Origin of the sequence: Falsiroseomonas sp. E2-1-a20, from assembly GCF_051433195.1 — a bacterium.
GTDB lineage: Bacteria > Pseudomonadota > Alphaproteobacteria > Acetobacterales > Acetobacteraceae > Falsiroseomonas.
The window spans coordinates 1-41384 of record NZ_JBHMFT010000032.1; the positions used below are offsets into that span (position 1 = coordinate 1).

The 41384-nt window shown below is 68.8% G+C and carries 40 protein-coding genes; 16 read left to right on the forward strand and 24 right to left on the reverse strand.

Going from position 1 to position 41384, the window contains the following annotated elements; genetic code table 11:
* The first annotated feature begins 805 nt into the window (after window positions 1–805).
* Genes ACFHPP_RS24840 through ACFHPP_RS24850 form a run of 3 tightly spaced genes read left to right on the forward strand, consistent with a single transcriptional unit; the run spans window position 806 to window position 2620 of the window.
* Complete coding sequence (locus ACFHPP_RS24840; protein WP_437165927.1) at window positions 806–934, forward strand: hypothetical protein; 129 nt, start codon at window positions 806–808, stop codon at window positions 932–934.
* A 19-nt stretch (window positions 935–953) separates the two neighbouring features.
* Window positions 954–1727, forward strand: a complete 774-nt coding sequence (locus ACFHPP_RS24845) for an SDR family NAD(P)-dependent oxidoreductase (RefSeq protein WP_437165928.1) — start codon at window positions 954–956, stop codon at window positions 1725–1727.
* A gap of 41 nt (window positions 1728–1768) precedes the next feature.
* Window positions 1769–2620: a polysaccharide lyase gene (locus tag ACFHPP_RS24850; protein ID WP_437165929.1), complete on the forward strand. Its 852-nt coding sequence runs from the start codon at window positions 1769–1771 to the stop codon at window positions 2618–2620.
* Here ACFHPP_RS24850 and ACFHPP_RS24855 read toward each other — a convergent pair.
* Together ACFHPP_RS24855 and ACFHPP_RS24860 are read right to left on the reverse strand one after the other, a co-directional pair.
* Entirely contained in the window at window positions 2580–4211 is a 1632-nt protein-coding gene (locus tag ACFHPP_RS24855) for a glycosyltransferase (protein WP_437165966.1), read from the reverse strand. The two genes, ACFHPP_RS24850 and ACFHPP_RS24855, sit on opposite strands and share 41 nt — an antisense overlap.
* A 19-nt stretch (window positions 4212–4230) precedes the next feature.
* The gene (locus tag ACFHPP_RS24860; RefSeq protein ID WP_437165930.1) at window positions 4231–5877 is read right to left on the reverse strand and encodes an HlyD family efflux transporter periplasmic adaptor subunit; all 1647 of its coding nucleotides are present in this window, start codon (window positions 5875–5877) and stop codon (window positions 4231–4233) included.
* A gap of 764 nt (window positions 5878–6641) precedes the next feature.
* Between ACFHPP_RS24860 and ACFHPP_RS24865 the strand changes: the two genes are divergently transcribed.
* The gene (locus ACFHPP_RS24865) at window positions 6642–6791 is read left to right on the forward strand and encodes a hypothetical protein (RefSeq protein ID WP_437165931.1); all 150 of its coding nucleotides are present in this window, start codon (window positions 6642–6644) and stop codon (window positions 6789–6791) included.
* A gap of 593 nt (window positions 6792–7384) precedes the next feature.
* Window positions 7385–7912, forward strand: a complete 528-nt coding sequence (locus tag ACFHPP_RS24870; protein WP_437165932.1) for an Arm DNA-binding domain-containing protein — start codon at window positions 7385–7387, stop codon at window positions 7910–7912.
* 336 nt (window positions 7913–8248) lie between these two features.
* Here the strand turns inward: ACFHPP_RS24870 and ACFHPP_RS24875 are convergent, their stop codons facing one another.
* The 3 genes from ACFHPP_RS24875 to ACFHPP_RS24885 form a co-directional block, all read right to left on the reverse strand.
* The gene (locus ACFHPP_RS24875; protein WP_437165933.1) at window positions 8249–8506 is read right to left on the reverse strand and encodes a hypothetical protein; all 258 of its coding nucleotides are present in this window, start codon (window positions 8504–8506) and stop codon (window positions 8249–8251) included.
* Window positions 8507–8938: 432 nt separating this feature from the next.
* The gene (locus ACFHPP_RS24880) at window positions 8939–9502 is read right to left on the reverse strand and encodes a superoxide dismutase family protein (protein WP_437165934.1); all 564 of its coding nucleotides are present in this window, start codon (window positions 9500–9502) and stop codon (window positions 8939–8941) included.
* Between the two features lie 128 nt (window positions 9503–9630).
* Window positions 9631–10887 carry a DUF389 domain-containing protein gene (locus ACFHPP_RS24885; RefSeq protein WP_437165935.1) on the reverse strand — a complete coding sequence of 419 codons (1257 nt, stop codon included), beginning with the start codon at window positions 10885–10887 and terminating at the stop codon, window positions 9631–9633.
* Window positions 10888–11086: 199 nt separating this feature from the next.
* On the opposite strand from ACFHPP_RS24885, the gene ACFHPP_RS24890 reads away from it, so the two are divergent.
* Together ACFHPP_RS24890 and ACFHPP_RS24895 are read left to right on the forward strand one after the other, a co-directional pair.
* Complete coding sequence (locus ACFHPP_RS24890; protein WP_437165936.1) at window positions 11087–11512, forward strand: YhjD/YihY/BrkB family envelope integrity protein; 426 nt, start codon at window positions 11087–11089, stop codon at window positions 11510–11512.
* A 16-nt stretch (window positions 11513–11528) separates the two neighbouring features.
* The gene (locus ACFHPP_RS24895; RefSeq protein WP_437165937.1) at window positions 11529–11936 is read left to right on the forward strand and encodes a YihY/virulence factor BrkB family protein; all 408 of its coding nucleotides are present in this window, start codon (window positions 11529–11531) and stop codon (window positions 11934–11936) included.
* A gap of 22 nt (window positions 11937–11958) precedes the next feature.
* Here the strand turns inward: ACFHPP_RS24895 and ACFHPP_RS24900 are convergent, their stop codons facing one another.
* A complete protein-coding gene (locus tag ACFHPP_RS24900; RefSeq protein ID WP_437165938.1) occupies window positions 11959–12297 on the reverse strand; it encodes a PRC-barrel domain-containing protein in 339 nt (112 codons plus the stop codon).
* Between the two features lie 185 nt (window positions 12298–12482).
* Between ACFHPP_RS24900 and ACFHPP_RS24905 the strand changes: the two genes are divergently transcribed.
* The gene (locus ACFHPP_RS24905; RefSeq protein WP_437165939.1) at window positions 12483–12689 is read left to right on the forward strand and encodes a DUF3309 family protein; all 207 of its coding nucleotides are present in this window, start codon (window positions 12483–12485) and stop codon (window positions 12687–12689) included.
* A 17-nt stretch (window positions 12690–12706) separates the two neighbouring features.
* Here ACFHPP_RS24905 and ACFHPP_RS24910 read toward each other — a convergent pair whose 3' ends face one another.
* The 7 genes from ACFHPP_RS24910 to ACFHPP_RS24940 all read right to left on the reverse strand — a co-directional run bounded on the left by ACFHPP_RS24910 (window position 12707) and on the right by ACFHPP_RS24940 (window position 19945).
* Window positions 12707–13552 (reverse strand): hypothetical protein, encoded by an 846-nt coding sequence (locus ACFHPP_RS24910; RefSeq protein WP_437165940.1) that lies wholly within the window; start codon window positions 13550–13552, stop codon window positions 12707–12709.
* A 112-nt stretch (window positions 13553–13664) separates the two neighbouring features.
* The gene (locus tag ACFHPP_RS24915; RefSeq protein ID WP_437165941.1) at window positions 13665–14390 is read right to left on the reverse strand and encodes a hypothetical protein; all 726 of its coding nucleotides are present in this window, start codon (window positions 14388–14390) and stop codon (window positions 13665–13667) included.
* Between the two features lie 77 nt (window positions 14391–14467).
* Window positions 14468–15220, reverse strand: a complete 753-nt coding sequence (locus tag ACFHPP_RS24920; protein ID WP_437165942.1) for a hypothetical protein — start codon at window positions 15218–15220, stop codon at window positions 14468–14470.
* An 80-nt stretch (window positions 15221–15300) separates the two neighbouring features.
* A complete protein-coding gene (locus ACFHPP_RS24925; RefSeq protein ID WP_437165943.1) occupies window positions 15301–15768 on the reverse strand; it encodes a hypothetical protein in 468 nt (155 codons plus the stop codon).
* Between the two features lie 143 nt (window positions 15769–15911).
* Window positions 15912–16946: a mechanosensitive ion channel family protein gene (locus ACFHPP_RS24930; protein WP_437165944.1), complete on the reverse strand. Its 1035-nt coding sequence runs from the start codon at window positions 16944–16946 to the stop codon at window positions 15912–15914.
* 112 nt (window positions 16947–17058) lie between these two features.
* Window positions 17059–17748: a response regulator transcription factor gene (locus ACFHPP_RS24935; RefSeq protein WP_437165945.1), complete on the reverse strand. Its 690-nt coding sequence runs from the start codon at window positions 17746–17748 to the stop codon at window positions 17059–17061.
* Window positions 17738–19945 (reverse strand): sensor histidine kinase, encoded by a 2208-nt coding sequence (locus ACFHPP_RS24940; protein WP_437165946.1) that lies wholly within the window; start codon window positions 19943–19945, stop codon window positions 17738–17740. The genes ACFHPP_RS24935 and ACFHPP_RS24940 overlap by 11 nt, the downstream gene beginning before the upstream one ends.
* A gap of 241 nt (window positions 19946–20186) precedes the next feature.
* Between ACFHPP_RS24940 and ACFHPP_RS24945 the strand changes: the two genes are divergently transcribed.
* From ACFHPP_RS24945 to ACFHPP_RS24955, 3 genes are all read left to right on the forward strand, one after another.
* Window positions 20187–21323, forward strand: coding sequence for a PRC-barrel domain-containing protein (locus tag ACFHPP_RS24945; RefSeq protein ID WP_437165947.1), 1137 nt, complete (start codon window positions 20187–20189; stop codon window positions 21321–21323).
* A gap of 117 nt (window positions 21324–21440) precedes the next feature.
* Window positions 21441–21920, forward strand: coding sequence for a hypothetical protein (locus ACFHPP_RS24950; RefSeq protein ID WP_437165948.1), 480 nt, complete (start codon window positions 21441–21443; stop codon window positions 21918–21920).
* 146 nt (window positions 21921–22066) lie between these two features.
* A complete protein-coding gene (locus tag ACFHPP_RS24955) occupies window positions 22067–22372 on the forward strand; it encodes a hypothetical protein (RefSeq protein WP_437165949.1) in 306 nt (101 codons plus the stop codon).
* A gap of 75 nt (window positions 22373–22447) precedes the next feature.
* Here the strand turns inward: ACFHPP_RS24955 and ACFHPP_RS24960 are convergent, their stop codons facing one another.
* The 7 genes from ACFHPP_RS24960 to ACFHPP_RS24990 form a co-directional block, all read right to left on the reverse strand.
* Complete coding sequence (locus ACFHPP_RS24960; protein WP_437165950.1) at window positions 22448–23842, reverse strand: endonuclease/exonuclease/phosphatase family protein; 1395 nt, start codon at window positions 23840–23842, stop codon at window positions 22448–22450.
* 52 nt (window positions 23843–23894) lie between these two features.
* The gene (locus tag ACFHPP_RS24965) at window positions 23895–25328 is read right to left on the reverse strand and encodes a Do family serine endopeptidase (protein WP_437165951.1); all 1434 of its coding nucleotides are present in this window, start codon (window positions 25326–25328) and stop codon (window positions 23895–23897) included.
* A 130-nt stretch (window positions 25329–25458) separates the two neighbouring features.
* Complete coding sequence (locus ACFHPP_RS24970) at window positions 25459–26028, reverse strand: hypothetical protein (protein ID WP_437165952.1); 570 nt, start codon at window positions 26026–26028, stop codon at window positions 25459–25461.
* Window positions 26029–26065: 37 nt separating this feature from the next.
* Window positions 26066–26866 (reverse strand): PRC-barrel domain-containing protein, encoded by an 801-nt coding sequence (locus tag ACFHPP_RS24975; RefSeq protein WP_437165953.1) that lies wholly within the window; start codon window positions 26864–26866, stop codon window positions 26066–26068.
* A gap of 171 nt (window positions 26867–27037) precedes the next feature.
* Window positions 27038–27394, reverse strand: a complete 357-nt coding sequence (locus ACFHPP_RS24980; RefSeq protein WP_437165954.1) for a hypothetical protein — start codon at window positions 27392–27394, stop codon at window positions 27038–27040.
* 74 nt (window positions 27395–27468) lie between these two features.
* On the reverse strand, window positions 27469–28128 hold the full coding sequence (locus tag ACFHPP_RS24985) for a PRC-barrel domain-containing protein (RefSeq protein ID WP_437165955.1): 660 nt from the start codon (window positions 28126–28128) through the stop codon (window positions 27469–27471).
* Window positions 28129–28398: 270 nt separating this feature from the next.
* Window positions 28399–28749: a hypothetical protein gene (locus tag ACFHPP_RS24990; RefSeq protein ID WP_437165956.1), complete on the reverse strand. Its 351-nt coding sequence runs from the start codon at window positions 28747–28749 to the stop codon at window positions 28399–28401.
* A 127-nt stretch (window positions 28750–28876) separates the two neighbouring features.
* Between ACFHPP_RS24990 and ACFHPP_RS24995 the strand changes: the two genes are divergently transcribed.
* Entirely contained in the window at window positions 28877–29269 is a 393-nt protein-coding gene (locus ACFHPP_RS24995) for a hypothetical protein (protein ID WP_437165957.1), read from the forward strand.
* A gap of 32 nt (window positions 29270–29301) precedes the next feature.
* Complete coding sequence (locus ACFHPP_RS25000) at window positions 29302–29826, forward strand: hypothetical protein (RefSeq protein ID WP_437165958.1); 525 nt, start codon at window positions 29302–29304, stop codon at window positions 29824–29826.
* Window positions 29827–29839: 13 nt separating this feature from the next.
* Here the strand turns inward: ACFHPP_RS25000 and ACFHPP_RS25005 are convergent, their stop codons facing one another.
* From ACFHPP_RS25005 to ACFHPP_RS25015, 3 genes are all read right to left on the reverse strand, one after another.
* Complete coding sequence (locus ACFHPP_RS25005; protein WP_437165959.1) at window positions 29840–33643, reverse strand: translocation/assembly module TamB domain-containing protein; 3804 nt, start codon at window positions 33641–33643, stop codon at window positions 29840–29842.
* A 3-nt stretch (window positions 33644–33646) separates the two neighbouring features.
* A complete protein-coding gene (locus tag ACFHPP_RS25010; RefSeq protein ID WP_437165960.1) occupies window positions 33647–35413 on the reverse strand; it encodes an autotransporter assembly complex protein TamA in 1767 nt (588 codons plus the stop codon).
* Between the two features lie 340 nt (window positions 35414–35753).
* On the reverse strand, window positions 35754–36515 hold the full coding sequence (locus ACFHPP_RS25015) for an AI-2E family transporter (RefSeq protein WP_437165961.1): 762 nt from the start codon (window positions 36513–36515) through the stop codon (window positions 35754–35756).
* Between the two features lie 417 nt (window positions 36516–36932).
* Between ACFHPP_RS25015 and ACFHPP_RS25020 the strand changes: the two genes are divergently transcribed.
* Window positions 36933–37754: a CPBP family intramembrane glutamic endopeptidase gene (locus ACFHPP_RS25020; RefSeq protein ID WP_437165962.1), complete on the forward strand. Its 822-nt coding sequence runs from the start codon at window positions 36933–36935 to the stop codon at window positions 37752–37754.
* A gap of 130 nt (window positions 37755–37884) precedes the next feature.
* Window positions 37885–38673 (forward strand): DUF1206 domain-containing protein, encoded by a 789-nt coding sequence (locus ACFHPP_RS25025; protein WP_437165963.1) that lies wholly within the window; start codon window positions 37885–37887, stop codon window positions 38671–38673.
* A 16-nt stretch (window positions 38674–38689) separates the two neighbouring features.
* Here the strand turns inward: ACFHPP_RS25025 and ACFHPP_RS25030 are convergent, their stop codons facing one another.
* Complete coding sequence (locus tag ACFHPP_RS25030) at window positions 38690–39424, reverse strand: DUF3616 domain-containing protein (protein ID WP_437165964.1); 735 nt, start codon at window positions 39422–39424, stop codon at window positions 38690–38692.
* A gap of 630 nt (window positions 39425–40054) precedes the next feature.
* Between ACFHPP_RS25030 and ACFHPP_RS25035 the strand changes: the two genes are divergently transcribed.
* Window positions 40055–41317 (forward strand): PRC-barrel domain-containing protein, encoded by a 1263-nt coding sequence (locus ACFHPP_RS25035; protein WP_437165965.1) that lies wholly within the window; start codon window positions 40055–40057, stop codon window positions 41315–41317.
* Window positions 41318–41384: the final 67 nt, after the last annotated feature.

A 41384-nucleotide genomic window follows, 5' to 3' on the forward strand; every position in this document is an offset into this window, starting at 1 on the left:
CAGCGGCAGCGCGCTCGGCGCCTTGCAGGTGAAGGACAGGCTGGGCGCGGCCTGCGCCCGGCGGTTGGACAGCGCGGCCTCAATGGTGATGCGGCCGGGATCGTCCGGCGCGCGCAGCACCTCGCCGAATTCGGCGAAGGCTTCGCTGGTCAGGGGTCTTGCGATCAGGCGCATGCATCAGCCTCGGCTATCTGGATATCGGGGATCGGCGCATGGCGCTGGGGGATCGAACCGCCGACCGGGGCCGGCCCACCTTGTCGAAAGGCACATCCATGTGCCTGGTGCGAAGGCCGGTGATCAGGGAGGCGCGCAGCGACATGTCGTGTCCGTGCAGGTGCGGCGCCTCGATGACCAGGCTGCGCCCACGTTGGCAGGTCTCCTTCGAGAGACCGGCTGGCGCGCCTGGCAGGAAGCCGAGAAGGCGCCCTGCCCTTCTCCGCATCAACCTGGCGCCTCGCCTTCATCGCCACTTCCTTCTGCCTCTCATCGAACAGTGCCCAATCTACACGCATTCGCATCCCGTTATGTCCCAGGAACGGGCCGATCGGCGCCCACCCAAACATCATGCCAGGATATGCCGGCTTCCGGCAGAAAACGACGACGTCTAGGGTCATCTGCTATTCCGGCGGCGTACGCGAGGCGCCCGCCCAACCGTGAGGGGGCCAACAGGATGCGCCCTGCCAAAGGCGACCGTCGAACCGCCCATGCGTTGGCCGGAGTCGAAAGACCTCCCCTCGGCGCCACGCCTCGGTCCGGCGCGGCCAGAGGCACTGCCCGAGGCGTGGCCCGGCTGTGTGACCGGATCATGCTGATGCATCCCGGCCGCATCATGAAGACGGGGCCGGTGGCGCCGCAGCCCCCCTGCACCCGGCTTCCGGCCTCCACCTTGCCGCTGCCGGACCGCCGGGCGGTCGCCTGCCATCTGCATGACTGAACCAGGGAGAGAAACTACCATGCGCCTCAAGGACAAGGTCGTGGTCGTCACCGGCGGTGCCTCCGGCATCGGGCGCGCCATTTCCATCCTGTTCGCCAGGGAAGGCGCCACGGTCGCCATCGGCGACCTGACGGAGGATGTGAAGGAAGGCGGGGAGCCGACCCGGAGGCTGATCGAGGCGGCCGGTGGCACCGCGCGGTTCCACATCTGCGATGTCTCGAAGTGGGACGACATCGACGCGCTGGTGACGAAGACGGTCGCGGAGTTCGGCAAGCTCGACGTCATCGTCAACAACGCAGCCACGCTCGGCAGCGGCACCAAGCTGCTGGAAACCAGCGAGGCGGATTGGGACCATGTGATGGCGGTGAATGCGAAGGGCGTGTTCTTCGGCTGCAAGCGCGCGATCCAGCAGTTCCTGACCCAGCCGGTGGTGGGCGATGCGCGCGGCCGCATCGTCAACATCTCCTCCCAGCACGGCATGGTCTGTGCGCCCGGCAAGATCGCCTATGGCACCGGCAAGGCGGCTGCCGTGTACATAACCCGTCAAGTCGCGGTGGATTATGCCGAGCAAAGCATCATCTGCAACGCGGTGGCGCCCGGCCGCATCCTGACGGGCAAGCCGCTCGGCGGCGCGGGATCGGACCCGCTGGAGTATTCGCGGTCCCGCACGCCGATGCCCCGCCTCGGCCGACCTGGCGACATCGCCAGCGCCGCGCTGTTCCTGGCCAGCGACGAGGCCACCTACATCACCGGCCACAACCTGATGGTCGATGGTGGCTGGATGGCCTACTGACCGTGCGGGTTCGTCCGGATACGGCGGCCGGCGACCCCGCCATGGGAATGACCCAGATGCGCAAACCTCTCCTGATCCGATGCATGCCGCGATTGGTGTGGGTTTGTGTTTTCCTCGTGGCGCTGCAAGGCGCTGCGTTGGCACAGAACAGCCCCTGCGGCCCGGCCTATACGCGGGTCAGCCACCTTGATCCCGTAGCCGCCCTGCAAGGCCGAAGCCCATCATGGGTTCGAAACGTGTGGGGCACCGCCAACATACGCGTCCTGCCCGCCGAGGCTGGCGCAGGCCTTATCCTGCGCATCGGCTATCCGCGCGGGTCCATCAATCCTGGCAATCGAAGTGCGCCTGTTGGCGGCGCCGGCTTCCTGCTTCCATCCGGGGCCGGCGCCCAGGCCCGATGCCTGTACTACCGCCTGCGTTTCGAAGGGTCTTTCGATTTTGTCCGCGGCGGGAAGCTTCCCGGGCTTTACGGCGGAGAGGCGCCTCGTGGTTGCGGTCCGGCCGAACGAGACCGTGGCTTCTCTGCCCGCTTGATGTGGCGCGAGGCTGGCATGGGCGAGCTCTACCTCTATGCGCCGGATCGCGCGCTGCGTTGCGGCGACAGCATCGGTCGAGGCTCCTGGGGTTTCGCACGTGGTCGTTGGGTAGCCCTGGCGCAGGAGGTCATTCTGAACACGCCTGGTCGTGAGGATGGTGTGGTACGGGTCTGGGCCGATGGCCGACTGGTCCTGGAACACCAGGGACTGGTGCTGCGACGGGATGCGACGACCCTTGTGGAAGGCGTCGTGTTTTCGACCTTCTTTGGCGGTAGCGACCCGAGTTGGGCACCAGGACGCGATCAGCAGGCCGATTTCACTGGCTTCCAAATCTGGGATCGACCCGCAGAGCGCTGAGACAGCCGGGAGGATGGCAGGCAGGCCGAACCGGCAGGGGTCCGGCGTCGAAAAGAGCCCCGAGCCCCGTGCGCCCGCCCTGATGCGGTTCGGTCCAAGGTGCCCTGCTGAATGCGACAACCAGCAAGATGAATGTGGCTGTCGACAAGGCCAGGAAACCCTTGGACAGGCCTGCAGAGCTCTCCCCGCGGGAGGCGACCTTCTGGCGGTTCCAGCGCTGACGATCGGGATGATGAAAAGCGAAGATCTTGATGAGAGAGCCGAATACCTGGCTGCAGTAAAACAGTATCGGAAAGAAGGCATGGAACCTGCCGGTTGCCAGCCAGACCAGCAGGGTCAGGAGCGTGCGCGTCGCCAACACCCACATCGCATAGAGGGTCAGGAACGACGGCGATATGAAAACGGCCGCGTACAGCACCACCAGCGGCCCGGACAAGGTGGTCCAGGGCGATATGCGCTGGTCAATCAGGCAGAGCCACGCAAAGGTACCAAGCTGGGCACGGCCAAGCTCCAGCGCGCGCCCATTGCTGCGCGCCATGTTGCCGAACCAACGGAGCATCAGCCCGGTTGTCCCGGCCAGGAAACCGGAGCCAGGAAGCTCCTCCAGGCAGAAGACTGTCGCATCAGGTACATAGGCGATGCGCCAGCCTTGGTTCAGCGTGGCATACCAGGTGCTTTTGTCGTCGCCTGTCACGAGCGGAATCGCACCGATGCGCCAATGGCTGACGGTGTCGCGCTCGATGCGCCGCAGGAAGTCGACCTCGCGCATCACCTCGGCACGGAAAACCGAGAAGCGCCCGGTGAGCACCAGCAGCCGCCCTGAGAGACTCATCGAGCACATCAGGATGTCGCGCTGAAGCATTCGCAACCGGTACCATTCCCGCGTCCAGGCGTGCCCCTTCACCAGCGGGACGTTGTTGGTGGTGACCGCGCCAAGTTCCGGGCGGGAGGCCAGCAGCCGGCAGGTCGACGCCAATGTGCCGGGCGCCAACAGGCTGTCACCATCCATTAAGACCAACTGGGCGCCCGGTAGCGGATTGCGGGCCAGGATCAAGGCCAACGCCTCACCCATGGCGGCGCGCTTTCCCGTGCCGTCCTGTGCCAGCATGTGCAGCACCGTGCCCTCGGGTAGCCAGGGGCGACGGTCCACCAGGTCGGCCAACAGGTGCGCATCGGCCGGGTCGGTGACGCATGCGACGATGCAGGCCGGAACACCCATGGCCGCCAGTTCGTCCAGCAGCCGACCATAGACGGCCGCGTTCATCTCTGCGGGCATCCTGTAGCTGGTCACCACGATGTAGAGCGCCGGCGGCAGCGCGCAGCAGTCTGCCGCCTCACGCAGGCGCGGGAAGGCCAGGTGCCGGTAGACAAGCATCCGGCCGAAATGCACGGCCGCCCAGGACCAGCGCCAGATGCCGATGAGGCCGATCAACGCGGCACTTTGCAACAACTCCAATTCGTTGGGCAGATCGGGCAGCAGTGCCCAAAGCAGCAGCCAGAGCCAGAACCAGACCAACACACCGGCCGCCTGCGATGCTGCGCCTGAACGGGCGCGGTGGTCCGGCATCAGCCGGTGGCCTGCGGCCTCCATCCTCACGGACGCCATTCCCCTACGCCATCCGCAGGGAAGGATCGGGATGATCCGTGACCAGCCAGGAAAGGCCCGGCACCTGCTGCAACAGCAGCCGCAGATCCACGGGCGCGATGAGCAAGGCTGGCTGTCCTGCCGGAAGACCACGCGCCGATTCGTCCAGGGTTACGGTGACCAGGCCGTAGGGCTTCAGGCTGCGAAGGTTGTCGGGCAGACCAACCCGGCCGGTGTTTTCCGGATTCAGGTTCATGGCCGTTATCGTTCCGGTTGTGTAATCTTCGTGACCTGCCAGTTGAACGCGAACCGCCTGGCCTTGTCGGATGAACGCCATCCGGTTGCTCGGCACCAATGCGTCGACTTCGACCTCCAGGCTGCTCCCCGGCTGGGCCAGGCCAAGCAGGATCTCGCCCGCCGCGACAAAGGCTCCACCAGCGGCAGTGGCATGCACCACCAGGCAATCGCATGGCGCCGCAAGCACGATGGGCGCCGTCAGCCTGGCGCTGGTCGCTCGCAGTTCGTCGCGCCGCGCCGCAAGGCTGCGGATCTCGCGCTCGATATCGGCGGGAGATCTCTGGTTCGGCCGACCATCGCTCAGGAAGCGGCCCCGGTCCGCGTCGGCAAGGGACTGGCGTGCCTCCGTCTCGGCCAGTTGTGCCTCCGCCAGACTGCGGCGCTGGGCGAGCAGAACCACCTCCTCCTGGTCCACTCGATGGGCGGAAACGATGTTCTGGCGTGAAAGCGTCTGCAGGCGCTGAAATACCCGGGCTTGGGCCGAGACCTGTTGCGAGATCAGTTGCCGATTCGATGAGGCGGCGCGCAGTGCTGCCTCCATCCGCGCACGGAACCCCTCCAGGCCCGCCTGAGCCTGATCGTGCTCGTCCCGTAGTGCCAGCAGCCGGGCCTCGGCCTCCTGTATGAGGGGCGCGAGCTCAGCCTCGATCTGGGGCGGCATGACGGGCGTCAGGGTTGCAATCGGCCGGCCGGCCAGAAGCCTGTCGCCCTGCACGGTCGTGAGCGGGGAAAGGATCCCCGCCTGTGGCGCCCGCAACACGCGCAACGACTGCGAGACGGCTGCGAAATCCGAGTAGACGGCCAGACGTTGAGAAAGCAGCAGCCATGCCACGATCGCAAGAAGCATGAAGCCAGAGGCAAGTGCTACAACAGCCACCAGACTACGCGCGCCCGGCAGCCCCACAGGGAGAAGGCTCATGCCTGAAGTGCGGGAGGCCGAGATCTGCTGGGTGCTGGAAGTGGCGAGGTCCGTTCCGTGGCCGCTATCCTCCAGCCAAGTCTTGATTGTCTGATCCAACCATCGCGCATCTGCCAGCTGGATTTCTATGAACTGGATGGTCGTCGCACGACCAGCCTCGGTGGACAGGATTCGTATCCCGACCTCGACCGGACGGGGCGTGACCGGATGGGACAGGACCAGGTAGGCGCGATGAAGATCGCCGATTTGGCTTGGCGGTCCGGCACCTTCCATGGCCGCTCCACCGAGACTCCAGTCCTTCAGTGGATAAGGCACCTGTCCTACTTCAAGATGGGCGGGCAGGCGCACACGCGGATGCATGCGTCTGCCGCTCTGGCTCCAGGCGATGGCAGGAGGTCCGACGCTGGCCGCGGGCTCACGCACGGCCGGTGCACCCAGCTGGATCAAGGTCCTCATGCCCCCGGTGGAGAGTCATCTCATTGGCCCATCGGACACTGACGACAGGACATAGAATGCAGATGTATTTTTCTTTCTAGTCAAATCCGGGCTCATTTCAACCAGGAATGCGCTATGGCTCGGGAGCCGCGGTGGTGGATCCGCATGGCTGTTCGCGATGAGGGTCTCATGATCCGCCGGTCGTCCAAGAGGAGTCTCGGGCTCGCCTCACGGGGGGTCGGGCTGCTTGCGATGCTTTGGCCAGACTTCACCATGGCCGAGGCATTCGGTGGGGCCTGGCATGGAAGCCTCCATTGCTCCGGCACTGCCAGCGGTTCGCACGCTCCCTATCGCACGCGGATCACGGTCACGGTCTCGGGCAGGCACGCAACCGCCGATGCGGCGGGAGGGAGGACAACCTGGCAGGTGGCGGGTGTCGTCCGCGATGATGGCCAGGCGGCCTTCCACGGTACCGTCACTGGCGGGCCGACAGGGCGTTCCAGTTGGCCTTTTCAGTTCAGTGGCAGATTTACGACAGGACGCTTCACGGGTCAGGGCGTCATGAACCCGGTATCCGCCTGGCGCCGCGACTGCACGGTAGAACTGCGGCCGGCCGAAGCCATGCCAGCAGAGGCCGGGGGCGGCCGCGATCAGTCGCGCCTCCGTTGAGTTTGGGCCTTCGCTGCCCAAGGCGAACGCCAAGTCACGCCCGATTGCCGAGCAGGCCATCTGGAGGACTCCGGACCCACCCTCTGATCAGCCCGACCTCCAGATCGGGAAAGCCGGTGCGGCAGCTCTCGGCGGCCTACCTCGCCCGCGCCGGTCAAGTACGTCGGGAATGGCAACTGGCCACGCGGCGGTGTTCCGCGCTGCTGCTCATGGTCGATATCGAGATCCTCGGTAAACCCGCACGCGCCGTCGTGGAAAACGCCTGACCGATGCGCCGGATCTGGCAGCGGCTATCGCCGCCGCCCAGGACCTCGCCGCGTGCTGCGCTGCGACGTCGGTGCGGACCAGGCCGCAATCGAGCGCCCCTGAACATCCACCCCGGTCCAGAACCAGATCAACCGCCTCAAGCTAATCAAGCGCACCATTTACGGCCGAGCCGACCCTGCCCACCTCCGCGCCCGCGCACCACACGCTTGACGCGGGATTGGCAGCACGGGAGGTGCTGAGGGATGTTGCAGGCATCCCACCGGCGGAGGGGAATGGCGGGTCGTAGGGCAGCGGCGCAGGAGTCGCGGCCTGTCAGGCCCCCTCTTGAAGCCCCGCCCTGTTCGGCACCAGTGCCGTAGCCGCATAACGCCTGCCAAGTCATGGAGAGATCGTGGTGCCGACACCCGGGATTGAACCGGGGACCCACTGATTACGAATGAGCGATTAGGGTCCGCCCCGAGGCGACATGAGGCGCCATAAGTCCATGTCCTACCTTGTTTCTTGGTCTAGACCATCTGGTTATTCCCGCCACGGACGGCAATTGGACCCGCCTGTCGGGTCCGCAACGGGTCCGCAGACCGGGAAGCGGACCATGCCCAGACTGACGGAAAAGATGATTGCCGCGTTCGACCTGCCAGCGGGGAAGCGGGAGGCCTGGCTCTCCGACGCTGAGGTGGTCGGGCTGCGCGTTCGGGCGACAGTCGGCTCCAAGACCTTCTATGCCGCATGGACCGACCGCGCGACCGGCGAGAGGCAGCGCGAACGCCTGGGCATGTGGGGCGGCATCACACTCGACCAAGCACGCACCCCCGCCCGTGCAATCCTGGGCGAAGTGGCCAAGGGCGATGATCCCAAGGCCAAGCGCGCCGCCCGCAAGGTTGCTGCGGACCTCGACCGGGCCGAGCGCGCCCTGACCCTGGAAACGCTGGTGGACGATTGGGCGAAGCTGCATCTGGCCGGCAAGCGCGCGCTACGCGACCGAGGCGGTGCGGGCAATCAAGCACGCCTTCCAGGGTCACCTGACGAAGCCTGCCATCCGCCTGACACGCGCCGAGGCGGTCAACACCCTCGACGCGCTGGTGAAGGCCGGAACGGTCGCCATAGCCGGCCGCGCCCTTGACTAGGGCCACGCCTGCTACGCCTGGGGAGTGAAGCGCGGGAAGCTGACGGACAACCCTTTCGCCAACCTGCCCATTCCGGCGGGTGTAGTGGCTAGAGAGCGGGCACTGACCGATGCAGGGCTAGGACGTGTGTGGACCGCCGCCGCCGCCCTGGGTGAGCCTTGGGGACCGCTGTTCCGGGTACTCACCCACAACTTTATGCTCCTCGCCGAGGCCGCATGAGCCTTTCAACAGAGCATCACCAGCTCAAAGCGTGCGTCGAGGCGATTGAAACCGAGGATGGCATCGCGCGCGGAGGCGTTGCCAAGGACATTGCCGCGCAACTCCTCCCGCACTTAACGGCCATCGAGGATCGATTCGCGCATCGCGCGCAACCCGCTCGAGACCAGCGCCGCAGCCCCTGGACCGGGATAGATCAGCATCTCGACCGACCAAGCGCCGACGAGAGGCTCGAGCCAACGGTGCTGCTCGCCGGGCATGGCGAGGCGCGTCGGGGCGGGCAGGCCGGATGCCGGTGCGGGTTGGGCCGTGACGTTTCCATGGGAAAGAATGAGCGCAACAGTACAGACGCAGATACTTCGGAGCATCGGCATCTCATGCAATCAAGCGCTACGCCGAGTTTAGCGCCTGCGTTTAGAATTGCGATGGTTGCAGCGGGTGGCGTCAGGTGGCAAGGACAATTCGTCTTGCAACTGTGCCAGCACAGCGTGCGGCAGCATCATTCATCCCTCCGTCACAATTGTAGGCGCTGCAGTCAGGGGGGCGCTCAGCGGCAGCACGAGAGATGGGGAAGTCTCTGCCGACGCGCCGCTCGAACGCAGACTTCTCTTTTGTGCTGCGCCGCATCCGGAAGATCCGCATTCCGCCCACTGTGCCTCCGAGTGACGGGCAACGGCCGCGGCCCACAGATCGACAGTTGGGTCGTGAAGGGCGACGCCGTGCGAAGTCAAAGACCGCCGAACCTCGTCTTCCGTGCGTCAATGCTTCGGCGCTGGTCCTTCGCCCGGAACGGCATCCCAATATCGTCAGCGTGCGGCAATCACGCCGCACGCGATGCGGCCGCCCGTGCTTTCCGGCGTCGAGGCCTGGTAGTCATCGCCATGTTCATGGATGACGATCGCAGAGCCGTCCGTGTCGAACAGCGCGTAGCGGCCCTCCGCCGGCTGGGTCGGCCCCGAAAGCAGAAGCCGGGCGGAGTGGAACTCGGCCAAGACCGTGCCATCGCGCGCGACATGGATGTTCGGCATGTCGCCGACATGCGCGCCACGCGGGCTGTCGAAGCCATGCTCGGCCCCGGTCGGGTTGTAGTGCCCGCCTGCGCTCAGGAAATCCGGCGCGTCGCAGCGGCCATGCTCATGGATGTGGAACCCATGCGGCCCGGGTGGCAGGCCGTTCAGCTCTGCGATGAAGACCATGCCGCGGGTAAGCTGCCGAATCTGCACCAAGCCCACCGACCTGCCCGCCGCATCCTGCATCCGGACGGTGACGCCGACATCGGGATTGGCATTGCGGGCCGGCATCTGCTGCTGCGCAAGGGCAGGCGCACAGACTGAGAGCACCGCCGCGGCCGCGATCAGGTTGATGTTCATGGGCCATGCCCTCCCCTTCGAATGGTTTGTCGCGGGCCGGAGCGGGGCCGCGCGGAGAGCTGCGGACATGACCATGCGCGATCGCGCCGGACAGTCAGGAAGACTACATAGCCGGCGCCACCATGCCCTCACTCCAGCACGGTGAGGTCCACCAGGGGCGTTGCGTTGAAGCCTTGCCCCAGCCGGTCCCGGATCACCCGCGAAAGATCGCGGCGGATCGTGTCCTGCGAGACGGCGGCAGCGGCATCCGCCTGCACATGGACCACCGCCAGAAGCGTATCCTTGCCCTGGATGTCCGCCCTGGTGAAGCGGAGATCGGCCTCTACCAGCCGCGCCACGCCGCTGGCCTCGACCATCTGCCGCACCTCGGCGGCGGCGCGCTGCGCGCGTGTCGAGCGCTGCAGCTCGGGCGGGTCAGCAAATTGCCAGGTCAACAGCCCGGCGAGCACGGCGGCCGAGCCGAGCCAGGCAGCGATGCCGACGCTGCCGCGCCCGCGGGCGAGGCGCACCCCCTGCGGGCGCAGGCCGAACAGGTGGAAGACGACGGCACCCGACAGGTTGATCCCGACAAGCTGGAGCAGCAGCACGAAGCCGGCGGCACGCACCATGTCCCAATCGCCGAACGTGGCCGCCATGCCGAGGACGCCTGCCGGCGGCGCGAGGGAGGCGGCCACCAGCATGCCGGTGGCCGCGCCGCTGACCAGGCTGCTGCGCTCCGACTGGCACAGGTTCAGCGCGCCGGCCGCGCCAGCGACAAGTGGCAGCAGCGCCGCGACGGATGACAGCGTGCTGGTGGAGACCATCATGTTCGACGCCACCTGCTGGCCCATCAGCAGGCTCAGCGTGGCGGCGACCGCGATGGTGACCGACAGCGCCCCGAGGTAGCGGCCCAGCGACCGGCCGAACAGCGCCGCATCGCCGCGCGCCGTAGCCAGCGCCGCATTCATGGCAGGCCCGGCGAAGGGCGCGATCAGCATTGCCGCGGTCAGCAGGTACACCGTGTTGGTGAACAGCCCGATCCAGACCACGATGCCGGCGGCCGCCGCGTAGCTCAGGAAACCCGTCCAGGACCCGACGCTCTGCAGGCCGCCGAGAAAGACCTCGATCGGGCTGCGCGGCCCGACATCGGTCGCCTGGTCCGGCGCCTCCGCGGCCGGGGGGCGGAGGGTGATGACGCCCTGCGGCGCCAGCGTCACATGCAGGTCGGGCAGCCGTTCGAGCGCATCGAGCAGCGGGCCGACCGCGGAATTGGGCAGGCTGGCCAGGACCAGGTCGGCCTCCCCGCCCTCATCCTCGGCCGGCAGGCTGGCCAGGTTCTGGCCGCCATGCGCCGCGGCCGTGGCCAACACCTGCCTGCCATAGCCGCGCGGGACTCTGACCGTCATCTGGCGCATTTCGCCTCCCGCCCCTTCCGTTCCCGACCGCCAGCAAGGATCCAGCGGGACGGCCCGGTACACGGGTCCAGCGTGCGGCGCGGGGCGCGGTTCCAGATTCCGCCCGGCCGCGGCGCATGGCATTTCGGGGCCAGGCTGCCAGACTGCGCGGGCGCGATCGGGGAGCGCCCGCGGGCGGCATGGTCGGGTGATGGATTTTCTGCGGCATGGACCCGGCTGCTGGCGGGTGCTGCGCGGCAGCGTCCTGCGCTTCTCCCGGCACCATGTGCTGGACGAGGCCGGCGGCGTCGCCTTCTTCATGCTGCTCGGGCTCGGCCCGGTGATGACGGCGCTGGTGCTGCTGTACAGCCTGTTCATCGACCCGGCCACGGCGACACAGGACCTGCCACGTCTGGCGCCGGTGATGCCGGAGGATGCGGCGCGGCTGGTCGGCGACCAGCTTGCGCGACTGGGGGAACAGGACCGGGATGCGCTGGGCTTCGGCGCGGCCGCCGGGTTCGCGGTGGCGCTGTGGAGCGCCAACCGTGCGATGCGAGCGCTGCTGCGCGCCCTCAACCACGTGCGCGACGCGGAGGCTGGCTGGCTCGCCGCGCGGTGGCGCTGGCCTTCACGTTAGGCGGCTGCCGCTGACGGTGCTGTCCATCGCGGCGGCGGTGGCGCTGCCGCTGGCGCGGCGCGTCCTCGGCTTGGAGAGCGAAGACGATCTGGCCCTGTGGCTGTTGCGCTGGCCGCTGCTGGTCGCCGTGGTCGCGCTTTTCCTGGCCCTGCTGTATCGCTTTGGACCCTCCGAGGCGGAGCCGCGCCGGCGCTGGGTCAGCTGGGGCAGCGCCATCGCGACGCTGATCTGGCTGGCGGAATCGGCCGCCTATTCCTGGTATGTCGGATGCTTTGGCGGTCGCGCCGGCGGCTATGGGCCGCTCGGCGCCGTTGTAGGCTGCATGACCTGGTTCCGGCTGTCCGTCGCCGCCGCGCTGCTGGGCGCGGTGGTGAATGCGGAACTCGAGCAGGCGCAAACCGCACCCGCCGAGCGCGCAGGCTGAACGAACTCAATGGGCGCTGGTATCAGTCGTCCCATTCCGGCTGGGCTTCCAACTGCGCGCGGGACAACAGGGTGACGATCCGGTCGCCCTGCCGGCGCAACTGACCCATATGCAGCAGCACGTCGCGGTCACCGATGCCGAGAAAGCCGCCCACCTCGACGCCGATCCCGGCGAGGCGCCCCTGGGTGGTCACCAGCACCGCTTCGATTTCGCCGACCGCCTCGCCCCGATCGTTGTAGAGCGTGGCGCCCGCGATCTGCGAAGCGGTCAGGCCGAGTTCCGTCACCAGAAGATCACCCGGTGCTTTCTCGTAGTCATACTCGACGGCGATGGCGGGGCCGACCACTTCGCTGCAAAGCATCGTTGCAAGGAGGCTGGCTGCGAGGCGTGGTCCTTTTCGTGATCCAGATGTCATGTTTTCCTCCGATTGATCATGGGCCCGGCGCAACGCGGGCGCTTCAGGCCGGTTGCAGCAGGGGAGCCGGCGACCCGCGGTGTCGTGGCGGGCCGGAACACCACTCGCTGCAACAACGATGGGAGGCCGCCTTGGCATTCTGGACCCTGCTGCTGCTGTTCCTCGCCCTGTTCGCGGCCGGCCCGTGGTGGCCCTACAGCCGCGGCTGGGGGGTCACGCCGGCCGCAATACTGCTGGTGGTCCTGCTGGCCTGGCTTGCCGCGATCTGGGTAGGGGGCGTGGCCTTCGCATGGCCCTGGACCCCCACCCTGACGCCGCCGCCGGATCTGCCGACCTGAGATGCGTCCTCGCGGTCCTACTGCGGGGACGGCGAGCCGGATCCGCCGGATGCGCCACTACCGGAGGCACCACTGCCGCGGTTCGCGGCCGGTGTGTCCGATCCGCCGCCCGAGGCCCCGGTGTTGCTGCCACCGCTGCCGGTCGACCCGCCCCCGGTGCTGCCGGTTTCGCGTCCCGAACCGGCGGAGGATCCGGACTGGCTGCCCTGGCCACCCGTCGAGCCGACGGTCGAGCCAGCCGTGCCGCGCGCCGAGGCCGGAGTGCTGCCCTGGTCGCCGCCGTGGTCCCCGCCCTGGTCCCCGCCCTGATCACCCCGGAGGGCCTGACGGGCCTGTCGCAGCGCCTGCCGCGCGGCGCGGCGGTCACCCTGCCGCAGCGCCTGCTCGGCCTGCTCGATCGACATCTCGACCTGCTGCCGGCTGCGCATCGCGTTGTCCTGGCGCATTGCCTGGTCGGCCCGGTCCAGCGCCTGCTGGGCACGGGCGGTGTCGCCCTGCTGCAAGGCTCGCCGCGCTTCCTGCAACGGCTCGCGCACGTCGCGCAGCGCCTGCTGCGTCCGCTCCCGCTCCAGCAACAGGATCAACAGCCCGGTCTGGTCGCCGCTGCCGGAATCCTGCTCGCGCATTCCCATCTGACTGGACGACATGCCGCGCCGCCGCTCCTCCTCCCGGCCCATGCGGTAGCCGGCGGAGTAGGGGTCGTAGCGGTCGAGCATCGGGCCCGAAGACCTCTGCTGCCCCTGCATGCTCTGGTAGCCGCCCTGGTAGTTGCCTTGTGCGGCCGCCGGTCCGGCGAGGCCGGTTGCACCGATCGCGACGGCCAGCCCGAAGGCCGGCATCAACATCGTCTGCTTGATTCGCATGTCTCTCTCCCGTGTTCAGCCATCCTGCTGCGGCCCCGGGCCTGGTGCCGCCAGCTGTTCCGGGCGCCACCGAAGGTCCTGGGCGGGCGGCGCCCGGTTGCGCCGGCTGGTCTCAGTCGCTGCCGGTGTTCCAGTCGCCCGAGCGCATCGGCTGGCCCGGGCCACGTTCGCCCGCCCCGTCCATGCGCCAGCCCGGCACGTTGCTGCCGACCACGCTGCCGCGCGACGCCAGGTTCATGGCACGATCCGTCCGTGCGCGGGCGCGGTCGGTCTCACGCTCCCTCAGCGCCTGGCGCGCCTCGCGGATGGCGCCGATCGCGGCCCCCTGGGCGGCCTCGCCGGAACTGCCTTCCGGCAGGGCGCGGGTCAGCAGCCGGGTCTCCGCCTGGCCGAGCGCGACCCAGGCCTCGCGCAGGTTGCCGCGGTTGATCTGCATACGGGCGTGGTCGAGGAACTCCATGGCGGCGCGCTGGTCGCGGCTCGCGGACATGCCGCCCGAGCGGCTGCCCGAGGAGCGTTCATCCTGGCGACCGGCCTGGTAGCCGTAGTCGTAGGGGTCGCGCGTGCTTTGGGCGCTGCGGCCCTGGTCCTGCCAGCGATTGCCCAGCCGTGTCTCGTTGCCGGTCATCGGGTCGCGGCCGGGGCCGCCCCAGGGTGCGGAAAGCCGCTCATCCTCGCCGCGGCGGTAGTAGGGGCTCTCGTTGGGAGGATTCACCCAGCGGCTGCGCTCGTCCCATTCGCGGCCCTGCGCCGCCGCGGGGGCGGGTGCCAGGACGGTTCCGCCGAGCAGGGCGGCGGCGAGGCTCAGGGTCACGGCGGTCGTCTTGATGTGTCGCATCAATCTTCTCCCAGGTTTCGTTGGTCAGGATCGGCATGCGCCGTGCGGCGCATGCCGGGGTGCGGCGTGGTGCAGCGTCAGCGCATGTCCGGCGGGATCCGCATCATCGCCTGCTGCGTCTCCAGCAGGGCGTCCTGCATTTCGGAGATCGCCTGGTTGCGGCGCTCCCCGGCCGGCTGCTGGGCCAGGTCCTGGATCGCTTCCCTCAGGCTCTGCGCGGCGACCAGCAGGTGGTCCATGGAGCGCGAGTAGTTCGGGACCACGGCGAACTGCTGGAACGGCACGCTGTCCGGGTACACGTTCGGGATGATGAACATGCCGCGGCTGTCCTGGTCCGAGGCCTGCGAGGACTGCTGCCGGCCGTCGCTGCCCTGGCTGCTGCCGCCCTGGTTCCCGCCCCGGCTGCCAGATTGGCTGCCATACTGGTTGCCGGACTGGCTCCCGCCGCCTTGGCTTGAACTCATCTCGCGCCGACGGCGCTCCTCTTCCCGCCCAGCCATGTAGCCGCGCATGAACTGCTCACGGTCCGACTGCTGGCCACCGGACTGCCGGCCACCGGACTGCTGGCCGCCATACTGCCGGCCCTGGCTTCCCGACCCGCTCCAGCTATCGCCGCCCTGGCGGCCGGCGTTGTCGCGCATCAACTCCTGGTGCAACTGACGGAGATAGCGCTGATAGGCGCCGTCCGAGGCCTGGCTGGCGCCGGACCGGTTCTGGGACTGGTTCTGGGACTGGTTCCCGTCCTGCGATTGCGCGAATGCCGGGACCGGCAGCGTGCCTCCGGCAAAGCCCATGGCGAGTAGGGCCGGGACGATCAGCTTCTTCTGCATATCGGCTATCCTCCGTGATGTGGTCATTGGCCCGGCCCGATGATCGGGCCGGGCTGGTCTTCCTGCCGGCGGCCGGGCGTTCAGCCCTCGGGGCCGCCGGAGGCCCGCTCGCCCCACCCATGTGCGAGCGGTGGCGCGCGCCGTGCGCGGCGGTCACCGTCGCGCGGCAGCCAGGTCATGGCGTTCTGGGTGCGGACCAGCGCCTGCCGCGCCTGCTCCAGGGCCCGGTCGCGCTGATCGCCCGGCGGCGCCTGCCGGAGCGTCACCAGCACCTGCCGCAACAGGATGCGGGCCAGATCCAGACGCTCCATCGCCTCGCCCTGGAACGCGTCGTTCCAGTGCGGGCCAAGGGATGCCGGATCGCCGCGCCGCCGCTCATCCGCGAGGCCGGCGCGGAAGCCGGCCTCGAATGGCGACTGCGCCTGCCGGTCGCCGCCATCCTGGCTACGGTCCTGCGCCGCGACGCCGCCTGCCGTGCCAAGGCCCAGCATCGCACCGGCAACCAGCATGAGGGCCGTGGATGGCCCTCGTCGGAACTCGCGCATCATGGCCTGTGCTCCCATTGTTGCGCCTCAAGCCTGCGGCCCTCGCGGCAGCAGACGGATGGCAACTGGGGAGGACCTGCGTCGGATGGGACTCAGGGGGGCTACCTAGAAACCCTGAATGATCCGCAACGATGGCTCGCCGCGGGTCAGCCTGGGCCGGGTGTTCCAGGGCCGGGTGTTCCAGGGATCGGCGGGCGGCCGGCGCCGTTGCCGGATCCTCCGGCACCGCCTGGCTGATGACCCTGCTCCGCTGCCTCCCGGCGGGCACGCCAGCGCGGGCGGGGGTTGCGTCCGCGGGCTGGCCAACCTTCGCGCTGGGCGGCACGGTCGCCGTCGGTTTCCTCGGTCTGGTCGTGCAGCAGCACCTGCTGCGTCGGGAAGGGCAGGTCGATCCCAGCCGCGGTCAATGCGCCCTTAGCGGCTTCATAGACCCTGTCCGTCACGTCCAGCGCCTCGGTACGCACGGGCGGGTTGATCCAGACAAACAGATCAACCTGCACCGCAAAATCCGCCAGCGCCACCACGCGGGCGACGGGCGGCGGGTCCGGCAGCACGCCCTCGGATCGCAGCGCCGCACCGACGATCACGCGCTTCGCCGTCGCGATGTCATCGGCGTTGCCGATGCCGAAGCGCAGCGTCAGGCGGCGTCGGTCATAGGCGGTGGCGACCAGCACCTTGTCGGCGAACAGGTCCGTGTTCGGAATTACGGCGCGCCGGTTGTCGAAGGTGCGGATGGTGGTGGCGCGGATCTGGATGTCCTCGACGGTTCCCTCGAAGGTGCCGGCCGTGATCTGGTCGCCAAGGCGGAAGGGGCGCGTCAGCAACAGCAGGATTCCGGCCAGCAGGTTCTGCAGGATGTCGCGGAAGGCGAAGCCGATGGCGACGCCGCCGATCCCGAGCAGCCCGAACAGATCCGCCGCACCGATCGAGGGAAACGCCACAGCGAGCCCGACCAGCAGGCCCAGCATGACGACAAGGCCACCGGCCACGCGCCCGATCACCACGGCCAATCCAGGTGAGCGCTCCCGCAGGCTCGCGGCGCGTGACAGGGCACCCCGAATGGCCCGGGCGAGCAGCACGAACAGGCCGAAGATCACGACCCCCAGCACAAGACCAGGCAGTAGCACCAGCGTCGCCTCGATAAGGCTCTCGATCCGCTGGAGCGCGACTTCGAGTTCCATCGGAATCCTGTCCTTTTCGAGGCCCATCGGACGCGGCGCGGGCCCGGGCGTTGCGCTGCCGGTTGCGCGGGTGGTTCAGGGAGCTCGTGCCTGAATCATCTCCGGCAGGCGACTACGCGCGGCTGGAGCTTCCGTGCCCGTTGCCAAGACCCTGACCATTCGCGCCGCGCTCCGTGCCGGCCTCCATTCCGCCGTTTGGGCGAATGCCGGCGGCGAGCGCCATGCACACCGCTTCGGACAGGCTGCGGACCTGCAGCTTCGCCATCAGGTTTGCGCGGTGGATCTCCACCGTGCGGTGACTGATCCCAAGATCGAGAGCGATGATCTTGTTCTGTCGGCCGGCGACCAGCCCGCGCAGCACCTCGGACTCGCGCGCCGAAAGCGCGGTGATGCGCTGTTCCGCGGCCCTCGCCTCCTCAGCCTCGTCGCGCCGCGCTAACGCGGCGGCGGCGGCGCGCAGCAGCGAGTCGCCGCTGAACGGCTTCTGCAGCATGTCGTAGGCGCCCGCCTTCATCATCCGAACCGCCAGCGGCACGTCACCATGCGCCGTAATGACCACGACAGGATGCCGCAGCCTCCGCGCCACCATCTCCCGCTGCACCGCGATGCCATCGGTATTGGGCATGCGCACATCCAGCAGCACGCAGCCGAACGCAAGGTCGCGGTCGGCGCGGCGCAGGAAGGAGTCGCCGCAACTGAACGTTTCCACCACATAGTCCGCCGACCTGAGCAGCAGCGCGAGCGATCGCCGCACCGCCGGCTCATCGTCGATGACATAGGCGATCGCTTCATCAGTCGGCATCGGAAGCCTCCTCCTCGCCCTGACCATCAGGCGATACGCGGTCGGGCGCCGCATCATCGATGGCGGCCAGCGTAAAGCTGAACACGGAGCCGCCTCCGGGGTTCGGTGCGCAGGCAAGACGTCCGCCATGTTCCTCCACGATGGCGCGGCAGATCGAGAGGCCGACACCCATGCCCTCGCGCTTGGTCGTCACGAAAGCCTCGAACAGCCGCTTTCGAATCTCCTCCGGCAGGCCCCCGCCGCTGTCGATGACGGCGACGGACAGCAGCCCCTCGCCGGATCTTCCGACTCTGACCAGCAGGTCCCTGCGCGGCCGGTCCTCCATGGCCTCGATAGCGTTGCGGACCAGGTTGACCACGACCTGGCGGATCTGCACGGCATCCACCAGCGCCGGCAGTGGCTCCGGCGCCAGGTCCAGGCGCAGGGCGATGCCGCGCTGCCGCACACCGCCGAGGGCCAGGCTGGCCGCGTCCCGCACCAGCACGTTGAGGTCGGTGACGATCCGCTCCCCATCGGTTCCGCCGATGAAGTCCCGCAGCCGCCGCACGATCTCGCCGGCATGCACCGCCTGGTCCGCCGCCTCCCGCATCGCCTCCCGCGCCGCACGCAGGCGCCGGGGAAGCGGCGTGTCGGACTCGAGCAGGCGCAGCGCCGCCTCGGTGAAGCTGGCGCTTGCAGTCAGGGGCTGGCTGATCTCGTGCGCCAGCGCGGAGGCCAGAGTTCCCATGTCGTTCAGCCGGGCGATGTGGCGCAACTCGGCCTGCGTATCGCGCAGCTGCGCCTCCGCCTGGCGCAGGGCTGTCACATCCGTGCTGGCCTGCACCACGGCCAGGGCTTGTCCATCGGGGCCCAGCCGAAGCGACCACTGGCTGGCAACCAGCATGGGCGTACCGTCGCGCCGGCACTGCCGGATCTCGCCCTGCCAGTGCCCGGTCTCCCGCAGTCTCGCCGTGATGACCCGCAGCGGCTCCGGATATTCGCTGCGCAGCAGGTCGAGGGCATCGCGCCCGACCGCCTCGGCAGCGGTCCAGCCGAACAGCCGCTGCATGCCCGTGGTCCAGACCAGGATGCGTCCCTGCGGGTCGACCACCTTCACCTGCGCCAGGTCCAGCGCGTCCAGGACTTCCTCGATCTCGCCCAGCCGCGTCGCGGCCTCCCGCCGTGCCTCGGCCAGGGCTGCGGCGACGGCGTTCACCTCGCGGACGCCGGAATGGACCTGGAGAACTACGGAAGCGCGGTCGGACAGGGGGCGCCGGGCGGAGGCGGCGAGCGCCTGGATCGGCTCGGCGATGCGACGCGAGAACGCGAGCGCCAGGGCGACGGCCAAGCCGGCCAGGACCAGGGCGATGCCGGCTGCAAGCAGCAGCCGTTGTTGCAGCGGCGCGGCGAAGGCGGTTTCGGGAATGAAGACCCAGGCGGTCCAGCCCGCGACCCCCGCCTCCGCATGCGCCACCAGAACGGGCACGCCATTCGCATCCACGCCGCGCTGCCAGCCCTCCCCGGGTGGTGGCCCGTCGCCGGCGCCGCGGCGCCGAAGGCCGAGGAAGCGCTCCGCTTCCTCGCTGCGGGCCAGCACCAAGCCCTTGCTGTCAGTCACCGTGGCGACCATGCCGGACGGAAGACGCTCCCGCTCCAGGATCTCATGCAGTTCGCCGACCGGCACGCGCAGGCTGAGCAGCCGACCCGGGCCGGCATCCGGGCCCGGCACGGGTGCCGTCACGGCGAAGCTGGGCAGGCCCGTTTCGAGGCCGAGCAGGCCGCTGACCTGGGCGCGCTGGCTGTCGGCCGCGGCGACCACCGCCGCCGCGTCGTCGTGTCCGACGACCCCTGATCCCTTGGTCAGCATCAAGCTGCTGTCGCCATCATGCAGCACGAGCGCCGCATCGCGCGCCCGCGGCATCTGCCGCACGCGCTGGCGAAACGCTTCGAGATCGCCGGACAACAGGTGGTCCGAGGTCGCCAGCACCTCGACCACCGCCTGCAGCGTCGTCAGGCCACGATCGAGCGAGACTGCGATGTGATGCGCCGCGTCGCGGGCCGCCTCTTCGTGCCGATCCCGCTCCGACGCGGCGATCCGGAGCAGCAGGAAAGCCTCGAGCACCACCATCGGCAGCAGGAGCGCCGCGCATAGCAGGCCAAGATGCCACGCAAGCGGCCTGCCAAGCGTGACACCTGCCGTTTCCTTGGGCTGAAGCATCCTGCGCGGCTCCGTCTTCGTGTCCGATAGACTGCGATGCCCTGAACGGCGCGCGGTAGTCTGCAGCAAGCCCTAACCGTTGTCCTGCACATCGGTTTCCTCAGGCGGCCTAGGTAACTGCCCGGGGGTGCCAAATGCAGCGCAACCAACCCAACTCGTCGCCACCGAAGACGCGCGCCATCAGGTTGGACCATGCCGAGGGACCGCGCTCTTTGTTGCAGCAGGCAGAAGGCACAGCACCATGCGACATGACCAGAAGCATGCAACCCGCAACGCCGTGCGTCGTGCATCGTGGCTCGCGACAGCTGCGATTGTCGCGCTGGGCGTATCCGGTGCGGCCTGGGCGCAGCAGAACCAGCCATCTTCGTCCAACCAGGGCGCCAGCCAGCCCCAGGCTACGCAGACCCAGGCCGGCAATCCCTTGGCTCCGCAGCTGCAGGCCGTCGAACGTTCGCTGCGCCAGTCGCACGAGCAACTCGCCCAGCAGGGCTCCAGTGCAGGCCAGCCGAACTGGGGCCAGGCTCGCCGTGCCGTGAGCGCGGGACTGCAGACGCTTGGCCGGGCGCCGTCCGACGTGCAGGGGCAGGACGCCTTTCGCATTGCCCAGACACAGCTTTCAGAGGCGCAGAGCGCGCTTGAGGGCGACAGCCCGGACCGCCAGCGCGCCGCGGCACAGGTTCGCGAGGCCGCGGAGGCCGTGGCATCACTGTATGGCCAGGTGACCTCCGCCAGCGCATCGGGTAGCGGCCAGTCGAGCGGCACGTCCGTGTCGGGCGGTGGCGCGCAGGTGACCGTGCAGCAGCAGTCGCCGCAGGTGAATGTGCAGCAGGCGCAGCCACGGGTCACGGTTCAGCGCCAGGGTGAGCCACAGGTGAACGTGGAGCGCGAGGGTCAGCCGCAGGTCAATGTCCAGCGCGAGGCGCAGGCGAATGTCCAGCGCCAGGGCCAGACTGCGACGGAGACGCAGCAGCAGGATCAGCGAACCGGTGCGACCACGACCACGCCCGCTCCGGCACAGTCCGGCGGTGCGCAGCGCACCGCCGTCTCCCCGGCCGCCGGCCTGCCGCTCCGGGAGGTCTCGAACCTCATCGGCACCAACATTGTCGGTGTTGATGGCCGCGAGGCTGGTGAGGTCGAGAACCTGCTGCTCGATGGACAGGGCAGCGTCCGCGGTGCGCTGGTGGAGTGGGGCGGTTTCCTCGGCATCGGCACGCGGCGTGCGGTGGTGCCGATGGAGCGCATCGACCTCGGCAGCCGCCCAGCCCGGCTGAACATGACGCGGGAGGAGCTGGAGGCACTGCCGCGCTACGACGAAGCCAACATTGCCGCGTACGGCCAGGAGCGCGGCTGGGGCGAAGGAGTTCGCATGGCTCGGTAGGGCCCTGCGCATGCGGCGGCCGGATGGCCGTCGCCCGCCTGCGCCGCGAAGCTTGGCGCAAACCAGGAAGCCGGAGCATTCGCGCCGGCGGCACGACGTAATACCAGGAGATACAGGATGAACAGCAAGCTCATAGCCACCGCGCTGGTCGGCATCGCGCTGACCGCACCCGCTTTCGCCCAGGGCCAGAACCAGGGCCAGAACCAGGGCCAGAACCAGAGCCAGCAGAATCGCCCCAGCAGCGGCAGCAGCTCGTCACAGGGTTCCGGTTCCCAGGGCTCCTCCTCCCGGAGCTCCTCTGAGGGCAGCTCCAGCGCGTCGCAGAGCCAGCAGCAGGCGATGAGCCAGCAGCGCCTCCGCCAGCAGCTCAGCCGGGCCGGCTTCCAGGATGTGCGCATCGTCGATGCCGCCTACTTGGTTCAGGCCAAAACCGAGGACGGCAACACGGTCTACCTGATGATCAACCCGCCAGCCTCCATGCCGACCGCCAGCGGCGCGATTCAGGGCGGCAGCTCCGCCAGCGGGTCCACCGGCGGCAGCAGTCCGTCCACCGGTGGCGGCAGCGGCTCATCCTCCAGCGGCGGGTCCCGGAACTGAACCAGCCAGGTATGGGCGGGGGCGGCCTGCGCCGTCCCCGCCTGGGCTCCGCTGACTCCGACGCGTCGCCCGCAACTATGAAGCCCTGCCGGCCTATGAAGCCCTGCCGGCGTCGTGTCCGAATTCCATGCCAAGGAACGAGCGAGATGCGCAAGGCCGCGATGTCCGCCGCCTGCCTGGCAGCCCTGGCGGTGCCGTGTGCTGCGCAGGCACAGACCAGGGAGGTGCCCGTGTGCCCCTCGCGCGAGGATGCCGAGGCGGTACTGCAGGGCGGCCGCTCCGCAACCCTGCCGGAAGGCTGCCGCATGGCGACGGTGCGCCGGCTCGACACACCGGCCGGGACGCTCTGCGCCATCGCGTTCGGTACCGGTGGCGGCGTCGTCGGTGCATTACGAGATGCGGTGGCCGAGACGGAATGGTGGACCGCCTGCGCCAATCTGCGCGCACCCTGAGTGATGCGGCGTGCCTGTAGGGGGCCAAAGGAACTGGTCACGCGCCGGCTGCGCTCATGCGTCATGCCCTAGCTATCACCGCACGGCGGTGGAGTGGACGGCGGAACGTGCGGCTGCGTCATGTGTCGCTGTCTGGCCCGCCTCCCTCGACCCTGAGGACCTGGTGTTGCTGGGCGTGTGGCTTGGCCTGCTGCGGGCCACCGCCCGGCACGATTTGGCCGCACTTGTCGTCGGGCGGGTGATTGCCGCTGCGACATCGATGTGGAACATGACCCGGTCCGGCTGGACTTTATCTGTGGCTTCAGCGAGCAGGCGCCTTCCGTGCGGGAGTTCCCCAAGCGCGTCAGGATGACGCCCGGCATCTGGCACCTGCTGCGGCGGCGGCTCGAAGGCGGCGGCTTTCCTTCGACCCCCGGCAATGAGGCTCGCCGTCGCGGCAGGCTCCACGGGTCCCGGCTTCGGCTGCGGTCCATCGGGCTCCAGGCATAGCTCCGCATACAGCGGCAGGTGGTCCGGGCCGATCTCGGGCAGCTTGGCCAGGTGCAGCAGCCGGAACTCGCCGCTGAAGAAGACATGGTCCGCCGGCCAGCGCAGGAACCACGGCCAGGTGGCCGGAAAGGTGGCGAACAGCCCACGCCCGATCCGCGGATCCATCAGGCCGCCGATGCGCATGAACAACCCGGTCTCGCGCGACCACGCCACGGCGTTCAGGTCCCCCGCCATCACCGCGGGGCGCGGCCCGCAACCGGCGGATCGTGCCGCCAGCAGCAGTTCCGCATCGCGCTGCACGGTGCCGTGGCCGAACAGCGTCGGTGGCTTCGGATGCACGCCATGGAAGGCCACCACCGCGCCGGATCGCAGGCGCAGACCGGCGCAGATCGAGGGCACGTAGGAGTCCAGCAGGAACTGCACCTGCGCATCCACCAGCGGCAGCCTGGCGTACAACGCCATGCCCCCGAAATCGGGCCTCGGATGCACGAGATGATGCGGGTAGTCCTGCTTCAGCGGCTCCAGCGCATCGGACCAGCTCGAATCCAGCTCGACCACGAAGACCACGTCCGGCCGCATGCGGCGGATCTGCGCCAGCAGCCGCTCCGCGCCGCTATTGCGGAGCTTCAGGTTGGCGGTGAGCAGTGACAGGCTGAGATCCGCCGCACAGCCCGCCGCGGTCTGCGCCTGCGTCGCGTGCAGGCGCGTGAACGGCCAGATGCGGCGCAGTTGGACCACCAGCGCAAGCCCACCAGCAGCCAGGATGCCAAGCATCGCCGGGCTGCCAGGATCGCCCAGCACCACCAGGCCCGCCAGCACGGGCACCAGGACGCCCGCGACCTGTGGGCGCGGGAAATCCCAGACGTGGACCCACCAGGACTGGCTGTGCAGCCGCGGCAGCACGCTCAGAAGCACGAGCAGGACCGCCAGCACGAACAGGACAAGAAGGGCAGCGGAGGCGATCGTGCCTCCACCATTCATGCCCGCGGCCCCCGATGGATGCCTTCGGCTCTTGGAGCCGGGCGCATGCCGATCAACCCTGATCCCGCCTCAGCGGCAGCGCCACGAAGGTGCTGGCATTGCCGCGCTGGATCTGGATGGCGATGGAGGAGCGGTCGGCCTTACGCGCTTCCTCCAATGCCGTGGAGACGTCGCCCGGGCCGGTCACGTCGCGCCCCCCCGCGCGGAGGATGACGTCGCCGGCACGAATGCCGCGCTCCTCCGCGATGCTGCCCGGGGCGACGCGGACCACGGCGGCGCCGGGCGCACCCTGGCGCGCGGCAAGGGCCAGGCCGACGGCGCCGGTGCTACGCTCGCCCTGCTCGTCACCGCCGCGCCCGGCCATGTCGCGCTGGTCAGGGCGCGGAGACAGCGTCACCTGCTGCTGGCGCTGCTCGCCGTCGCGGCGCAGGGTCAGGGTGATGGTGGCGCCAGGGCTCGCCTCGCCCACGGCGACGGCGAGATCGCGTGAATCCTGCACCTGGCGGTCGCCGGCCCGGGTCACGACATCGCCGGCACGCAATCCTCCGCGCGCGGCGGGCGAACCCGGCTCGACACCCGCGATCAGTGCACCTTCCGCATCCGGCACGCCGAGTGCTTCCGCCAGTTCGCGGTCCACGTTCTGCAGCGAGACGCCAAGCCAGCCGCGTTCCACGCGGCCGTCCTCGCGCAGATCCGTGACGACGCGCTGGGCGATCTGCGAGGGCACGGCGAAGCCGATGCCAATATTGCCGCCCGAGGGCGAGAAGATCGCGGTGTTCACGCCGACCACCTGGCCACGCATGTTGAACAGCGGTCCGCCGGAATTGCCGGGGTTAATCGAGGCGTCGGTCTGGATGAAGTCGTCATAGGGACCGGCGCCGATCTGCCGCCCACGGGCCGAGACGATCCCGGAGGTCGCCGTGCCGCCAAGGCCGAAAGGGTTGCCCATGGCCAGAACCGACTCCCCGACGCGGAGATCGGCGCTCGGACCCCAGGACACCGAGGGCAGCGAGCCGCCAGCCTCCACCTTCAGCAGGGCGATGTCCGTCTGTGGATCGGCGCCAACGACGCGGGCCGGAAGTTCGCGGCCGTCGGCCAGTTCGACGGTGACGCGACGGGCATTGCCGACGACGTGGTTGTTGGTCACGACGAAGCCACTGGTCTCGATGATGAAGCCGGAGCCCTGGCCCATCGCCCGGCGCGGCTGCTGCGGGCCCTGCCCCTGGCCGCCGAAGCGGCGGAAGAATTCCTCGAGCGGCGTGCCGCGCAGCTCAGGGGGAATGTCGGTCATCTGCGTCTCGCGCTGCCCGACGACACTGACGCGCACCACCGCCGGCGCAACCTGTGCAACCAGGTCAGCGAAGTTCGGCGCGCCGGGCTGGGAGGCGGAGGATGACGAGGCGGTGGATTGCGCGACGGCCTGTGGCACGGCCGGCCCCAGGGCCAGCAGGCCGGCGACAAGCAGGCCGGTGGGGGAGATGGACATGCGAGAGCCAGTTCGGGCTGCGGACACCGTGAGACCTCCTGAAGCTGCGGGCCACGGGTGAAGACGACCTACGGCCGGAGGTTGCAGGACTACGGGATGGCACGGATGCCGGGCGGCCCAAAGCCCCGCTTCAGCCGCCAGCTTCCAGCCGCCACCCCGGCGGTGTTTCCACGCTGCCCCGCAGGGCCCATTCCGCCTGCTCCAGGGACCGCCGCACTGCCCGCCTATCGCCGCGGTCGAGCGCGCCGTGCGCTTCCCTGAGCCAGCTGTCCACCACCCCCCGCTCCAGCGGTTCCAGCCTGGCCATGGACAGGGCATGTTCGGCGCGGTCGATCGCATAGCCGATGCGGGCGCGGTCGCCGCCCGCGGCGATGTCCTGCGCCTGCGACATCGCCTGGAACGCGGCCCGCGCGGCGGAGCGGGACTGGCTCCGAACCGGGTCGCCCAGTCCCAGGGCGCCGATCGCGCGCGCGCGGGCTTCCTGGGTGCGGATCAGCGCCTGCCGGGCCTCGTCCATCGCCATGTCGCGCTGCGGCCCCGACGGGGCCTGCCGGATCGCATCCAGCGCTGCCAGCAGGTGCCGCTCGGCCCGGTCCATGTGCCGGAGCGGCGCGTTGCGGCCCGCGATGTCCTGGCCCAGGGCGTGCCCGGCGGGCGCCAGCAGGCCCACGACGAGGGCGATGGGGATCAGGCGTTTCATGGCTCGTCCTCCTTGGCTCCAGTGGAATGGCGGCGGCTTAGATCCAGTAGGGAATCTGGCCGTAATGCCCGTGCAGGCGTTCCTCGAAGGCGCGGTCGGTGGTCGCAGATGGATCGTATTCCGGACTGGTTTCGACCTGCCCGCGGGTGACCCGCACATGCACCTGCTGTGCGCCCCAGTCGACGTGGTCGATCCACTTCGGCGCGACAAGGACCTGCTTGCCGGGCCACCAGTTGCGCGTGTCGACCACGATGTAGCGAATCATCCAGTGGGTATCGTCCAGCAGGAACTCCTCGACATGGCCGATGTCGTCGTCGGTCGCCCGGATATGGTAGCCAGTGACCTCCCTCACGCTGCGCAGGTGCGGATCACCCCGCTGTTCCGGTTCGCTGGCAGTGCCTGGCCTTGAGCCAGGCCGCGCCGTGCCTGCGGCCGGAGCCGCCGCCGGCTGTCCCGCCAAGGGCGGCACGTAGCCGGGGAAGGCGGCGGTCCCGGGATACCAGTATGGCGACCAGCCATAGTAGCCGTAGATGTCGGTTTCCATCTGTCGCGACACCGGCTCGTCCTGGCCCAGGCCGGGGCTGTCCTCGACCTGCTTCCGGGTCGCATCCACCGGGAACATGCGGGTAGCCGGATCCGGATTCCCGAGCACGGATGTGGGCAGCAGCACCTTGCGCCCCGGCAGCCAGGTGCCGGTGTCGACCACCACCCACCGCACCGTCCAATCGGCATCGTCGAACAGGACGTCCGAGACGCTGCCGATCGCATCATCTGTCGCCTGCACGCCGTAGCCCAGGATGGCCGAAGATCGCCATAGTCCTGATTCCTGTGCTGCCATCGTCGCCTCCTCTGCCTGAACCGAGGTTCGCGTCGAAGCCGCCGACCCTGGTTCGGCTTTCCTGATCCTGCCTTGATCCGGGCGGGCCTCATTCAGCCCGCCGCTTAACCCTGGCAGGCGCGGAGCCCGGTTGCCGACCTTCTGCGTGGCTGCCGGAGGCAGCCGCAGCATTCAGTCGAACAATCCACCGAACCAGTCTTCGTCGCGGTCCCTCCTGCGTTCGCCATATTCGCGATAGCCTTCGCGCTCGCCATAGTCGCGACGGTCGTCCCAATCGCCGTACTCGCGATACTCGTCGTCGCGGTAGCCACGACGCATGCGGTCGCGGCGCTCGTCCATGCGGCCCTGCTCGTAGCCACGGTCGAAGCGCTCGCGCCGCTCGCGCTCTCCGAACCAGCCGCGCTCATCATTGTCGAACCACCCGGCGCCGTCGCGCTCGAATGGCTGCGCCTGGGCCTGCGGCGCCACGCCGGCAGCGCCGAGTGTGAGGGCGAGGGTCGCGGGGAGCAGGAGGCTGGTGATCTTCATGTTGTGCGTTCCTTCCAGTTTGTGCTTTGCCGAGCCCTGGTGGCTGGGTTGGTGGACCGGAGGTGTTCCGACCGCTACAGGATCCCGTCGTCGAACAGGCCGTAGTCGATGCGGGGCGCCATGGCCGCGGCCTCCGTGGTGGCGTGGGGCAGCCCGTAGTAGTCGTTGCCTGGCTCGAACCCGTAGCCGTAGCCGTAGTACGGGAAGCCATAGGCACCTCCGCCCCAGCCGATGCCACGCGTCACCAGCACGCCGGAGATGCGGCGGTCGCGGCCGATCACGACATCGGAGACACGGCCATAGCCGGCACCGTTGCTCAGCCGCGCGTAGTCACCGATGAGTTCCGAGATCCGGTATTCGCGCGGTCCGGTGATCAGCGTCTCCGGCCCATCGAACAGGTCGTAGTCCTCGGCCGTTTCCTCGGTCATCCGGATGCGGATGCCGGCGGCGCCAGGGGTCAGGTTGACCTCGTTCCATGGCACGCGGAAGGCCGCGTCGCCGATATCGAGGAAGCCACCGCCTTCGACCACGATGGCGCTGACACGCCCATCGCGCCCGACGAAGATATCCTTGACGTCGCCAAGATCTTCGCCATCACCGCCATAGACCTCCTGGCCCATGATGCGGGAGGCGCGGACGCCACGGTATAGTTCTTCCGCCGTCACCTGACGTGCGCGCTGACCTTCGGGCAGGTTGCGCTCCTCCGAACGGCTGAAGATGACGAGGGTGTTCATTCCGTCCCGGCTAGAGGTCTCACCGCCGGCCCCCCGGGCCTCTCCAGGCTGCTGCTGCGCCTGCCGTTGCTGGTTCGGCTGCTGGCTCGACTGTTGGCTTGGTTGAGCCAGCGCTGGAGCGGCAGCGAGGACTAGCGCGGCAAACCCCGCCGTGCCCATCAGGTTCCAGCGCCGTGCGGAATCCCTGTTGCGATCCTTCAGTGCACCAGTCGTCATCGACTGACTCCTTCTTTGGGTTTGGTTCAGGCCGCCCGCGCCCCTGCATAGGGATCAGGTCCTGCAGTGGCCGTGCAGGTCGAGGAACTCCACCAGGCTGTTCCCTGGATTGTCGTCGAGATGGATGGGGTTGGCGTGCGCCCACGCCGCGTAGCCGGCAAAAACCCGCCGCCACTCCCGCGGCAAGGTGCAGCCCCTGGGTGCGCGTGCCAGGACCCCCAGGACGAAGCCATGGCAGAACCGCATCGCATTGGCATGCGCCGGATCATCCGGCTTCGTCCTGCAAACTTCCAGCAATTGCCCCGTCGTCCGGGCCTGGAAATCCTGCTCTGGCGCTGCCATCGCCGCGCTCGTGGCACCCAACATGGCGGCAGCGAGGATCAGTTCCTTCGCATGCACCATCATGCTCCTCCTCACCCGCTAGCGCACGCTGCCGGATCCCGCAGCGCCACAACGGCGCCACGATCCAACTGATCGGAGTTGGGGCGGCGTCGCGACCAGCGACATCCGTGCCATCACGTAGGGCACGCGCATGAGCCCCACCCTCGTCGACCTGCTGCGTTGTCGCCCGTGCCACATCATGGAAGGAGATGGCCCGATGCCGAGAACGTCAGCGCGAACCGCGCTGCATCGCCTGGTCCTTGTCCTGGGCCTCGTCAGCCCCCTGACCACCCCAAGCCTGGCGCAGTCCGACAACGGGGAGGCCACGGAAGCCTGGCAGCGTCAGCAGCCCACCGTCGAGCGTACGCGGCGCCTGACGCGCGAACAGGGTGTCGCCGCGAGCCCGCAGGAGCGCCGCGAGGAGCTGCGCGACCTGAACGCGATCGCGCGCGAATTGCTGCCGCCTGATCCGGTTCTGCCCGCACCGGGTCTACGCGGTCCCGGCTCCAGCGGCCGCCCCGCCATCGATACGCCGGTGCCGTGAAACCGTTGTATCCCCGCAGAAGGAACTCGATCATGACGTCTGAACAATGCATCCGTCCGGCGGTGGCTTCCGGCCGATTTCGCCTGCACTTCGTCTCACTGCCACTCGCGCTGGTCTGTTTCGTCGCGGCTGGTTCGGCTCAGGCGCAATGGCGAACGGGCCAGACCGCCGAGCCCGCGCCAGTGCTGGAATCGCGCAGTGGGAAGCTGGTAGGCTACGCCACCATGGTCGACGCCGCAGCGGAGCGCCTGCACGCCGCCGTGGTGGCGCTGGCGGACCATGGCACGCGGGACCCGCAGCCCGGCGCCGTGCCGCCGCAGCAGCAGGCCCTGGTGGACCAGGCGCAGAGAGCCTGGATGGTCGTGAAGGAAACGCCGCCGGACTTTGTTGGCCACGACGTCTACATCGCGGCCGAGCGTCAGTTCGCGGAATCCGTCGGCCGGATGCAGCGCGCTGCAACGTCAGCGGCCGAAGCGGTTACGGAGGCACGCGCCATACTGGCCGCGATGGAACGGCTGGAAGATGCCGCGGCAGCCGAAGCAATGCGGGGCGGCTGAACGCCCTGCTCGCTCAGTATTCGAATTCGTAGGTCAGCCCCAGCCGGTCCCCGGCGGGGCCGGTTGCGGTTTCGCCCTCCAGCTTCAGCCGGGGCGTGATCTCCACTTCCACGCCAACTCCGGTCTGCCCACTCTCGACGCCCTGGCGCAACCCCAGATAGACACCAGGCGCGACGTAGCGCCCTGCCTCTGCGATAGGGCCGGCCCCTGTGCCCGCCGCGCCCCCACCACCGGCGACGCCCAGCCGGTCCAGCCCCAAAGCACCCCGCACACGGTCCAGCGCCTGGCTGTCGCCACCAATGCCCGTGAGCTGCGCGATCGCCTCCGCGATCTGGAGGATCTCGAAGGGCGAGAGACGGTCGGTGGAACGATCGAACAGCAGCCGCGCCAGGATTTCGTCCTGCGGCAATTCGGGCGAGGAGCTGAAGGTGATCTCGGGCGAAGCGGGCGTGCCTTGAACCGCAATGGTTATGCTCGTACCACCGGCCTGGCTGCGCGCCGCCAGGTCCAGCCGTGGCGTCAGCGTGCCACCGGCGAAGTCGATGCGACCGCGGTCGAAGGTCAGCCGGCGGGCCAGCACCTGAAGCGTGCCCCGCTGCAGTTCGAAGCCGCCCTGCGGCACTGGGTCAGGCAGCGTGCCGCCGATCCGCAGATCGCCCCCCAGCTCAGCATCAACGCCACGGCCACGAACGAAGATCTGGCCCGGCGCCGAAATCGCGATATCGAGGCGGATAGGCGGCAGGCCCTGCGGCGTCGGCAGGCTGGCCTCGGCCGGCTGCGCGGCGGGCGGCAGGATCGCGCCAGGGGGCGGGGTGCCACGCACCTGTACGTCCTCCAGCACCGGCACGCTGGCAGGAATGGTGCTGGGGATCCGGATCTCGGCCCGCTGCACCCGGACCTGCCCGGCCAGCAGGGCGTCCGCCAGCAGCGGCCCGTCGAGGCGCAGATCAGCATCGAAGGTCGCGGTGACGAGATCGGACACCGCCGGCCGCGCGTTTCGCGCCGTCAGACGCAGGTCGGCCGGCAGCCCGGCCGCACCAAGATCCACGCCGCCCAGCAGCGCGATGCTGCCGCCCCCGGCGGTGCGCCCCTGCAGGCGCTGCACCACGAGGCGGCTCCCTTCCCCGGTGATCGTTCCCGCGATGTCGCTGATCCGGACGCCATAGACCGGGTTGCGGTACTCGCCCCGGGTCAGGGTTGCCTGGCCGCCCAGACGAGGCTCGGCGAACGTGCCATCCGCCCGCAGCGCCAGTCGCAATTGCCCCGTCACCCGGTCCGCCCCGGCGGCCAGGAAGGGGCCAGCCAATGGCTGCAGCAACAGGTTGCCGTCCAGGCTGGCCTGCAAGGGTGCCGCGGGCCCAAAGCCTTGCGGCAACCCCGCCGCCACGGTCAGGCGCCCTGCGCGCCCTGCCTCGATCTCGGCCCGCAGCCGGGCGGTCCCGGCGGTCCAGCTTGCCTCGGCGCGGAGGCCCAGTGCGGGCAGGCCCTGGGACCAGGCTGCGCCCGGGCGCAACCCGCTGCCGCGCAGCCTTGCCTCGACCTCGGGCTGTGCCACCGGGCCGGTGATCCGTACCGTGCCGGAAAGGCTGCCCTCCGGTGAAAGCTCCGGCAGAAACAGGCCGGCCAGCGCGGCGGAGAGCGAGGACAAGGTGGCCGTCAGGTCTGCCTGCTCCGGGCCCCAGCGACCGGCAATGCGGATCTGTCCGCCGCGGGGGGCGGTCAGGTTCAGGGGCGAGGCCAGACGGATGCCGCCATCGGCGCCCAGGAGGATCTGCGCCGGTGATGTGAGGCGAAGGGCCAGTTCCAGCGCCTCGGCCTGCAGGGCGGCAAGGTTCAGTTGCCAACCCTGATCCATCGCCAGCAGCCGTCCACTGGCCGACAGCGTGCTCGCATCCGCGGCGGCCTGAACCGACCAGGCCAGGGCCTGCGGCGTGCCCTCGACGGTCGCCTCGATCAGCCCGGTGGTGCCGGCATAGGCCAGGCGGGGGGCCTCCAGCCGCAGGTCGAAGCCCTGCACGCCGTCGCGCGGCTCGAAGCGCCCCTGCGCCTGCAACCGTCCCTCCAGGCCGGGCAGCCCGGCCAGCGGCGCCAGTGGCGCCAGGGCGTCGGCTTCCAGCCGCGCCGTGCCGTCAAACAGCAGCGCGTCCGGATTGACGAGACCCACCGCGGTCAGCACGGCCGGGCCTAGACTGAGGCGGGCCTGTTCCAGTTGCAGCAGCGTCCCTTGCGGCTGGCCACGCAGCGCCAGCTCCAGCGGCAGGCCCTCCAGTGTCGCCCGCATCTGGGCCTCCGCGCGGGGCGCGCTGACCGGGGTCTCGATCCGGGCCTCCAGGCCCAGCCCCTCAAGCACGCGGCCGGCAAGGGCCACGCGGCCGGAGTTGGCGGTCAGAGCGATGGTCGGGTCGGTCAGGGTGCCGGTGAGCTGCGCGACCGCCTCCAGCGCCCCCTCTGATCCAGGCCCCAGCACTTCGAGCCGCGGCAGACTGAGGCGCGCTGTGGCATCCAGCGGCTCCGCCAGCGAGCCGGTGACCGCGAGCCGCCCGGCTTCACCCCGCACCGCCAGATCCACCTGCCGGGATGCTGGTGCTGCCGTGCCGGACAGGGTCGGGCTGTTGCCCAGCACGGCATCGGCCTGAACGATTCCGGTGGCGAGGCCCTGCGGCGTGGCCTGCAGCTGCAGTTGCGGGGCGGAGAAACTGCCGGTGACGCGGAGCTCGCCCCGCAGCGACTCCCAGGCCATGCCCTCCGGCAGCACGGCATCGATCGGCGCGGAGGCGCCGAGCGCAAGCCGCAGCGTCAGATCCGGCACTTCCCGCGCCAGGTCCACCGTGCCGGTGACGCTGGCCTGCCCGACCGGGGTCCTGACTTCGAGCTGCGTGATCGTCAGCACGCCATCCGCCGGCCGATCGGCATCCAGCGTGAAGGTCGCCGGAAAGAAGGCACCAGGCTGCGGCACCGGTAGCAGTGGCGCCGCCTGCACTTGGCCGCGCAGCCGCGCGCCGAAGGCGCCATCGGCGAGCGCCCGGATGGTGCCCTCCGCTTCCAGCGCAATCTCGGGACCGAGCCGCGCCTCCACCGTCAGAGCCGCGCCGGCGGCGGGGCCATCCAGGCTCAATGTCAGCGAAAGCGGATGCTGCGGCAACCCGAGCAGGCTGGGCACCAGACCGCCTTCCGGCTCCCTCACCGCAAGCTGGGCATTCAGCCGGTCCGCGGCGGGCGCCAAAGCGAGATCGAGGGTGATGCTGCCCTCCCGGTCCAGCCGCCGCAGCGCCAGTTCCGCGGCAAGCCGTCCGGACTCCAGCGCGGCGTTGCCGGTCAGGGAGAAGGCGGCGCCTTGGCCGAGTACCGAGGGATCGAGTTCCAGCCGCTGCACCACCAGGCGGTCCAGCGCCAGATCCACCGGCAGGTCCGGCAGGCCTGGCAGCACGCCGCCTTCGCCCGGTACCAGCTGTTCCGCGGGAGTGGTCGTGGGCGCCGCGACCGGCAGGCGGTCCACGCGCAGCAGCGTCGCCTCCAGCGCCTCCAGCCGCACCACGCCGCGCAGCAGCGCCGTCGGGGCGAGGTTGAGTCGAACGTCCTGCATCGTGAGCCAGACGCCCTGGGCATCGGAGATGGTGATGCGGTTGGCGGAGGGGACGCCGCGCAGCGCGCCTTCCAGCCCCTCAACCCGCAGCCCCGGGATCAGCCGCTCCAGACGCCGCTCCAAGAAGGACGGATCGCGCGCCGCGTCGTCCTGCGCCGTCACCGGCGCGCCGGGCAGCAGCAGCGCCGAGACCAGCAGAACCATCAGGATCCGGAGCAGCCGCCAGTCATTCATGCCTTAGAACGCCTGCCCTATGCCGACATAAAGCCTGTAGCCCGAGGAGCCCTCCTGCCGCACCAGCGGTAGCGCGATGTCGGCGCGGATCGGCCCGATGGCGGTGTGGTAGCGGACCCCAATCCCAGCCCCGATGCGCCAGTCGGAGACGCTGGGGATGGAGTCTGAGCCCACGGTCCCGGCATCGATGAAGGCAACCCCGCCCCAGTTTTCGCCAAAGCGCTGCCGCCATTCGACACTTGCCTCCAGCAGGCTGGCGCCGCCGACCAGCCGTCCATTCGCGCCGCGCGGCCCGATCGATTGGTAGTCATAGCCGCGGACGGAGCCGCCGCCGCCGGCGAAGAAGCGCTGATGGATCGGGGCATCCAGCCGGTCCTGCGCCAGCAGGGAGCCTATGGTGCCGCGCAGCGCGATGATGCTGCGCTCGCTGCCGAAGACGCGCCGGTAGGTGCTGGCGGTGACGCGCAGCGGCGCGAAAAGCGCGGATTCGTCCAGGCTGAAGCTGGGCGTGACGCTGCCGGTCAGGCGCCAGCCGCGCGTCGGGTTCAATAGGCTGTCCGTCTCGTCCCACCGCCCGTTCAGGATGAACCCTGCAACCTGGTACGGGCTCAGCAGACCCTCCGATGGTCCGGCGTCGCCGATGTCGATGGTCGGGCCCGCTCCGAGCGTCAGGCGCTCGGAGAAGCGACGTTCCAGCACGACGGAGGCGACGGCGGCATCACGATCATAGGCCGTCAGCCTCTCCCGCAGCACGCCGATCGTGCCGACGGCGGACAGGTTGCGCCCGAACAGCCCGGGCCGGGTCAGTGTGGCGAAGGCGCGATAGGTGCTGTCCTCGACCCCGCCCCCATCGCTGCCAAGCCGCGCCACCTCTGCCTCCAGCCGCAGCCGTTCCGCTTGGCCGAACAGGTTGCGGTGCTCCCAATAGACCAGGAAGGACGGGCCGTAATTTGTCTCATAGGAGGCGGTGACGCCGATGGCACGGCGCGGGCGCTCGGCGACGGTAAAGGTCACGGGAAGCCGCCCCTCCGCATTCAGTTCCTCCGCCGTCTCAACCCTGACCGAGGAGAACGCGCGCAGGTCGAGGATGCGCCGGCGGGCTTCCTCCAGCCGCGCCGGGCTGTAGGTCTCGCCGGAAATCTGGTTGGCGGCGAAGCGCGCGAGGAACGTGGGGTCGATCCGCTCCGTCCCCGCCACGCGCGGCACGGCAAATGCAGCGCGAGGACCGGGGGCAAGGGTCCAGGTGACCGCCATTCCACGCTGGTCGTAGTTCACCACGGTCTGGCGCCGGACCACGCTGGACAGCGGATAGCCGCCCTCGCGCAGCCGCGCGAGCAGTCGTGCTTCGGCCGCCAGCACCGCGACAGCCGTCGCCGGATCGCCGGGGGCCAGGCTGAGCGGCTCCTCCGTCACCTCGGCCACGGCGGCGATGCCCTGTTCGGTCGTGGCGCGGACGGACACCTCGGAGATCGTGTAAAGTGGACCTGGTTCGGCCTGAATACGCACAACGACCGGCGCGCCGGTACGCACCTCCAGCCGGTCTGCCAGATCCGGCGTGTCCAGAGGCAGGCCGCCGATCAGGATGCGGATGGTGCCGCCCCAATAACCTTCCGAGTGAAGCGCCCGGCCCAGCCGCTCGCGATCATCCGCGGCGCGGGATGCAAGTCCGAATGCAGTCGTCGGCGCTTCCTCCTCCAGCCCCGCAAGCCGGGAGACGGCGGCGAGTGCCGCGTCCAACGATGCATCTCCCGTGGGGGTGAGTTCGGTCACGTAAGGCAGGTTTCCAACCTCGCCTGGCGGAAGATCTGCCTGGCTCGCTTGTTCCTGGGCGCGGCTGCTCGGAAGCGCGATGGCGCTTGCCACGAGCAGGCCAAGGGCGAGCGCGTGTGCAAGGTGCCTATCGCCAGGGGAGCGAGGTGCCGCTGGCACCCGGGGTGGTCGACGTTTCACATGATTGCAAAGCCGGACGCATGCTGCGGTTCCGCACCGAAGAGAAACCTCGTAGTCCTACGTAGTTCATGCTCGATGAACACTTTGAAGAACGGTTCGCCGCACGTGCTCGCCGTAGTCGTGAGGTAGAGCTCCAGGGGCCGGGTTGCATGTGGCGCGGTCAGGATTTCGAGACCAGCGTGGTGATCCACTCGGCTACACGGAAATGGGCACTGGCTATGGCTAGGGTTGCGGTCAGGGCGACCGCCAGCAAAACACCCGCAATGCCCCAGACCCATCCCCAGAAGGCGAGCGCCGCCACGATGGCGACAGGTGACAAGTGACAGCGAGAGGCCGCGTCCTTGAAGCCAGGGATAGATGAGATTGCTGATGCCGATCTGCATGACGGCATAGCCCAGGAAGACGACGAGCGGCATGGTCCAGTTCTGGAACTGGAGCAGGGCGTAGATCGTCGGCGGATGATGCCAATGATGTTGCCGGCCACCGGGATGAAGTTGAGCAGGAAATTCAGCACGCCCCAGGTCAAAGCTAGGTCGAGCCCCATGGCCGCGGCCCAAAGTGCGGAGGCAATGCCGGTGAGAAGGCTGGTGACGATTGTCACCCCGATGTAGCTGCGGAACCTGCCAGCGGTCTCCTCGACAGCGTCCAGGACCTCGCGTCGGTCCGCGGCATCGAAATGGTCACCAATCTTGCTCTTGAATGTCGGGATCTCCGGCAGGCCGAGAAACACCAGGATGGCGATGGAGCCGAGGTAGGCCAGCACCGTGTAGGTGCTGGATAGCACCGTCTGCAGCAGGGAGACGAGGCAGGTATAGCCACCTCCACCGCCGAGGATGACGGGCAGCCCATTCGCCTGCGCCCATTCGGCGTAATCGATGTAGAGCTGCTCGAACTGCGCCTGCCGGGCGATGAGGGTCTGCACGACCTGCCATGGAACAATACACAGCGAAGGCGAATCCTGCGACGACCGGGAGAAGAAGGATGATCGTCCCGCCATAGCTGAGCCACGACGGCAGGTGACTGTCGGGGCGCAGCTTGATCGGCCAGACAACGGCAACGACGAACACAGCCGCCGCCAGCGGCATGGTGACGGAATAGCTCCACTTCGGCGCCGCGACCAAGGGCAGGCCGGCGATCAGCGCAAGCAGCCGGTTGTTGAGCTTATTGTGATCCTGCATTGCTGTGCTTTGACCTGCGGTCGCCCGGGCTGCGCCACCATGCTGGCGGAACCTGCCCAACGCTGCAGGCCGCTGTTCGACCGCGTCAGTCTGCTGCGGCCCGTGGCGGCCCAGTAAAACTGCGTAGGGAACCCTGCCAAATCCTCCGCTTTCAAGCTCGCATGCTCCGGCGAAACCCGATCCTGGCCTTCTTCGCCATCACCTTCGGCATCAGCTGGGGCCTGGCCGTAATCTTCTGGATTCTGAAAAGCCTTGGCCTTGGGTTTCTGAACGACGAACAGCCAGGGTTGCCCGCACGCATCCTCTTCCTGCTGGCCGTCTGGGGCCCGAACTTTTCGGCTGTGCTAGTGACTTGGATGATCGGTGGCCCAGGTGCCCTACGCGATCTCTTCTCTCGACTGTCGCCGCGGCGTGCCGGCGCGGGCTGGTGGGCGACTGCCGTGTTGCTTCCGCTTGGATTGCTGGCAATCAGCGTACTGATGGCAAAGCCGTTTGCTGACGTTGGCTTTGCGCGTCTCGCGGCCGACAGCTGGACCGCCCTGTTGACCTTCCTGGGCCTGTCTCTGATTGGTGGTCCGCTGGGGGAAGAATTGGGATGGCGAGGCTTTGCGCTGCCTCGAATGATTAAGCGGATGACGCCTCTCACGGCAACGCTGCTCATCGGCTTGGCCTGGGGGGCCTGGCACCTCCCGGTGCTTGTCGTGCCGCAAATCCAGCAGGCCTTCCTGCCGCCAGGGTTTCCCATCCTCGCCTTCCCTCTCTACACCACTGCCGCATCCGTGCTGATCGGTTGGATCTATCTCCGTGGCGGACAGTGCCTCTGGCTGGCGGTGCTGTTTCATCTGGTTCTGCTTTGGGGTGTGCACTCGCTGAGCCGGGATCCCCTGCCGGCGCTGGTGTGGGGCGGCGTCGCCGCCTGCTTTGCCGCCGCCATTCTGGCTGCCCTTGCTCCCATCATGCGCCGACGAGACCTGGGCGCTTAAGCGGTCATCTGGCTTCGGGCCACCGCCATGTTGCCATAAAGCTAAGCTGACGCTGCTGGAGCGAGTGACCCGGGCGGCTGGAGGACAACAGATCCGCTTCCTCGACCGCTGCTTGGATCTACTCACCCTCATGGCCCGAGCCGGCTATGCGGCGCGGGGCGCGATCTACCTCATCGTGGGCGTGATCTCGATTCTTGCCGCGTTCGAATTGCATGAAAGGCCGGTCGGCGCGCGGGGAGCGTTGGAGGAGCTGGCAGCCTGGCCAGGCGGTCCCCTGCTCCTGCTGATCATCGGCACCGGCCTGTCCGGCTTTGCGAGTTGGCGCATTGTACAGGCGCTGCTCGACACCGAGCACCTTGGCCGCTCGGCCATCGGGCTGGCGCACCGGGTGGGGCTCACGGGAAGCGGCGCACTCTACGGCCTCATGGGGTGGTCCGCCTTGGAAGCCGCGGACAGCCTGGAGGAGCTGGTCCCGCGAAGCCTTGGCGCCGAGGCTCTGCGAGATGTGTTGGAGTCCTGGATCGCGGAGGAGCTGCTGCTTGGGATCGCGGCCTTTGCGGCGCTCGCGGGTCTCGGAAATGCCGCGAAGGCGCTTTCACGGCGATTCATGGCGGACCTCTCGTGTCCCCGATTGATGCGGCACTGGGTCGCGGCATGCGGGCGGGTCGGCTACGGGACGCGCGCAGCACTTCTGTTGCTCCTTGCTGAACGTCTGGGGGTCACGGCGCTGGATGATTCACGGGCGCTGCACCTGGTCACTCTTGGCGAGGTGCTTGCCGTGTTGGAGCCAGCACCCGGATCATTGCTGCTGCTCGCAGGAGCGGGGGCCGGGCTGCTCTGCTTCGGTGCCTTCGGCATGGCCGAAGCCCTGTGGCGCGGTTTCCGAGAGTGGCCGGTCAAGGACACGCCTCCGCGTTGAGGAGGACGACAGGCCGTCAGTCCTGCCAAGGTCGCCTCCGCCGCCGGGTCAGATAGCGGCGCACCGAAATGACGCCCGCGACTTGGCTGGCGCCATTCCAACGCCGGACAATACAGGCTGCAGGGCGATGCACGATATCGTCCTGGCGCACCACCCTGCGTTGCCGCCCAGGAGGATTGCCGAGGCCGCAGCTTACCTCCGCAGGCCGGCGTCGCCGGAACCAGGTCGAAGAATGTCGGCCTGCACCGTCCGGCTGGTGGCGTCCCGGTTCTGGCCCAGGCGCGTCATAAACCACGAGAAGCGCGCCATCCCCCGCCCCCGGCCAGAGTTCAAGTCCCTCAGGATGGTCCGACTGGCGGCGATAGGGCAGGTCCGCCACCAGTTCCAGCCGGCTCGTCGGCACCATGCCCTCGGCCTCGTCCTGCACGCCACCGAGCCATTTCAGCACGTGGGCGGTTCCCTCCAATGCCATTGTCGGCCCGACCAGCAACACCAAATCCTGGCCGCTGCGGCGCAGGTCGCGAATTCCGAGCCCACCGGTGTCCAGCAGATGCTTGCGATAGCGCCGCCCACCAGGTCCGATCCTGCGGGGCTTGAGCCTGCCCGATCTGGGCTGTTTGAGCATCAGCTCGAGCACCACCGCATAGCCGACCAGCACCGGCCCACGCAGACCGAGCCACACGCGCTCGCCCTGGACCGCGATCCCCTCGATGTCGAGACCGTTCTCCTTCGACGGGACCTTCAGGAACATCTCCTCGTCAGGGCCGCCGGGAAGGTCAAAGAAGTCGCTCAGCAGGATGTGCTGGTGGTCGCCATAGCAATCAGCGCCAGTCTTGCAGCGCCAGTCTTGCTCAATCGTTCGAGCCCTGCTGCTTCATCGCAGGCGAGGAAAAGACAGTCTCCGATGCGCGACGGCAGAGAGGTCCTTGGCCACCGGATCGTCGAGACGAGGAAGCGCCTGCGCGATGGAGAAGGCGAGCCGGACCTGCCCGACACGGGGAGCAGACGGTTCTGACTTGTGCATGGATTCACCTTGCGACTTGAAGCTCATGGATGGCAGCACCCAGCGATCATGTCCTGCGCGTTCTACCAATCGTGTCCGCTTGCTGACCGAATTGGGCGGACCGGGCCTGCGACACCAGCCCGTGATCCTCGGCGAACGAACAGCGAGCACGCTCCTCGTGAAATACGGGCAACTACCTAGCCGGTGAACGAGCCGGGGGCCTTTCCGTTGGTTCAATGCAGGCTGCTTCGTGAGCATGCGACGTGAGGCTGGCAGGCATCAGTGACGCGACGCGGGCGCTGCGGCCACAAGTCGCCCCGGCCGCAACACGCGAGGCATCAATGGCAATTCAGTGCCAGGACCGAGGACATCATCATCATGAACACGCTTCTGACAACGACAGCTTTGGCGGCCGTACTGGCGCTTGCCAGCACGGGAACCACGCAGGCCCAAACCTCCGGGCAGCAGCAGCCTGCCGGTACACAGTCTGGACAAGCCGCTCAGGCGAGCCAGCAAGGGCAGCAGGTCGCGCAACAGCTGCAACAGGCGGAACAGTCCCTGCGCCAGGCGCTGCAACGGATGCAGGGGGCGCAGGGTCAGCAGCAGAGCCAGGCGGCACAGGGTGTGCGCCAGGTTCTCACGCAGCTCCAGCAGACAATGCAGCAGCTGCCTTCCGAGCGCCGAAGCGCCGAGACTGGCCAGCGGCTGGAGCGCGAAGTCTCGGAAGCGCAGGCCAGCATCCAGGGCGAGCGGCCTGACATGGCCCGCGCCAGGGTCCAGGTCGAGGAGGTGCTCGTCGCGATACCGGTACTGCGTGCCGAACTGGTCGGCATGCCGGGCCAGGCTGCAGCACAAGGCGCGCCCGTTGCCGGCCAGATCGTGGTACGCGAAGCCGCACCCACGGTGAATGTGCAGCAGGGTCAGCCGACGGTCACCGTGCGGCAGCCCGCGCCGGTGATCACCGTGGTGGTGCCGCAGCCCGAGATCATCGTCCGCCAGGGACAGCCGCAGGTGACGGTTCAGATGCCGGAGCCGGAAGTCTCCGTTCAGATGCCGGAGCCGCAGGTGCGTGTGATGGAGAACCAGCAGTCGCCGCAGGTACGGGTCACGCCAGCGCAGCCGCAGGTTCAGGTCCAGCGGGCCGATCCGCAGGTGCGTGTGCAGCAGCAGGGACAGCCAGTTATCCGCTTCGAGCAGCAGGGTGATGCCCAGGTGCGGGTCGAGCAGCAGGCGGCTCGCACCGGCGCAACCGCCGCACCGGCGCCCGCGCAGTCCGGCGGGTCTGCACAGCAGGCCGCAGTTTCACCCGCCGCTGGCATGCCGCTCGCGCGTGTTCAGAACCTGGTCGGTACGAACGTCATCGGCGCGAACGGCCGCGACGCCGGCGAGGTCGAGAATCTGCTGATCGACCGCAATGGCCAGGTGCGCGCCGCTGTCGTGGAATGGGGCGGGTTCCTTGGCTTGGGTGAAAGCCGTGCCGTAGTGCCGATCGAGCAGCTGCGGTTCGGCGGATCGGGCGAGCGCGTGCGCATGGACCTGACCCGCGCGCAACTGGAAGCGCTGCCACGCTTCGAGCGTAACCGCATCGCTGAGTACGGCCGGGACCAGGGCTGGAGCGACGGCGTCCGCCTGTATCGCTGATGGAAGGGTTGGGGTGCGCTGCAGGCTATGGCGCACCTTGCCCGCCCTGTCCTTCCACTCACAATCG

Coding starts and splice junctions, on each gene's coding strand:
- ACFHPP_RS24840 (WP_437165927.1), top strand. CDS start 806: ATGCTGATGCATCCCGGCCGCATCATGAAGACGGGGCCGGTGGCGCCG.
- ACFHPP_RS24845 (WP_437165928.1), top strand. CDS start 954: ATGCGCCTCAAGGACAAGGTCGTGGTCGTCACCGGCGGTGCCTCCGGC.
- ACFHPP_RS24850 (WP_437165929.1), top strand. CDS start 1,769: ATGGGAATGACCCAGATGCGCAAACCTCTCCTGATCCGATGCATGCCG.
- ACFHPP_RS24855 (WP_437165966.1), bottom strand. CDS start 4,211: ATGGAGGCCGCAGGCCACCGGCTGATGCCGGACCACCGCGCCCGTTCA.
- ACFHPP_RS24860 (WP_437165930.1), bottom strand. CDS start 5,877: ATGAGGACCTTGATCCAGCTGGGTGCACCGGCCGTGCGTGAGCCCGCG.
- ACFHPP_RS24870 (WP_437165932.1), top strand. CDS start 7,385: ATGCCCAGACTGACGGAAAAGATGATTGCCGCGTTCGACCTGCCAGCG.
- ACFHPP_RS24875 (WP_437165933.1), bottom strand. CDS start 8,506: ATGCCGATGCTCCGAAGTATCTGCGTCTGTACTGTTGCGCTCATTCTT.
- ACFHPP_RS24880 (WP_437165934.1), bottom strand. CDS start 9,502: ATGAACATCAACCTGATCGCGGCCGCGGCGGTGCTCTCAGTCTGTGCG.
- ACFHPP_RS24885 (WP_437165935.1), bottom strand. CDS start 10,887: ATGACGGTCAGAGTCCCGCGCGGCTATGGCAGGCAGGTGTTGGCCACG.
- ACFHPP_RS24890 (WP_437165936.1), top strand. CDS start 11,087: ATGGATTTTCTGCGGCATGGACCCGGCTGCTGGCGGGTGCTGCGCGGC.
- ACFHPP_RS24900 (WP_437165938.1), bottom strand. CDS start 12,297: ATGCTTTGCAGCGAAGTGGTCGGCCCCGCCATCGCCGTCGAGTATGAC.
- ACFHPP_RS24910 (WP_437165940.1), bottom strand. CDS start 13,552: ATGCGAATCAAGCAGACGATGTTGATGCCGGCCTTCGGGCTGGCCGTC.
- ACFHPP_RS24915 (WP_437165941.1), bottom strand. CDS start 14,390: ATGCGACACATCAAGACGACCGCCGTGACCCTGAGCCTCGCCGCCGCC.
- ACFHPP_RS24920 (WP_437165942.1), bottom strand. CDS start 15,220: ATGCAGAAGAAGCTGATCGTCCCGGCCCTACTCGCCATGGGCTTTGCC.
- ACFHPP_RS24925 (WP_437165943.1), bottom strand. CDS start 15,768: ATGATGCGCGAGTTCCGACGAGGGCCATCCACGGCCCTCATGCTGGTT.
- ACFHPP_RS24930 (WP_437165944.1), bottom strand. CDS start 16,946: ATGGAACTCGAAGTCGCGCTCCAGCGGATCGAGAGCCTTATCGAGGCG.
- ACFHPP_RS24935 (WP_437165945.1), bottom strand. CDS start 17,748: ATGCCGACTGATGAAGCGATCGCCTATGTCATCGACGATGAGCCGGCG.
- ACFHPP_RS24940 (WP_437165946.1), bottom strand. CDS start 19,945: ATGCTTCAGCCCAAGGAAACGGCAGGTGTCACGCTTGGCAGGCCGCTT.
- ACFHPP_RS24945 (WP_437165947.1), top strand. CDS start 20,187: ATGCGACATGACCAGAAGCATGCAACCCGCAACGCCGTGCGTCGTGCA.
- ACFHPP_RS24950 (WP_437165948.1), top strand. CDS start 21,441: ATGAACAGCAAGCTCATAGCCACCGCGCTGGTCGGCATCGCGCTGACC.
- ACFHPP_RS24955 (WP_437165949.1), top strand. CDS start 22,067: ATGCGCAAGGCCGCGATGTCCGCCGCCTGCCTGGCAGCCCTGGCGGTG.
- ACFHPP_RS24960 (WP_437165950.1), bottom strand. CDS start 23,842: ATGAATGGTGGAGGCACGATCGCCTCCGCTGCCCTTCTTGTCCTGTTC.
- ACFHPP_RS24965 (WP_437165951.1), bottom strand. CDS start 25,328: ATGTCCATCTCCCCCACCGGCCTGCTTGTCGCCGGCCTGCTGGCCCTG.
- ACFHPP_RS24970 (WP_437165952.1), bottom strand. CDS start 26,028: ATGAAACGCCTGATCCCCATCGCCCTCGTCGTGGGCCTGCTGGCGCCC.
- ACFHPP_RS24975 (WP_437165953.1), bottom strand. CDS start 26,866: ATGGCAGCACAGGAATCAGGACTATGGCGATCTTCGGCCATCCTGGGC.
- ACFHPP_RS24980 (WP_437165954.1), bottom strand. CDS start 27,394: ATGAAGATCACCAGCCTCCTGCTCCCCGCGACCCTCGCCCTCACACTC.
- ACFHPP_RS24985 (WP_437165955.1), bottom strand. CDS start 28,128: ATGAACACCCTCGTCATCTTCAGCCGTTCGGAGGAGCGCAACCTGCCC.
- ACFHPP_RS24990 (WP_437165956.1), bottom strand. CDS start 28,749: ATGATGGTGCATGCGAAGGAACTGATCCTCGCTGCCGCCATGTTGGGT.
- ACFHPP_RS24995 (WP_437165957.1), top strand. CDS start 28,877: ATGAGCCCCACCCTCGTCGACCTGCTGCGTTGTCGCCCGTGCCACATC.
- ACFHPP_RS25000 (WP_437165958.1), top strand. CDS start 29,302: ATGACGTCTGAACAATGCATCCGTCCGGCGGTGGCTTCCGGCCGATTT.
- ACFHPP_RS25005 (WP_437165959.1), bottom strand. CDS start 33,643: ATGAATGACTGGCGGCTGCTCCGGATCCTGATGGTTCTGCTGGTCTCG.
- ACFHPP_RS25020 (WP_437165962.1), top strand. CDS start 36,933: ATGCTCCGGCGAAACCCGATCCTGGCCTTCTTCGCCATCACCTTCGGC.
- ACFHPP_RS25025 (WP_437165963.1), top strand. CDS start 37,885: ATGGCCCGAGCCGGCTATGCGGCGCGGGGCGCGATCTACCTCATCGTG.
- ACFHPP_RS25030 (WP_437165964.1), bottom strand. CDS start 39,424: ATGTTCCTGAAGGTCCCGTCGAAGGAGAACGGTCTCGACATCGAGGGG.
- ACFHPP_RS25035 (WP_437165965.1), top strand. CDS start 40,055: ATGAACACGCTTCTGACAACGACAGCTTTGGCGGCCGTACTGGCGCTT.